Genomic DNA, 57671 nt, shown 5'->3' on the forward strand with positions numbered 1-57671 from the left:
CATACAAATACCCTCCTTCATTTATAGGTATTAATTTTAAACAAGTATTAAACTACTTTGTATATACGTATTAAAATGATTGCTAAGCTCCCTATTTAAATAAGGTATATTATCAATATATTGGAAATAAATTTTAATCCCTTTATCTACTGCTTTAATATAATCTGCAATAGCACTTGCAATCTGTTCCCCTTCACAAATCCTATCATCCTGTTTAATGAGCTCACGCATCCACTTACCTCCCTGATCAATTTGCCACCCTGGAAGTTTTACCTGCTTCTCCTGCATAGTCCATAACTCAAAAAAGTGTACCAGGTATTTTTGAAGAACATCACTCTGCGTTCTAGAGATTACCTTAAGTTCACCTATTCTACTTCCTGCACTTCGATCTAATGTAATAGCATACCGAATAGTTGGATTATATTTATATCTTAAAACACTTCGTATACTCATCATAGAATCTGCTGCCTGAGGTTGAATCTGAAAATGGCTATATCCATCTAATAGCTTCTCTACTTCATTAAACACATTTCTCATTTGCATTTCTGGGGTAATGAGTGCTACCTTTTCTGCTAAGATTTGATTAATTAAATTCGAGCGACTTGTCCCTAGTCTATAGGCAAGTGCATCTATTGCTTGTACTACATCATCCATAAGAACGATACTATATACACTTTTCTTCATCTCATCACCTCTTTATGGTATTATTGTATGACTTTTTATTTTTATTGTCAATATCATTATATAATTATATTTACGGATTATTTCAGTAATTTTTTCCTTATTTTATATGCTTCACTTATAGTATGTACTTTCTTGCAAATAAAAAACATCAGCCTAAAAGACTGATGTTTTTATTTGATTATTAATTATTTAGCTGTATTAGATGCAATCAGTGCTGTATCCCACACACCGCTAAATGGTGGTGAATAACATAAATCCATAAAGCCAAATTCATCAACTGTAAGACCGCTATAAATAGCAATAGCATAATAATTGGCTCTTGGTACTACAATACCACTTCCTACGGCTTGAGCACCTAATATTTTTCTTGTGTCAGCATGATAAATCACTTTAATTGTCACTTTTTCATTGCCATAATAAGAAGCATAACTATTTCCTGTAATAGTATTAGCCTTATAAGGAATACCTAATCTTTTGGCTTCATTTTCAGAAATACCTACTTTTGCAGCATCTACTTCAAAAAGCTTAAGCGCAGAACTTCCAATTAATTTGAAAGGCTTTCTTTCTTTACCACCAATTAAGTCTGCTATAATTCTACCTTGTTTATTAGCATTTGTTCCAAGAGGAGCATATAAGAGTGCGCCTGTTACAGAAGATTTCATAACACTGCAATCTCCTGCTGCATAAATATCTGATATACTTGTCTCCATATCTTCATTGACGATAATAGCGCCATTTGCTGCTTTATCTACACCTTTAATAAAATCGGTATAAGGTTTAATACCTGCACAGTTAATAACCATGTCGGCTTCTAACGTTATAGTCTCTTCCTCATTTGCAATAACCATCTGACAAATATTATCATTCTCTGAAATAAGTTTAGTAGCTTTAAATCCTGTAAATACTTTTACTTCGTTTTTAATAAGCTCCTCAGTTAAAACACTTGTTACTTCTTCATCCATAACACTTAAAATACGATCTGAAAGCTCTACTAAGGTTACTTGTTTATTGTATTTCTTACACGCTTCAATCATTTCAAGACCAATGAATCCTGCTCCTACTACAACCACATGATTTACAGTTGCATCTTGAAGACGTTCCTTAACTAAGGTACCATCTGCCACATTACGAATTTCATGTAAATTGTTATATGGATAATTAAACGGAGCAAAACGGTTAACACCTGCTCCACTTCCTATTACAAGCTTATCATAATGGTCTGTGAAAGTCTCATTCTTTACAAGGTCACGTACTGTAACCGTTTTTTGCACTTCATCCACTGCGATTACTTCATGATAGATTTTCACAGGGATACCACTTGCTGCAAATTGCTCAGGTGTACGTGCGATAAGGTCTTCACCTTTTTTAATGTGGTCTGATACATAAAAAGGTATACCACATGCACCATAAGAAATTTCATTACCTTTTTCATATACCACAATCTCTACTTGCTCACCTAGATTACGTTTTAACTTTGTAGCAGTACTCATACCTGCTGCTACACCACCAATAATAACTACTTTCATTTAGATACCTCTTTTCTAAAGTGCTCCATATCCATCTGTCCTAACGTACGGTCTACTATAATAGCATTAACCATAGAACCGGTTACATTGATTAAAGTTCTTCCCATATCTACAATAGGATCTATGGCTAAAATCGGACTAACTACTGGGAATGATGATGCTAAACCAACCCCTGATAAAGCTACTGAAGCTGCCATAGTTGCTGTACCTGGAATTCCTGCGATTCCTAATGAACCTAGTGCTACAACAATGACTGACATAGCAATAAAAGTTATATCTATCGGCATACCATTTACATTGGCTACAAAGATAAGAAGTAACGCCGGGAAGACCCCTGCACATCCTTGCATACCTGCTGTTGTACCAAATCCAGCTACAAAACTAGCCGTTCCATCATTAACACCTAATTTATCTGTTAAAGTTTCAATTGTAAGCGGTAATGCCCCTACACTTGATCTAGATGTAAAAGCTAAGATCATAACAGGTAACGCTTTTTTCATATAAATAACTGGATTTACTCCAAAAACTGCAAGCGCTATAAGCTGAATTACAAACATAATAACAACAGCTACATAAAGTGCTACAATGAAAATACCTACTTCCAAAATACTTGCAAGTCCACGCTGAGCGATGGTATTAGCTAAAAGTGCAATAACTGCGTATGGCATATATTTAATAATCGTCATAGCCACACTCATAATAATTTTTTGAAGTGCATTAATTAAATCAAAAAATGGTTTGACTACGTCAAAGTATTTTTTAGACATACGTTTTGCACCCATTCCAAAAAATACTGCCATAATGACAAGTGCAATGATATTGACATCTACCATAGCCTTTACTGGATTTGCTGGAAGTAAACCTCTTAAAGTATCTACTACATTCGTTACTTCCTTAATCTCAGCACTACCACCTACTACTGCCATACCCTTTCCTACACCAAAGGCCATACCTACACCTAATCCTACAAGTACTGCTATAATAACCATAGTCATGGTAACAATCATAGCATTTTTTGTAAGCTTTCCAATATTAGCGCCTTCTTTCATATTAATAATAACATGAATGATAGAAACCATTACAAGAGGTATAACAAGCATTCTAATAAGGTCTATAAATCCATTCCCTATCAATCCATACCACTTAGTTGTTTCAGCTACGAAAGTAATCTGCATTGGATCATTTGAAAATCCTGAAATAAATTGTATAACAAGTCCTAATACAAGACCTAGAACTGTTCCTATAACCATGCGTTTAGAAAAGTTTACTTTTTTCTTTTGAAGTCTATGCATAACTGCAAAAAGACCTACTAAGAGCACAATACAAAGAAGTGTTCTAAGGTCACTTAACATTAAAAAATCTGTAAAAAATACACTATTCATACTTTGCCTCCTTAATGCCTAATCTATAATGTCTATTAAATCTATTGTATATCCCTTAGGGATTAGTTTTCTAACATAATGTCTAAAATCACTTCATCTGTCTGATGCATACCTACACTTGCAAGTTTTCCAACTGCCGCAATAGTGTCCTCTACATCCTCTTTGATGATTCCTGTTCCCGCCTCAAAAGTATTACCTTCTAAAGCCATAAGATGAGCAAGAAGTGCTGCTTCTAAACTTGTTGCAATCTTAGCAGCACAAGATGGTTTAGCACCATCACAAACAATGCCTGATGCAACGGCTAAGGTATTGGTAATAGTCTGGCTAATAGCCTCTAAATCAGCACCTTTTTCTAAATAAGTGAGCCCACATGCTGCTCCACATGATGCACTTACAGCACCACAATAAGCTGACAATCTACCTATACCTGTTTTTTGATGAATACTAATAAGAAGTGCTAAAGCTAACGCCCTATGAAGTTTTTCTTCAGATACATTTTTATAGTGTGCATACTCTACAACTGGTAGTGTACAAGTCATACCTTGATTGCCACTTCCCACTACTGTTACAACTGGATAAGGACATCCTCCCATACGGGCATCTGAACCTGCTGCTCCCATTGCCTTAAGCCTTGCATAGATATTATCCTCTCCATAATATTTGTAAATTGTTCTAGCTACTTCATTACCGTAATGTGCTTCAAGTCCTTCTTTTGCGATACTCGTGTTGTTACATACCACCTCATTTAATAAATCTTTTAATATATCTTGATCCACTTCCTGAACAAACTGACAGATTCCTGAAACACTTAATATGCTTCTATCTACACTATAGCCTTTTGGGTTTGTTTCTTCTAGATTTTCTTTAAATAATATTTTTCCATTTTTTACAATCTTACTAATATTATGATGCGTTCTTTTAAGTTCTACACTAACTTGTGTATCACCTTTCATACATTCTACAATAATATGAAGCTTTTCAGTTGTGTCTAGTTTATGCAGTGTTATAGTTCCCTTGTCTAAAAGTGCCTTAGCCTGATCTATTTGCTGCTTACTTACTTCTTGTAAGATTTCTAATTCCTTATCACTTCCTTTTACAACAAAGCCAAGAGCTGTACAAGCTAAAATACCTTTTAAACCTTGTCCATTAGGAATTTCTACACTTTTTGCATTTTTAATAAAGTTCCCGCTACATCTAATATCTACCTTCTCTGGTAATCCTCCTAGCACTTCTCCTGCTTTTGCTGCTGCGAGTACTACTGCAATAGGTTCCGTGCATCCAATTGCTACTACTAGTTCTTCTCTTAAAATCTCTAAATAGTCCTTAATCATACTTATTCTCCCTGCTTTTAAAGAAAGTCTACTTCCTATACCTTAAAAGAAGTAGACTTTCAAAACCTTATTTGTTTTTTTGCTCTAGGTAATCATCATAGCTCATCATACGATCCACAATACCATCTGTTTTTATTTCGATAATACGATTTGAAACAGTTTGAATAAATTGGTGGTCATGTGATGTAAAGAGAACATTGCCTTTAAAGTTAATAAGACCATTATTAAGTGCTGTAATAGACTCAAGATCCAAGTGGTTAGTTGGTTGGTCAAGAAGTAATACGTTAGAACCAGCAAGCATCATTCTTGAAAGCATACAACGTACTTTTTCTCCCCCTGATAATACTTTAGCTGGCTTAAGTGCATCTTCACCTGCAAAGAGCATACGTCCTAAGAAACCACGAAGGTAACTTTCAGATTTTTCATCTGAGTATTGACGTAACCAGTTAATAAGGTCAAGATCACAATCATTGAAGTATTCACTATTATCTTTAGGGAAATAAGATGTAGATGTTGTAACACCCCATTTTACAGTACCTGTATCTGGTTCTTCTTCACCTGCAAGAATCTTAAATAATGCAGTAATTCCGATTTCATCTTCACCGATAATGGCAATTTTATCTTCTTTATTAACTCTGAAAGTAACATTATCAAGTACTTTTACACCATCGATTGTTTTAGATACATTTTCTACATAAAGAATTTCATTTCCTACTTCACGGTCTTGATTGAAAGCTACGAATGGGTAGCGACGTGAAGAAGCTGGCATCTCCTCAAGAGAAATTTTATCAAGCATTTTTCTACGTGATGTTGCTTGTTTTGATTTTGATTTATTAGCAGAGAAACGGGTAATAAAGTTTTGAAGTTCTTTAATTTTATCTTCATTTTTCTTATTTTGTGCTTTCATTAAGCTTTGAATCATTTGACTTGATTCATACCAGAAGTCGTAGTTACCTACATACATTTTAATTTTACCGTAATCAATATCTACTGTATGTGTACATACTGTATTTAAGAAGTGACGGTCATGAGATACTACGATAACTGTACCTGGGAAGTCAAGTAAGAAATCTTCAAGCCAGTTTACTGATTGAATATCTAAATGGTTAGTAGGCTCATCGAGTAATAAGATACCTGGTTGGCCAAATAAAGCTTGTGCAAGAAGTACCTTAACTTTATCTCCACCATTTAAGTCTTTCATAAGGTTATAGTGAAGGTCAATACCTACCCCTAACCCTTGTAGAAGTTGAGATGCTTCTGACTCTGCTTCCCAACCATTCATTTCAGCGAATTCACCTTCAAGTTCAGAAGCACGTACACCATCTTCGTCTGTAAAGTCTTCCTTAGCATAAAGTGCTTCTTTTTCTTGCATAATTTCATAGAGTCTTGCATTACCACGAATAACAGTTTCAAGTACTTGACACTCATCATATTGGTAGTGGTCCTGTTTTAAAACTGACATCCTGATATTAGAAGGAATGCTAACTTCACCTGTTGAACTATCAATTTCACCAGATAAAATTTTAAGAAATGTTGATTTTCCTGCACCGTTAGCACCAATTACACCATAGCAGTTACCTGGTGTGAATTTAAGATTTACATCTTTAAATAGCTTGGTACCACCGTACTGTAAGCTTACGTCTGATACTGTAATCATGAGATTCTCCTTTATTTAAAAACAAATTAATAAGCAAATTCAATTTCACAATTTGTAATTATACCACAAAAAATACTTAAAGAAAAGGATGGTCTATTTGGCCATCCTTTTCTTTATTCCATATCATGAAACATGCAGTAATCTATTCCGTCTTTAGGAAGGTTATAAATACAATGCGCACATTTATGTGTTTCTATATGTCTATCTTCACAACCCCTAAGACCTTGCTCTAACAAACTATTCAATGCTTCATTTGTCATTTGTTATACACCCTTTTCTTTTTAGTATGCCCCTTTTTCTAGAACTACTATACAGTGATAGCTTTCATCTTCATTAAAATCTGATTTTCCAAAATCTCCATAACAAGTATTTACTTTAAAACCTGCTTTGTTACAAAGTGCTACCAGATTATCTTTTAAGAGTGGGATAAGTTTCGTAGCGTGCTCCTCTACCTTATCTTTTAGGTGTAACTTGGTCTTGAAATCCACATATTTCTCATTCTCATCCACTTCATAGCTTCTAAAGAACTTAAGTCCTACCTCCTCATGAAAAATATCAGGTAATTTAGTCTGCCCATGTTTAAGAACACGGTCATAATTGATAATCTGAATAATTGCTTTTCCATCTTCCTGAAGAACTTTATATAGGTCTTTTAAAAAGCTTTCTATCTTCTCTTCATCTTCCAAATGTACAAGAGAATTACCAATACAGTAAGCTACATCAAACTTACCTTGTATATAGTTTTTCATATTTTCCATAGGACAATGAATAAGAGCAAGGGATACCTCTTCAAGATCAGCCTTAGCTTTGGCACTTTCAATCATGCCTGCATCATTATCAAGTGCTGTTACCAGGTAGCCAGACTTCGCCATAGCAATCGCATAACTGCCATTACCACAGGCTATATCTAACACTTGCTTCGTACCATTTCCTATAATCTCTTTTAAAAACTTAATCTGACTTGGGTGGGCAGGAAAAATATAATCATAATAAGGAGCAATCGTACTATAAAAAGACATGATATGCGCCTCCTTTTCTTGGTAATATGTATAGTATAATAACCAATGGCTATTAAATTATTCAAAGGGTTGCTTTTTAAAAGTAAAACACGTATACTACCTTGTGGTATAAACTTTTATACTTGTAGACAGTTCGGAAGCCTCCTGTCTCTAAATAAAACTACGGTAAAGGAGAATAAACATGAAAAACATCAATTCAACAAAAAGACTTGTAACAGTAGCAGCAGTAGCAGCTATTTATGCCGTACTGACTGTTGCACTAGCACCAATCAGCTATGGCAATCTGCAGTTTAGAGTCTCTGAACTTCTTGTGCTGCTCGCCTTCTTTGATCCATTTTATATCGCTGGTCTTACACTCGGCTGCCTTGTAGCTAATTTATTAGGCCCTAATGGTATAATGGATGTGATTTTGGGTACACTGGCTACCTTTATCAGCGTATCTGCTATCAGCCTAACAGCAAAGTTCACTAAAGGCTCTAAGCTTGGTCTTTGGCTAAGTTCTTTATGGCCCACTTTATTCAACGGACTTATTATTGGCTGGATGTTACATTACTTATTTGAACTCCCACTTGCTTTAACCATGCTTGAAGTAGGTATTGGAGAATTCGTTGTTGTTACTATTGTAGGTGGACCACTCTTCATACTTATTATGAAGAAGTATCCACATTTACTTCATGCACATAGACAAAATATGCAATAAAAAGAACCGTCACCCCTCTTATAAAAGGGTGATGGTTCTTTTTATACAGCAATGGAGTGCATAAGATAAATCTTAAGTGTTTCTACACGATTAGATTTTACCTTTTCCACTTCAAATACAATATTTTTATACGATACAGAAACGGCCTGTTTAGGAATCCACCCGATTAAATTGATCACAAATCCACCAATGGTATCAAAATGCTCACATTCAATTTCTAGCCCTAAGTGTTTATTAACATCCTCAATATGGGTCAAACCATCCACCAGATAAGTATGTTCATCTATCTGCTCGATTTCCTCATAGGAGGTATGCTCATCTGCAATCTCTCCTACTACCTGACTTACAATATCATCTACTGTAACAATACCTTGGAAATCTCCATACTCATCTAAAATAACCGCTAGATGATTTTTCGTCTCCTGAAGTTCTCTAAAAAGTGTTGCAATGGTTTTCGTCTCAGGAACATAATAGGCTGGCTTCATAAGTTTTTTTACTTCAAGGTTATCTACGCCTTCCCTAAGTGCCCATTCATACAACTCCTTAGCATGTAGTATTCCTACAATATTATGTGGTACGTCTTCATAGACCGGAATACGTGAAAAAGGATGACTCATCATCATATCAAGCACAGCTTTGCCTGACTTTTTCACCTCTACACTTACAACAGTTGCTCGCGGTGTCATAATCTCTAGAGCAGTCTTATCATCAAATGAAAAGACACCATAAAGCATATCTTTTGCAGTTTGATCAATAAGCCCATTTTCATTCCCTTGATTGATCAGTGTCTTAATATCTTCTTCCGATACTTCTTTTTTTAATCTTGCTTTTTTAGGTATTAGAGATTCTTTAATACGTTTAAAAATCTGCCTAGACCTCGGCTGGCCTTCCACGGCGATTCCCCCTTTATCAATTAAACTTATATATAACTATATGCATCATTTTATCATTTTTGCCACTTTGATTCAATAAACTTTGCCACACCATCTTCATTATGGTGACCAATCACTTGTGTACTAAGCTCTTTAATTTTTTCAACAGCATTAGCTACTGCACAGCCTTCATCTGCCATTTCAAACATTTCTATATCATTATAATTATCTCCGAAGCAGACAAGTTTATCAAAGCCAAATGTTTTTTTCAAAAACTTAATTGCATTTGCTTTAGAAACTTCCTCACTATAAATTTCTAAGTAATATACGCCTGCGTTATAAATATCTTCATAAAATACTTGGTTAACTTTATCATAACCTTTTAAAACCTCATAGATACTACGTACTGCCTCTTCCTCACCTATTACAACAAAATAAGCAACTCTTGCATCTAACGGTGTTTCTTCTGCTTTAAAAAGTTTACGTGGATTATTTTGTCTTTCCTCATAAAACTTCTTTTGTGCTTCATTTGTGAAAGCTCCATGATAAGCTATGAGCTGATTATTGTCAATACAGTAAGTAAAAGCATTTTGTTTCTTCTCTTTTAGAAGGTTCTCTATCACTTTTACCATATCAGTCTCTAAGTAATTAACATGTTCATAAGTTGATGTCGCCATATTATAAACAGCTGCTCCATTCATTACTACAACTGGCACACTAATTTCTACACCCTTTAGCATATCCACTACAGTTGCAGGAGTACGTGCTGTTGCAATACTAAAACAAAGCCCCTCTGCTATTTTTTCATTTAAGATTTTCTTTGTATAGTCTGATACTTTCTTTTCTTTATTTAACAAGGTTCCATCCAAATCTGAAATCCATAATGTCTTATTTGCCATAATGCCTCCTCATAAGTAGTCTATTTCTATTATAACAGATTTTCCTCTACTTTTCTTTTGGTATTTGCATACAATAGCTAGAAATGCTAAACTGATAGCATATTATTTATGTAGGAGGGTACTATGACGCAGTTTCTTATTCGTACTTTCATTAAAGATTATAAAGATATTCAAAATCCCATTATCCGTGAAAAGTATGGTTTTCTAGGTAGTGCTGTAGGCATTTTCTGTAACATCTTACTTTTTATTTTTAAACTTATTGTAGGTATTTTATCTGGTAGTGTTTCTATTACAGCTGATGCTATTAATAACTTATCAGATGCAGCTTCCTCCATTGTAACTTTGGTAGGTTTTAAAATTTCCTCTAAACCTGCTGATCAGGACCATCCTTTTGGTCATGCACGTGTAGAATATGTAGCTGGACTTGTTATTTCCTTTATCATCATTTTCTTAGGTCTTCAATTAGCAGGTTCTTCTATCTCCAAAATTTTTTCACCCACACCTATATATGTTTCATGGATAACAATGCTTGTCCTTAGTATCTCTATTTTAGTCAAGTTTTGGATGAGTCTCTTCAACAGACACTTAGGTAAAAAAATTGATTCCACTACACTTAACGCTACTGCAACAGATAGCTTAAATGATGTGATTGCTACAAGTAGCGTTCTTATTTCTATGGTGATCTTTTATTTCACTTCTATTAACTTAGATGGCTTTATTGGGCTTATTGTAGCATGCTTTATTATCTACTCCGGTATTAATATTATTAAAGATACCATTAACCCCCTTTTAGGAGAAGCACCTACAACAGAACTTGTAGATAAAATTCATAGCAAAATTTTAACTTATGAAGGTGTACTAGGCTTACATGACCTAATGGTACATAACTATGGACCAAACAGATGCTTTGCTTCCGTGCACGTGGAAGTATCTGCAGCTGAAGATATTTTAGAGAGTCATGACCTTATTGACCGTATTGAACGTGACTTTATTCTAGAATTAGGTATCCATCTTGTTATTCATTTAGATCCTATTATTAAAGATGATGCTGTCTCAAATGCTCTTAAAGATATTATTTTAAGTATCTTAGATGAAATAGACCCTATTTTATCTATCCATGATTTCAGAATTGTCCAAGGGGTAACACACACTAATCTTATTTTTGATATTACAGTTCCTCCTGAATTTAAAATGTCAGATAAAGAGCTAGCTTACCTTATTGACAAACAGCTTAAAACCCAAGATGAATCTTTCCATAGCGTTATTACTATAGACCGTAATTATATTCCTACAATGATAAACACCACGAAGTCCTAACTTCATGGTGTTTATCATTTTTTATTCATCTCTTCCAGGCGCAGGCAGTGCCTCTACCTCAAATATAACACGCTTTTTTATACGATACATACGTTTTTTATCAATGTAATCTACTGCAATTTTATATCTTCCTGCTTGAACAACCTCAATAAGCCATCTATGTTTATGATCCTCATCTACACTATCTTTAATGTGCTTTATTCCAACAGGTATATTTAACTTCCATGTAAAACGCCCGTCTGCAACTTCATCAAGTTCAATTCTAAGAATCTGCCCCACTGTACACTGATTGTATCCAGGTAATAATGTAAAATAGTCCTCTTCTATATTAAGACCTGCATCTTTAATCCATTCAGAGTTCTCATCAGAACGATTGAGTAAGGAAAAAAGAGTCCATGCAGCTAACGCTGAGTGCATCTTTGAATTCATAATAGCTAGCCTCCTCTAGTCCTTAATAGACTAAACTCATCTATACTATTATATTCCTATTACCATTTATTTGTTATTCTAACCTAAAAGGACTCTGAAAAATTTTTCAGAGTCCTTTTTAACTAAAATCCTAATGGAATACCAAATGTAAAGAATCCAATTAAAAGTGCTGTCCAAACAACAAGGAAAGCTACTGAATACGGGAACATAAGTCCAATAAGATCACCAATTGTATATTCTGGCTTGTATTTTCTCATGAATACTAGGATAACCCCTGCGTAAGACATAAGTGGTGTAATGATATTTGTTGATGAGTCAGCTACCCTATAAGCCGCTGCAACAATATCTGGTGTCATACCTGAATGTACTTGGAATAACATTGGGATGAAGATTGGTCCAAGAAGCATCCATTTTGATGTTAAACCACCTACGAAAAGGTTGATAATCGCTGTTGTAATAATAAATCCAATAATAAGAAGGATTGGAGAATTATCAAGTCCCATAGCTTGAAGTCCCTTAGCTCCTAAGAATGTAATGTATGTTCCAAGGTTACATTCTGTTAAAAGTGCTAAGAAGTTATATGAGAAGAATGTTAAAACAAGTACATATCCCATATTACCCATTTGTTTTGCCATAGCACGTATAACATCTTGAGCACTTTTGAAAAGCCCCATTTTAATACCGAAAAATAAACCTGGTACAAAGAATAAGAATGTAATCATTAAAATAATGTTATCAATAAATGGTGTTACTTTTGTACCTTCTTCTGTAACAAAAGAAGCAAGTGGTCCAAACCCTAAATATGCTACAACCACGCCTGCAAGAAGTAAACCAAGTCCAGCAAACTTAAGTGCTTTATTTTCTTCTGGTTTAACTGTGAAATCACTTAAATCAATATCATCTGGAATCGTATAGCTTTGTTTTTCTAATCTAGGCTTAATGAATTTAACTGTTACAAAAGCACCTACAAGTGTTAATAAGATTGTAGAAGCTGCAATGAAGAAGTAGTGCATTGTAGGTCCATTAAGTGCCTCGCCCGCTGCATTAGCAAAAGGTACACCTTGACTCTCTGCGAAAAGCTGAGCATTTTTACCGATGATAACATCACTTGGTGTACTTGGGAATAAATTCGCACTAAATCCTGCTGATACCCCGGCGAAAGCCGCAGCCATACCGATAAGAGGATTTTTCTTAAGTCCTGCGTAAAGAAGCCCTGCAAGAGGAATAAGAATAAGATATCCTGCATCTGATGCAATACTACTCATAATCCCTAAAAATACTAAAGCAACTGGTAAAAATTTATCTGATACTTTAAGTCCTATTTTTTTAATTAATGCTGTAAGTAAACCTGATTCTTCTGCAATCCCTACCCCTAACATAACAATAAGGATTGTACCAAGTACCCCACCACCATAGGATAACCAGTTTTTAAGTAAGGCATTATTAAATATCCATTGGATATTTTCTGCTTCAAACATATTTTTTATTTCATGAACAATGGTACCACCATCGGCACTCATTGTTTCAAATGTTTTACCACCCATTACAAGAGTAAGTATCATTGTAATGACATACAATCCCATAAAGATAATAACTGGATCAGGTATTTTTTTACCAATTTTCTCTATTAGAGATGTACTTGATTTCTTTTTCTCTTTCATATTTATTCCTCCTGTCTTTACTTTACTGTCTCGTTTCTAGCTCTTCATCAACCTTATGTTAACTTTTCTTGCCCCTATCATAACACAGTCCATTGCAACTTGTAAACCTATTTTATGCATTTTCTTATGAATACCATAAAATTCCCCTTACTTCTTTTTTTACTTATTGCTTGTTATAAAAATGCATTTATTTTTTCAAGCCATCTACAAAAACCCTCACTAAACCATTGATAACAAGCAACTCACTTTATTTAATTAAAGTGCATAAAGCTTTCATTTTTTGAGTTAAACATAAAAAAACATCTTAAAAAAGATGTTTTTTTAGTTAAATATTTTTTTATTTTTTTCTTTCCCTATTATTATTTTGCAAGTTTAAAACTCTAATCTTGCAATTTATATTTCTTATATCTAACTTTTTAGAATTATCTTTCTTTACCTACAAATAATACACCTAAAGCATCCGGTCCTACATGAGTTCCTATAATGGCTCCCATAGGATTAATAATGACTTCTTTAACTGGTAAAGCTTCTAAAATCATTTCTTTTAATTTTATGGCACGTTCCTCGTCATCTCCATGAGCAACGAAGATTGTAGTTTCTTCCAAATCTATCCCTTTTTCTTCTATGGTATTAACTAAAAATTTAAAGACAGCTTTTGTTCCTTTTAGCTTAGGACCTTGAATAACTTTCCCTTCTAAATCTAACTTAACACTCGGTTTAATATTAAGCAAAGAACCGACTACAGAAGTTGTACTCGAAATGCGTCCACCTCTTTTTAAAAAATTAAGATCATCTACTACAATAGCATGTACAACTTTTTCCCTATGGCTAAGAATCCATTCTATAACCTCTTCTTTTGAAGCTCCCTTCTCTATCTGCTCTACAGCTCCATAGACAAGCGCCCCCTCTCCTAAAGTTGCACTTTTTGAATCAATAATGGTAATATCCGCATTCTTATATTTTTCAAGCATATTTTCTCTTGCCATAAGTGCACTATTTACTGTTCCACTTAATACGCTTGCAAGACCAATAAAAATAATAGAATCTCCATTTAATACATATCCTTCAAAAAGTTCTTCAAAGGTATGCACATTAACTTGTGACGTAGAAGTCAGTTCTCCTTCACGGAGCATCTGATAGAAGGTATCATACTGTACAGTCTGTCCTAGATCATCTTTATAAAATTCACCTTTAATATTTACTTGTAAAGATGCGATATCTATGTGATGTGCTTGTACATATGCAAGTGGTAAATCACATGCTGAATCTGTTATTAATCGAATTGCCATATTATCACACTCCCTAATCTATCCCAAAAATTTTCATATTCAAACTACTTGACTCTGAAAAAGACAACCAATCTGGTCGTCTTTATTCTTCATCTACACGCTTAACAGTAAATCCCCCTCCATTAAGTGCCTCAATAAGCGCTTTAATATTTTTACTATCTACACGCATAATAATCTCTCTTAAATTCATGACTTCTATATCAATTTCTGCAATACTAAGAATGTTAACATCTTGTTTGGTAATAATTTCTGTTAAAGCCGCAAGTCTACCTTTTACATCTCTTGTGATGACTTCAATACGTGTATGCCCAACACCTAAAATTTTATTAAAGGTTTTAAAAATAGCCTTATGCGTTACAATCCCATTAAAATTTCCCTTTTCATTAACTACAGGTACAAACTGCAAGTTATGTTCTGCTAGTATTGTTCCCGGTACTTCAACCAAATCTCTTTCACTCACGGCATCAATCTTCGTCTTCATGAATTCTGCTACTTTACGCTCTAAAAATTCTTCCTTGTCCTCATTACTCTTAAAATACTCTTCGAAGATGTATTTCTTTGAAATGATTCCGACAAATTTATTACCTTGAACTACAGGCAATGAGAGCAAATTATGTGCATCAATAAGTGCAATTGTGTCTTTAACAGTGTCTTCTAATGCTACTGTCGTAAGCTTCTCTATAGGTATCATAATATTCTTAACCATCATTTTTCTATCCCCTCCTAGTTTATATATTTATCTCATTATAGCATAAATATTTCAAACATTTAATTGTATTATTTAATTATCCTATTTTTATATACTTTTCCTCTTTACTATTTGTCTTTTATCATGTAATATAGAATATACTAATAACTTTAATTTGTGCTGGAATAGCTCAGTCGGTAGAGCAATTGATTCGTAATCAATAGGTCGCGTGTTCAAGTCACGTTTCCAGCTTAAAAAGCAAAATCCAGGTTATCCCTTTATGGCATAACCTGGATTTTTTTAGCCTATTTTTTTATCTCTATAATTTTAAAGCTCTTCTATATAGCCTCCCCCCTTGTGCTCGGCTTAATAAATGCATATTGGTTCGTAATCATAATAAGTGCAGCGTCCATACATACACTCCTATAAGTCCTCAACACAGCTGGCTTCTTTTTCTAATGCATTCAAGCCCAATAAGACCTCTGAATAAAATATAAAACTCTTTATTCTTTTTCACTCTTAAGTTATAAAAACAATGAAAATAATACTGTGAAGATTCCCATTATACCTATAGCAAGCCCAGACATAGCTCCTTCAATTTCGCCAATCTGTACAGCTTTACTTGTTCCCATTGCATGGCTGGAAGCACCAATAGCAAGTCCTGATGCTACAGAACATCCTTCCAGCTTAAAAATCTTAATAAGTCCTGGTGCTATTACAGCACCTAATATTCCTGTAATAACTACTGCTGCTATAGTAATAGAAGCAATCCCTCCATGCTGAACAGACACTTCAACAGCAATAGGTGTTGTTACTGATTTAGGTAGCAGTGAAGCTAATAAAGCTTCATCTAATCCAAATGCTCTACAAAGTAAAAGAACACTTCCTATGGAAGTTAACGCACCTACTCCCGTTGCAACTATAATAGGAATAATATTCTTCTTAAGAATCTCTACTTGTTCATACATAGGTACAGCCAATACTACAGTTGCTGGTCCTAGTAGTAAGTTAATCATATCTCCACCTTCATTAAAAATCTCAAGAGGTATGTCTAGCATCTTAAGCATAACAATAACAAGTGCAATAGCTATTAATAAAGGATTCAGTGCATCTATTTTTGTTTTCCTATGAATCCATCCTCCCATTTCAAAAGCACCTATACAAAGCATAATACTAAATAAAGGCGATGTTATCAGTTCTCTCATTTTTTTCTCTTCCATCCTTCCTGTAATCTTATAACAGCTTTAGCTGTTAAACCTGTAGCTGTAAATGTAATAATAGTTGTTAGAACACATACTATTAAAATCTTAAACCAATCATCTTGTATAAGCTCAATACTCTCTATAATAGATACACCTGCAGGAATAAACAAAAATGCCATATGGTTTAGTAAAAAGCGTCCTACAGTCTGTACATGTTTAACTTTAATCCACTTAAGCAGTAGCCCTATAAACATTAAGAGCATCCCTATAATATTACCTGGAATTGTGATAGGAAGCAGCGTGGCAATACCTTCTCCCATAAAATATAATGCAAATATAATAGCCGTCTGCAATAAAATTGATGTATACATTGCTTGTCTCCTTTGTATTCATTATTCAATAATTCATTATACAACCTTAACAATTTATTTACAATAAAAAAGGCTGTTAATCAGCCTTTTAGTTTAAATCTCCTTTTTTTAAGATGTTTAAATAGTTCCTCTAATTGTTCCATTTGCCCTCTTCTCTTCTTAAAAAAAGTACTACTCCAAAATGCATTATAATAGTTCTCCCTCATTTTCTCACCCCTAGACATTATGATAGTTATAATATGCATGTACCTTTTATTTTGTCCCCTATTTAATGCATAAAAAAGTAGCTTACAAAAGTAAGCTACTTTCAATCCAATTAAGACATGTATGATACTACACCACGTGCACTATCCATAATTACTGTTGTACCATTTTTAAGATTTTAGTTGCATAAGCTGCATTAACAATTACTGGAATATCCAATGCTATCCCTATAATTACTATCTGTGAGTTAAGGTTAGATTGTTATGTAATGATACCAGCTACTTTTTAATAAATGGTAAAATTTCATTTGAAACTTGTAAATTTCTCTTAACAGTTTCCTTATTGTGACAGGTGTATACATTTCTGCTTACGATTTTATCGTTAAGACCTGTTCCTAATAGAAGGATTTAACCAATTACATCAACTTTCATGATATTTGTTGTACCAGAAACACCAAGTGGCATACCACCTGTTAATACAACTAAATCACCTTTTGATACAATACCTGTTTTTTCTGCTGCCTTCATAGCTACTTCAAAAAGATCTGTTGTATCTTGTTGTTCATCAATAAGTACAGGAATAACGCCCCATGTCATGCTAAGTTGTCTATATGTTTTTTCTGATGTTGTACATCCAATAATTGGTGCTAATGGACGATATTTAGAAATCATATGTGCAGTACGTCCTGATTTTGTTACAGTTACGATTGCTTTCGCATTTAAGTCGTGTGCTGCTGCACATGTTGAGTAAGAAATTGCATTTGTTACATTTTGTACGCCATCTGAATCTCTGTTTTTGAAACGTTTGATATAATCAATATTTTTTTCTGTATGAAGTGCAATACGTGCCATGATTTTTAATGCTTCAATTGGGTAAGCACCTGCTGCTGTTTCACCAGAAAGCATAATTGCACTTGTACCATCATAGATAGCATTTGCAACGTCGTTTGTTTCCGCACGAGTTGGTCTAGGATTTTTCATCATAGAATCAAGCATTTGTGTTGCTGTAATTACTTGTTTACCTGCATTGTAAACTTTTTTGATAATCATTTTTTGAAGTCCTGGTACTTCTTCAAGAGGAATTTCAACACCCATATCCCCACGAGCAACCATTACACCATCTGCAACACGGATAATTTCATCAATGTTGTTAACACCTTCACGGTTCTCAATTTTAGCAATGATTTTCATATCAGTACGATCGTGTTCTTCAAGGATTTTACGAATTTCTAAGATATCATCAGCTGTTCTTGTGAAAGAAGCTGCAATAAAATCAAATCCTGTTTTAGCCCCGAAGATCATATCTTCTCTATCTTTTTGGCTGATGAATGGCATTGAAAGGCTTGCATCTGGTAAGTTAACACCTTTGTTGTTTGAAACAGCACCATCATTCATAACTTTACAGATAACATCTGTACCATCTTTAATCTCAAGAACATTAAGTTCAATAAGACCATCATCTAAAAGAATAGCAGAGCCTACATGTACATCGCTTGGTAAGTTTTTATAAGTAACACTTACAATGTCTTTTGTACCCTCTACTTCACGTGTTGTAAGTGTGAATGTATCACCTTTTTGAAGCATTACTTTTGTATCTTTGAATTTACAGATACGGATTTCTGGACCTTTTGTATCAAGCATCGTTGCTACTGGAAGGCCTAATTGCTCTCTAATTTTTACAACTGTGTCATATTTTTGCTTGTGTGTTTCATGGTCACCATGTGAAAAATTAAAACGGCAAATATCCATGCCGGCAAGCATTAATTCGCGTAATACTTTCTCATCTTCTGTTGCTGGACCAAGTGTGCATATAATTTTTGTTTTTCTCATGTTTTTCACTCCAATATTCTAGCTGTCTTAACTATTTCTTCAACTAACATAATACTGTATTTAAATGGTTATATTCAAGTGTGAATAGCTGAATTTCTTATTTTTGTTGATATTTATATAGTATGCCTAATTATTTTACTTTTATTTAGTGCTTATGATGTGCGTTTTTTCCCTTTTTCTAGATAAATTGTTCTATTTTTATATATTTTTATGAAACTGTAAATTAATAGCAAAACAAACTTATTAAAATAAATACTAAATTTCATTGATACGCAGCATACGATAACCTACTCCAATATGCGTTTGTATATATTTAGGATTTGATGGTACTTTCTCAATTTTTTTCCTCAGAGTTGCCATAAAAACACGTAGGGAAGGTGTATCATCTGGTAAGGCATTAACCCATACTTCTTTTAAGATAAAATTATGAGTAAGTACCTTTCCTACATTTTTAGCAAGTAAACACAAAAGTTTATACTCAATAGGCGTTAAATGAATTTCTTTTTCATCTACCCATACACAGCCCGCTGCATAATCAATTTTAAGCCCCCCATTAATAAACACACTATCATTTTGTATATTTTTTATATAATCGTATTGTACTCTACGCAATGTTACACGTAGTCTAGCTAAAAGCTCCTCTACACTAAAAGGTTTTGTTAAATAATCATCTGCTCCTGCATCTAATGCATCAATTTTATCACGATCTTCACTTCTTGCACTAACAACAATAATAGGCACATTAGACCAAGTACGTATTTTCTTTATAATGTCAATGCCATCCATATCAGGTAATCCCAGATCTAAAATAATAATATCTGGCTTATGTGATATAGCCTCTAATATAGACTCACCTCCAGTACTTGCTGTATGAAACTGATAATCCTGCGTCTCTAATGTTGTGGTAATAAGATTTCTTACTGCTTTATCATCTTCTACTACTAAAATCATAGGTTTATTCATCCACATTTACCTCCTCAGCCTGTAAGGTAAAACCAAATAGTGTTCCTTTAGGTTTATTATCCTTTACATAAATTGTTCCACCATGGGCATGTACAATAGATTTGCAAAGTGATAGCCCCAGACCTAATCCTCGTCTACCATCTCCGCTATTTTTATCAACAGTAAAGAACATATCAAATAATTTCTCCTTATCTTTATCTGAAATTCCTTCTCCATCATCACCTATCTCTACTAAAACTTTATCGCCTAAAGGTTTAGCCATAATATGAATATGTGACCCCACCTTTGTATACTTCACAGCATTATTAACAATATTAATAATGACCTGTATAACCAATCTTGAATCCATCTTTGCCATAAGCAAATCACCCTGTACATCTACTGTAATACAATGTTCACTACTGCGCCTAGTAATATGTGCAAGTGCTTCTTGAATGACTTCATCTATTAGTTCAGGATGTATCTTTAAATTCAGTGTACCATTATCTATCCGCGTTATAGAAAGTAAATTTTCAACTAAATTAATAAGCCACATAGAATCTTCGTAAATATCCCCATAAAGTTGCTGTTTCTTCATTTCATCTAATACATCTGAGTTACTTAGTAATATACCTGCATTACCAGATATACTTGTAAGAGGTGTACGTAAATCATGAGAAATAGCACGTAAGAGACTAGATCTAAGCTGCTCCCTCTGAGCTTCCATCTCAACTTGATTCTTTGTCTCTGTTATATAATCTTTCTCTAAAGCAAGTGCACATTCTCCAAGCATAGCAATTAAAAGATTTTTTTCAAATGCGCCTAAAGTTTTATCTTTCTCCATTACAATGCCCACTACGCAAAATACCATATTTTGATTTCTTATAGCAAGATATAGACACTTTGCTCCTGGAAGTGTATTAGTCGTTGCCCCTGCATGCTTATTATTCTTATAAACCCACTGCGCTACAGCACGCTCATCTGTATTGGTATAATAATCTGCTTCATTATTATTTATCGGGTTAGCAAAAACAGTCGGAGGCCCTAATACATCTCCATTTCCAGGATACAGAATAATCATCCGACTTAAAAGTTTATTAATCTGATGTGCAACTTCGCTATAAATCTCCTCTTTATTTCGAGCCCTTTGAAGCTTTTGGCTAGTCTCCAGTAGAATTTCGGTACGATAGGCTTTTAAAGCAGACTGCCGAGCTTGTTCTTTTACCCTTATGGCTAAGTTGCTTGTAATAAAACCTGCTATAAACATTACAGCAAAAGTTACAGCATAACCTGCATCATATGAATATAGTGTAAACTTCGGTTCTATAAAGAAAAAATTGAATACTAGTAAACTTGCAAAAGATGATAAGATGCTATAAATACGACCTCTTGTAATCATAGCTGTCATTAAGGCACCTAAAATATAAATAGTTATAATATTCTCCTGGCTAAATCCTATATGAGCAAACCATAAGCCAATACAAGTTGCAACACCTAATACAGATAGAGATTTTACAAGCTCTACTACCGAAAGTCTATAAACTTTCAGTCGCTTAACTTGTTTGACAAGATAAGGTGCTCTACTATCTGGAATAATATAAATATCTATATTAGGTGCTAAACTTGTTAGACGCTCTACAAAACTAGCTTTTCTGTTAAACCACGACTTTTTATTATTAGAACGTCCAATAATAATCTTAGAAATGCCACTTACCTTAGCATATTCTGCTATTTGATAAGGTACATCATCTCCATATACGGTTGCAATACGCGCACCTAACTGCTCAGCAAGCTTTAGATTTTCTTGCAATCGTATTTTATTTTCTCTAGACAATTCCTGTCTATTTGGTGTCTCTACAAATAAGGCCGTAAAAGACCCATGGAAAGCATCTGCCATCCTTGCTGCCGTTCTAATAACTTTTGCATTAGATGGTGAACTAGAAAGACAAATTAAAATATGCTCTGCTATAAAATACTCCCCACTATGAGCACAGGTTTTATTTTTTTCTACTACCTTATTAAGCCTATCTGCTGTCCGACGCATAGCAATTTCTCTAAGTGCTCCTAAATTTTCTCTTGTAAAGAAGTGATCTAGCGCCTTTTTAGCTTGCTTTTCTTTATAAATTTTACCTTTATTTAATCTTTCAATAAGATCATCTGGTTCAATATCTACCAGTTCTACCTGATCTGCACGATCAAATACGCTATCAGGTATACGCTCTCTTACAATAACACCAGTAATAGATGCTACAATATCATTAAGACTTTCTAAATGTTGTACATTAACTGTTGTATAAACATTAATACCCGCTTTAAGCAGCTCTTCAATATCTTGATACCTTTTACGATGACGACAGTCTTCTGCATTTGTATGTGCAAGCTCATCTACTAAAATAAGTTCCGGGTTACGCTTAATAGCATCATCTAAGTTAAACTCTTTTAAAGTAATCCCCTTATGTACAACATTAAGAGGCTTAAGCATTTCTAACCCTTCTAAAAGCGCTAGCGTTTCTGGCCTTGTATGCGGTTCTATATAACCTGCTACAACATCTATCCCTTCTTTTTTGGCAGTATGTGCTGCATCTAGCATAGCAAAAGTTTTCCCTACTCCTGCTGCATAACCAAAGAAAACTTTAAGTTTTCCTATTTTTTTTTGAGAATCTTCCGTAGTAATCTGCTTTAATAAGGCATCAGGATTAGGACGCTTATCTAGCATTTATAAATCACCTCTTTTAATCACCTGTTTTTCTATGCAATAGTATACTACACCTTAAATCAACATTGCATTAGGATTTAAGGTGTAGTATTAAGATTATGTTAAGATGACGGAAAGAGAATCTTTAAAAATAGTTTTTCAGCAGCTGATGATGATGCAAAATCTAATCGCATACATTTACCTTCTTGATTTTCTATTTTAAAAGTATTGTCTGTGTAGTCAATTTTAATATTAAGTTGTGATAGGGTGAGCCTTAAGGCTAGTTCCCAATAGGCCATCTTAAGTGCCCTCCCCTGTGAAAGCTGATCATATAGATATTCAAACTCTCCAGTTGTAGTACCTTCTGTTAGGAACACTGTCCAGAGTCCCATAATTTGTTTTACTGTTAATGCTTCTAAAAGATTAGATTCTAAATTATCAATTTCACCTGTTTCTATATACGCATAATACGTTAACAGATTAGGTATAAAAATCTTTGCAGCAAATGGCGCAACTCGCCATTTACTACAAAGTGCAATACATTTTTTATTAAAATCTATCTGACGTAAACCCTCATCCATAAAACTGAGTTCTATAAGACTATTAAATTTCAACGTCATATAAACCGAAGTAAGCATATTAAAACCTTTTCCTGTAAAGCTTCTTTTCTTACATAAGACCTCTTCATGCTCCATCCTTACCTCTACCTCACCCTCTTCTAATTCATCAATCATACCATATAAGGTAAGCGGATAGTGTTTAGAAATGAGTGCCATAATCATACCATACTCTTCTAGTAGCTCATCACATTCTATGCAACCTTCTGGAAAGAGTACCCAAAGTGTGCGTTCATCTTGCAAGCTATAAACTTGTGGTTTTATTCTAAGTGTATGACTTATTTCATAAACCAGTAGAATAGCCATTTTCAAAGGTGACATATCCCTTACAGAACCTACACTGTCTATTTTGCAAGATGAAACAATGATTTTTTTCTGCATTTCACGTCCCCCTCTATTTTTCTATTTTAAAATACCATCCAGTGCAAGATTAACTTTTAATACATTAACAACGGGTTCTCCTAATACCCCCAGGAATCTTCCTGTTGTATACTTCTCAACAATCGCTCTTATTTCTTCTTCAGAATGGTCCGAGTTATTTGCAATACGTGTGATTTGGTACTCGGCTGCTGCAAGTGAAATATGTGGATCTAAACCACTACCGGAGCTTGTAACTAAGTCTACTGGAATAGGCGCGTCACCTTTTTCAGGATGGGCTGCACGAATCATTTCTACTCTTTCTGCAACAAGTGCTTCATATCCTTCACCTGCTGGGCTAATATTAGATGGACCTGCATACATTACAGGATTACCATCATCATCAGTATAAGTACCTGTATCAATATTCATAATACGACCCCACATATGTCCCATATCTGTATATTGTTGACCCAATAAACTACTTCCGTATTTCTTACCATCTATTTGTATAATACTACCATTCGCCTTTTCATTAAATAATACTTGAACAACTCCTGTCATAGCAAAAGTATAAATACCCCCACATAATACTGTAAGAATGAGGAAAAAACCTAACACTCTTAATAAAACTTTATTCATACTTTCCATTATAAATCCTCCTTTAGGATTCATACGCCTTATCGTATGAATCCAATTGCAGTAATAAAAACATCGATAATTTTAATTGCAATAAATGGTGTGATAATGCCACCTACACCGTAAATCCAAAGATTACGTGTAAGTAATTTTGTAGCAGAGACTTCTCTATATTTAACACCTTTAAGCGCAAGTGGAATGAGAGCAACGATGATAAGTGCATTGTAGATAACTGCTGAAAAGATTGCACTTTCTGCACTGTGAAGCCCCATGATATTAAGTTTAGAAAGCCCTGGATAAAGTCCCATAAATAAGGCTGGAATAATTGCAAAGTATTTTGCAAGGTCATTTGCAATACTAAATGTTGTAAGACTTCCTCTTGTCATAAGAAGCTGTTTACCAATACGTACAATATCAATCAGTTTAGTTGGTGAAGAATCTAAGTCTACCATGTTTCCTGCTTCTTTTGCTGCCTGTGTTCCTGTATTCATTGCTACAGCTACGTCAGCTTGTGCAAGGGCTGGTGCATCATTTGTACCATCACCTGTCATGGCTACCAGGTGCCCTTTTGCTTGGAAATCACGAATCATTTCAAGCTTACCTTCTGGTGTTGCTTCAGCTAAGAAGTCATCTACACCAGCTTCTGCTGCGATTGCTGCAGCTGTAAGGGGGTTATCCCCAGTAATCATGATTGTTTTAATACCCATTTTACGTAAGTCTGCGAATTTCTCTTTAACACCTTGTTTAATGATATCTTTTAAGTGAATAACACCTAAAATTTTGTAATTTTTAGCAACAACAAGTGGTGTACCACCTTGATTAGAAATAGCCTTAACAGCTTCTTCACATTGTTTACTATATTTAGCACCATTTTGAAGTACATATTCTTTGACAGCTTCTGCTGCACCTTTCCTGATTTCTATCCCATTAAAGTCTACACCACTCATACGTGTTTTAGCTGTGAATGGAATGAACTCCATATGAAGCTCACTAAGATTACGGCCACGTATACCAAATTTTTCTTTTGCAAGTACAACAATACTACGTCCTTCTGGCGTTTCATCAGCCAGTGATGAGAGCTGCGCTGCATCTGCAACTTCCTCCTCTGTAGCACCATCTACTGGAATAAAAGCATATGCTTGACGGTTACCAAGTGTAATAGTTCCCGTTTTATCAAGCATTAAGATATCGACGTCACCAGCAGCTTCAATGGCACGACCACTCATAGCAAGTACATTCGCCTGATTAAGTCTACTCATTCCTGCAATACCAATTGCTGAAAGTAAGGCACCGATTGTTGTAGGTGCAAGACATACAAGTAAGGCCACTAAAGATGTAATAGAAATTGGATTGTCTATGCCTGCTTGTTTAGCAGAAAAATCTGAATAAGAATAAAGTGATGCTGTTACAAGAATAAAGATGACGGTTAAGGCAATAAGAAGAATTTCAAGTGCAATTTCATTAGGTGTCTTCTTACGTGATGCACCTTCAACCATTGCAATCATCTTATCAAGGAAACTTTCTCCAGCCTCACTTGTTACTTCAATAACGATCCAGTCTGAAATAACTGTTGTTCCACCTGTTACGGCACTTCTATCCCCACCACTTTCACGAATAACTGGTGCTGACTCACCTGTAATGGCACTTTCATCTACAGAAGCTGCACCATCTATAACTTCACCATCAGCTGGAATTTGCTCACCAGCGTGAACAATAACAAGATCACCTTTTTTAAGGCTGGTAGATGGAACTGCTATACTCATTTCTTTCGTAGCAATAGATTCAATTTTATGTGCCTCTACGTCTTTTTTAGAAGCACGTAAGGCATCTGCTTGCGCTTTACCCCTACCTTCTGCAATGGCTTCAGCAAAGTTAGCAAAAAGTACAGTAAACCAAAGAATAATAGCTGTTCCTAAAATAAAGCCCGGCGCAGCATCTTTATATCCAAATAGTGCGAACACATATAAAACACTTGTTAAAATAGAAGATATATAAACTAAGAACATAACAGGATTTTTCACCTGAACTTTAGGATCAAGCTTAAGAAAAGAGTCTTTAATCGCTCTTGTTATCATTGCTTTGCCCCCAAAATTATTTGTATTTTTAGAACTCATAGAGGTCACCCTTTCTTAATCTTTATGCAATCATTTGGAAATATTCAGCAATAGGACCAAGCGCTAAAGCTGGGAAGAAACTCAGTGCGCCAATTAAAAGTACAATGAAGATTAATAAAGCAACAAATAAAGCATTATGTGTAGGTAATGTTCCTACACTTACTGCTACTTTTTTCTTACCTACTAAGCTTCCTGCAATTGCAAGTGTTGCAACCATTGGAGCAAAACGTGCGAATAACATAACAATTCCTATGCTTACATTTAAAAATGGTGTATTTGCATTAAAACCAGCAAAAGCTGAACCATTATTACCCCCTGCTGATGAATAAGCATACAGTAATTCTGAGAAGCCATGAGCTCCTGAATTATTTAAACTATCTGCAATAGTCGGTATAAGTGCTGCAATACCACTTCCTACTAAGATACCAATAGGCGTTGCAAGGCATACCAGTACTGCCATCTTCATTTCAAAAGGTTCAATTTTTTTACCTAAATATTCTGGTGTACGTCCTACCACAAGACCAGCAATAAAGACTGTTAAAATTGCAAATCCAAGCATACCGTAAAGGCCACAGCCCACGCCACCAAACACTACTTCTCCAAGTTGCATAAGAAGCATTGTAACCATACCACCTATTGGTGTATAACTATCGTGCATGGAGTTTACAGATCCATTAGAAGCCGCTGTTGTAAAGGCTGCCCATGTCCCAGAAGTTGCAATACCAAATCTTGCTTCTTTTCCTTCCATGTTACCACCAGCTTGATTTTCAGCTAATATATTAACAGCACCTTCTTGTGCAAGCTGTGGTGTAGCTGCATGTTCATTCACGGCTATAACACTAAGTGCGATGACTAGCATAATAAACATAGCGCTAAAGATTGCAATACCTTGTTTTTTATCTTTTACATTACGTCCAAAAGTAAAGCATAGTGCTGCAGGAATAAGTAAAATTGAAATCATTTCAAGTAAGTTTGAAAATGGTGTTGGGTTTTCAAGTGGATGAGCCGAGTTAGCACCCATAAAACCACCACCATTAGTTCCTAATTGCTTAATAGCTATCTGACTCGCTGCCGGTCCAAGTGGCACAACTTGTTCTGTTACTACACTGCCATCTTCAAGTTCAATAGGTTCAACTAAAGTAACTGTTTCGTAAGATTTAAAGCTTTGAACAACACCTTGTGATGCAATTCCTAATGTAACTACAATTGAAAGCGGAATAAGTACATAAAGAATAGTACGTGTCATATCTATAAAGAAGTTACCAACTCCTTTTTCTTCAACTCTTACAAACCCTCTGATAAGTGCAAAGAGTACAACAATACCTACTGCTGCTGACACAAAGTTTTGTACCGTAAGTCCCATCATTTGTGAGAAGTAACTTAATGCATTTTCACCGGAGTAGGCTTGCCAGTTCGTATTTGTTATGAAGCTCGATGCTGTGTTGAATGCCAGATGCCAAGAGTTCCCTTCTATATTTTCTGGGTTGAGTGGCAAGAACCTTTGTAATACTAATAGTAAATATAAAAATGCGAAACCTATAGCATTAAATGCCAGGGTGCACATTGCGTATTTCTTCCAATGCATATCTTCTTTCTTATTAATTTTTAACATTCTATAAATGAAGTTCTCGCATGGTAAGAGAATTTTAGAAAGAAAAACTTTTTCTCCATTCATTACCTTTCCCATGTAGCTGCCTAGTGGAATGGCTAACACTACAAGAATGATTAAATAAAACCCATATTGTAAAATAGCTTGCATAATGCTTTCCTCCTTCATTTCTTTGACCACAGTTTAACACCTATAAAATTAATGTGGTGTTAGGATAGTTTATAAAGAGATTAAGATGGTATTAAGATTTCCACATCAAAAAAGGCTGTCTAAATGACAGCCTCTTTGTTATTTTTATTCTTGTAAGCAGTATGTATCAACTTCCTTGCATACTCTATTAAACTGCTTATAATCCCCGGAAAAATCTCTACTCCATAATTTTTGTCCTAATACTTGGATGCCTTCTTTAGCCCTATCATAGATTGCATCTTCTGAAACTTTAATGGTTATCATATCATTCCAAATAGAAAAAGCCCCACCAAGTAATTTAGGATGCCCTGCTGGAATAGTATAGGCGTCCCTAAACATATTAGGCTCCCATTGATTAAATAAATTTTCTTTATCTAAGTAATCTCTATAGTAATCGGCATTAGGCACAATATATAACCTTGTATCATCAGAATTAATAATATCGTAACCCGCCTTAATCATCTCTATAGCATCTACCCAATCTAGGCTCCAAATATTAATGATAACCCCTTCACTTATAACAGGGGTCTTCCCTTTAAAACTACTTAAATTTCCCCATAACCTCGGTGTTCTCCCTTTAGCTTTAATCCATCTTAAATATCTATCTGTATACGCTCTAAAAGCTTCTAATTCTTCATGAGTGCCAAAATACTCATCTGTTCCAATGTGCACATCTTGAAATCTAAAAGTTGGTTCATCCTCTCTCATATATTCCTCAAATAAGTCATCTACAAACCTATATGTATCTTCCTTCATAATGTTTAAATGGTCTCTTCCTTTACCAGGTCCTAGGGCTAACGTTTCATCATACTGAACAAATGCTAAAGAGTGAGCTGGTGTATCAATCTCTGGTACTATATCTACACTATACTGTTTAGCAAAATCAATAAGTTCTCCGAACTCTTTTTTGGTATAATAGCCATCTTGTGCCGCTAATCCCTTATAGGTATCACATTCTAATCTAAATGCTGCATACTCTGTACGCCACTTTGTATCATCAAAATGGATTTCATTATCATTTAAATGGATTTGGAAATCGTTCATCTTATACCAAGCCATAAGTTTAACATATTGTCTTAAAGCTTCTATGGAAGAAAATCTTCTTCCTACATCTAGCATAAATCCCCTTTTTTTATACCTAGGATAATCTCTTATAATACCTTGAGGAATACTATTGTTTTGCCTTTGTAATATCTGTAGTAACGTTCTCGTTGCATAGAAAGCACCCTTTTTACTTAGTGCAGTAAGAGCTATATAATCACGGATATGAATCAAATAACCTTCTTCTCCTATAGCTCTATCTTCATCATCTAGCTGTAAGTATATATCTGACTGCTTAGGCTCTCCTCCTATTTCTACCTTTAAGTCTAGTCCCATCATTTCACTCATATCCTGTTTTAGAATAGTTGCAATAGGTAATAACGCCTCTCTATTTATCTGACCTACTCTAATTGTAGATTCACTCGTAATAAAACATTTGCCTTCTAATCCTATCCATTCTTTTATTTCAGGAATGACATAAGGTTTAGTATTTTCTCCTACATCTTTTCCATAGCTTCCTGGTACAGTAACCTCTATCCCCTTTGTCCAGACTTCTTCTTCCTCACAAAAAATCCTAAAGTCAATAATCACCTTACTATTTACAAGCGGCTTATGAATAATTCCATCATCATCTATAATTTGTTTATAATCTGCTCCTAAAAATTCTATACCAATACCTTCTGGCACAGTCGGTATTGGTACTTTGATATCCTGCATAGTTATAGGCCTTACTTGTAAGTGTTCTACCACTTTCTGTAATTGTTCTTGTATCTTCATACGATCCCCCTTCTCCTCTTGTAAATACAAAAATAGCTACTACATAACTTCTTTCTTAGCCTTGTAGTAGCTCCTTTGTTAGTGCAGGTAACAGGACTTGAACCTGCATGAAGAAACCCTCAATAGAACCTGAATCTATCGCGTCTGCCATTTCCGCCATACCTGCTGGTAAAATTCTTAATTATCTAGATTTTACCACCAAGCTTAAGCTATTTCAAGTCTATTCAGATAAATTAAAGATATATTTTTGTACTGCTTTAGCAACGCCTGATTCATCATTTGTTAGCGTAATATCATCTGCCTTTTCTAGTATTTCTGGTGTACTATTACCCATCGCAATGCCCATGCCGGCATATTCAATCATAGACAAATCATTTTCATTGTCTCCAATACAAATTACTGCTTCTTTAGGAATATTTAAGTGCTCCGCAAGTTTGTTAACACCATATCCTTTATCTACACCTTTAGGCATCACTTCTATATTGTCACCACCTGATGATGAGACTTCATATAAATCAAGTGCTATCAATTCTGCCTTTAACTTTGCTAATGCATCTCTTTCCTCCATAGACATACAGAAAGCTTTTAAAATTTGTCCATCATAAGTTTCAAACGCATCATCAAAGTCTTCTACGTAAGCAATCTCAAAACGCTCTTCCTCTGGTAGCATTTCATTGAGCTTATTATGATAGTCTTCAGTCGCTTTTACACGTACATCACACAAAATGCCTTTTGTTGTGGAAAAATGTATCTCTATAGGATATTTTTTAGCGCATTTATAGAAAGTCATCACTTCATCATAAGTTAAACCTTTATGATAAAAAGGCTCTGCTTCATCTGGTAGGCCTATATAAGTTCCATTAGAACTAATAATAGGTCCATTTATACCTATTTGCTTATTAAAACCTTTGGCACATTGATAAATACGCCCTGTTGTAATGACGATACTAACGCCTTCTTCCTGTGCCTTTTGAAGCGTCTCTTTATTCTCATTTGTTACTTCACCTTTACTATTGAGTAAAGTACCATCCATATCAATACATATTAGTCTATATTTCATCATCATCCTCATCACTTTTTAAAGATTATAAAGTTTAGTATATTTATCCGTATAGTATCTTATAATAGGTGTTGCATCTAAATGGCTCTGACATGCATCTTGTATAATCTGCATAGGCGCTTTCATACATCCAAAAGTGTGTACATGTTCAGTAAGCCAATCTGATACTTTAATAAGCTCACCTTTTTCAAGAAGAGTATCTAATCCTCCTAGTTCCTTCTCTATCTGCATGAGGAACTGTCCACCATAAATATTACCTAATGCATAAGATGGGAAGTAGCCAAACATACCTCCTGCCCAATGCACATCTTGAAGCACTCCTTCCTTATGATTTACTGGTACAATGCCTAAGTATGCTTGCATCTTATCATGCCACGCTATAGGTAAATCTTTAACTTCTAGAGTGCCATCAAATAAAGCTTTCTCTAATTCAAAGCGGATAATAACATGTAGATTATAAGTCAGTTCGTCTGCTTCTGTTCGAATAAGTGATGGCTGTACCACATTCATTCCTTTATAAAATGCCTCTAATGATACATTTTTATAACTTGGAAAAATTTCACTTATCTTATTATAGTGATTCATCCAGAAATGTTTATTACGCCCTATAATATTTTCATAAAAACGAGATTGACTCTCATGAATACCCATAGAGGTGCCTGTATTTAAAGTAGTCCCTATAAGTGCAGGATTAATATGCTGCTCATAAAGTCCATGTCCACCTTCATGTAAAATACTAAATGCAGAGCTTCTTAAGTCTGTTAAATCATAGTTCGTCGTAATTCTTACATCACAAGGTGCATTTCCTATAGTAAAAGGATGTTCACTTTCATCAAGCCTTCCTGCTTCTAAAGAATAGCCTATAGCATATAATAAATAGTAACCAAGCTTTTCTTGATCTTCTTTAGAGAACTCACCTTTAAACATACTTTCATCTACTTTAGGCTTTTCTTTAATAGCTTCTACCAATGGTATAACACCTTTTTTTAGCGTTTCAAAGGTACGCGTAATAGTAGCTTCATCAATACCTTTTTCATATCTATTTAAAAGCACATCATAAGGCTTTTTATTAGGATCTATATACTGTGCCATAGCCTTATTAAGACTAATCATTTCTTCAAAATAAGGACGCATTGTTTCAAAATCACTGTTATGCTTTGCTTCTCCCCATACATTCTGTGAAGTCGAAGTAAGCTCTACATATCTTGCATAAAGGTCTTCTGGAATATTTTTAGACTCCTCATACCCTTCTTTAATATGTTCTACCATCTTACGTGAAATTTCATCTAAATTCGCCCACTCATCTGGCATAGATAAAGTATCTAAATATCCCTTCATCTCGCCTGATATACTCATTTTAAACGCCTCACTTGAAAGCGTCGTAAGCGCCGAAATATGTGCCTTAGCACCTTTTTTAGGCATCTTAGTTTCCATATCCCAGTTTAGAATCATAGCTGCATGCTCAAAATCATTGATTTTCTTAACATAGTTTTTAAATTGCTCTAAAGTACTCATTTTATCTCCCCCATATTCCTAATAAATAACCTGCTAAAATAAAACCTGCATTCCATAAAGTAATCCCTATAATAGAGTAGAAGGTAAAACCTCTAAGTTTCATACGTACAGTTCCCCCTACTAAAGAGATGAGTGTACGCGCAACAGGAATAAGTCTACTGACAAAAACTCCTCCATTCCCATACTTATCAATATAGCCAAAGCTCTTATCAATGGAAGGTCTCATTTTTTCATACTTCTCATAAATCTTATCTACTATAGGAGTCCCTATAAAATACCCTATAGCATATAAGGTATAACTTCCAAGCAGGCCTGCTAGAACAGATATACTCAAAGCATAAATAAAACTTATATCACTTCTTGCTATAAGCAGCCCTGCTGCTGGCATAATAATACCTGCTGGTAGACCTGGCAAGTTCATATACTCTAAATATACGATTACAAATAAAAAGATTATACCGTAGTCCTGCATATATCTTATCACAACGTCAAAACTTTCCATAGATTAACCTCTCTTACTTTATGTACTTTCTAGATCTATTTTGCCTTTATTATATATAAATTTATACTATAGAAAAGTCAAGAAATGATAAAGAAATAAAAAAATTATGATATAATAAGTAAATATTATACTTTACAAGGAGCATGATTATGGGTATTAAAATTGTAACAGATAGCACTTCCTATCTTCCTGAAGACCTTTGCACCACCTATGATATTTCCATTGTATCTTTAAATGTCATTTTAGATGGTGTAAGTACACGTGAAACAGAACTTTCCAACACTCATTTCTATACACAAATGGCATCTTCTAATGAAATTCCTACCTCTTCACAACCTATACCTGATGAGATGCTGACTACCTTTGAAAATATTATTAAAGAAGGGCATAGTATACTCGGTATCTTCCTCTCTTCAGAAATGAGTGGAACATATGCCAGCAGTCACCTTATACGTCAGATGCTACTTGAAAAATATCCTAATGCAACTATTGAGCTTTTTGACTCTTTAACAAACTGCATGCAAATGGGATTCGTAGTACTAGAGGCTGCGAAGGCTGCTATGACTCATCAAAGTATGGAGGAGGTTCTTGCTAGGGCAGCTTATGTACGTGCACACAGTCGCTTTATCTTTACACCTGAGGTACTTACTTACCTTCAAAAAGGTGGGCGGATTGGGGGCGCTGCCGCACTACTTGGTACTTTCCTACAAATTAAACCTATTTTAACTGTTTCTAAAGAAGGTAAGACAGATGTTTTTACTAAAGTACGTACCAAAAAGAAAGCTGTTTCTAAACTTATAGACATTTTACTTGAGGATATTAAATCTCCCGGGAATCTAGAAGAGCTTATTGTTCACCATATTAACTGTGAAGAAGAGGGCTTAGCTTTAGCAAGTACCTTAGAAGAAAAGCTCCATAAACCTATACGCATCCAATCCATAGGGCCTGTTATTGGCTTACATGTAGGCCCAGGAAGTATTGGTATTGCCTACCATTATAAAGACTAACGGAGGAAGCTCTTTAAAGCTTCCTCATTTATAATTTTGAAGCTATTTTTATAGTAATCAATCAGCCCATCTTCCTTCATTCTCGATAGCTCCCTACTCATAGCACTTCGTGATACATTCAGATATTCTGCTAAATCATTACGACTTAGAGTAATGTTAAAGGCCATACTTTTATTTCTCTTTGCCTCCTCTAATAAATAAAGTGCTAATTTCTCTCTCATTCCCTTTAGGATTAAAAAATCTATCTTATGATTTAGAGCATAATTTTTCTCCCCTAAAAGCATAAGCATATTATGAATCAGCAGGCTATGAAAAGTGCAACTTTCACCACAGGTAATAATAATCTTTTCATAAGGTATCATAAGTACATCTGCTTTTGTCTTTGTTCGTACTGTCACAGGACTTAGACGTTTCTGTGTACAGACAATTCCTTCTGCAAACATACCACTTTTTTCAAGCATGGCAATAATATTACGATCTCCTGCTATATTCTCTTTAACAATTTCCACTTGTCCTTCAAGCACAATTCCAATATGATTCACCTCCTGTTCTAATGCTATAATACATGTACCACTCTCATATTTTCTCACCTCACCTCTAAGACAATTTATAAGCTTCTCTAAATCAGAAGGCTCTATATTTTTAAATAAACGCGTCTTTTCTAAGACACTTAAATAATCTTTCATTTTCGTACTCCTTTTTGTTGCTATAGCAACATACTTTCTTTTCTATTTATATTATCCTTATGTCAAGAAATCATACAACTCACATAAGGAGTGATACTATCAATGGAAAATAAAATGTTTTGTTATCAATGTCAAGAAACTGCTCACTGCACAGGCTGTACCTCTTACGGTGTATGTGGTAAATCTCCTGAACTTGCACGTCTTCAAGATTTACTCATCTATGTAACAAAAGGGCTTTCTCAAATTACAACAGCATTACGCCAAGAAAAAAAAGGAGTAGAGCCATCTGTTAACCATACTATTACTTTAAATCTTTTTACAACTATCACAAATGCTAACTTCGATAATGAAGTTTTTTATACACGTATTTTAGATACACTTGCTTTAAAGAATAATCTTTTAACAAAACTTACAGACCAAGAAGACCTTAGTGAAGCCGCTCTATGGACCTCTAGCGAGCGCAGTGAATTGGACCAAAAATCTCTTACTGTAGGTGTACTGGCTACAGAAAATGAAGATGTAAGAAGTCTTCGTGAGTTAATTATCTACGGTATTAAAGGTCTTTCTGCCTATATGAAACATGCTAATGAATTAGGCTTTGATGATGAGACTATTAATGCTTTTATGCAAAAAGGCCTTTCTGCTACTTTAGATGATTCTTTAAGTATAGATGAGCTTATTTCTCTTACTCTTGAAACAGGTAAAGTCGGTGTAGATGCTATGGCTCTACTTGATACAGCCAATACCACAACTTATGGACATCCCGAAATGACTAAAGTTAATATTGGTGTAGGCCAAAATCCTGGTATTCTTGTTTCAGGTCATGACCTTAAAGACTTAGAACAACTTCTCGAGCAAACCAAAGGTACTGGCATCGATGTGTATACACATTCTGAAATGCTTCCAGCACACTACTATCCTGCTTTCAAAAAATATGACCACTTTGTAGGAAACTATGGTAATGCATGGCATAAACAAAAAGAAGAATTCGAAAGCTTCAATGGTCCAATTCTTATGACAACAAACTGTATTGTACCTCCAAAAGCTTCTTATAAAGATCGCCTTTTCACAACAGGAGCTGCTGGCTTTGTAGGCTGCACACATATTACACAAGATGCAAACGGTCACAAAGACTTCTCTCCTCTTATTGAACTTGCTCAAACATGCACAGCTCCTACTGAACTTGAACAAGGTAGCATTCTAGGAGGATTTGCTCACAATCAAGTACTTGCACTTGCTGACCAAGTTGTCGATGCTGTAAAATCTGGTGCTATTAAGAAGTTCTTTGTGATGGCTGGTTGTGATGGACGTCAAGCTTCTAGAAACTACTACACAGATTTCGCTAAAGCCCTTCCAAAAGATACAGTTATTTTGACAGCTGGCTGTGCAAAATATAAATACAACAAACTCAACCTTGGAGATATTAACGGCATCCCTCGTGTATTAGATGCTGGTCAGTGCAATGATTCTTATTCTTTAGCTCTTATTGCACTTAAACTTAAAGAAGTATTTGCCCTTAGTGATATTAACGAGCTTCCAATTGCTTTCAATATTGCCTGGTATGAACAAAAAGCAGTTATCGTTCTACTTTCTCTTCTTCACCTTGGTATTAAAAATATTCATCTTGGACCAACGCTTCCTGCATTCCTATCTCCAAATGTATTAAATGTCCTCATTACACACTTTAATATAGGTGGCATTACAAGTGTAGAAGATGACCTTGAAATGTTTATGAATAACTAAACAAAAAAGCCTAGGATTCCTAGGCTTTTTTCTTATGTATTAAAGTCATATAAGCCTTCCATAATAAGGCAGCAACTACAAATCCTATGGTATCTGCTACTAAATCTTTTAAATCAAAGGAACGGCTTACAGCAAAAAGCTGCACCACTTCTGTCATAAAAGCAAAAATAAATAAACCCAAAAAAGTATAGAGCATACGAGGCATACATTTATACTGCCATACATACTCCAGACAGAAAGTCCCCGATAATGTAAAGAACATACCAAAATGCACTAATTTATCCATCCCTGGTATCCCTACACTCGGTACACTATCCCCTGGCATTAAAATTGCAACTAAAATAAGTAGGATGACTACTAATGTCAACTTGTACTGTTTAACCCACTGCATATTATTCTCCTTTTCTAAACTCACAATATGACTGTATTTATTGTATCGTATCTTTAAATAAGTTGTCTAGTTCTATCTATTTCTTAAATTGATAAACCTCTTATTTCGTTATACAATAGTTTAAGTTATAAAATGTTAGTCACACAAGGGAGATTTAATCATGCTTTATAAACTATTCCATCACTTAAAGAAAGATAGTGTCCTTACACTTTCTCTTTTACTGGCTCTTGTCAGTTCCTGTTTCAGTATACCTAAATGGTCTTATATTGACTTTAAGGTACTCTTACTCCTTTTTAACCTTATGATCGTTGTAGCAGCATTTAAAGAACTTAAGGTATTAGATTACTTAGCCATTTATTTACTTAAACAATGCAGTTCTTATCAAAAGGTGGCTTTTGTACTTACCTTCATAACTTTTATAAGTGCTATGTTCGTTACCAACGATGTGGCCCTTATTACCTTTGTTCCTTTAACCTTAATTATTTCAAAGAAAGTACAGCTTCCTGTACTTAAAACTGTTATTTTTCAAACGCTTGCAGCTAATTTAGGTAGCTGCCTAACACCTATGGGCAATCCTCAAAATTTATTTTTATATTCCTATTACAATTTATCTATAGGCACTTTCTTTGCTATTATGCTCCCAGTAGTGCTTTTAGCTATTATTTTTTTAATAGGACTTACACTTACAGAGTCTAAGAAAACTTTGTCTTTAGAGCTTGAGCTACCTACCGTTGGTAAAGTAAGTCATATTATAGGTTTTAGTATACTCTTTTTTATTATTTTACTTTCTGTTTTTCATGTATTAGACAGTACACTGGCTTTCCTTATAGTGATAGCTTTTGTACTTCTTCTTAATAGAAAACTGTTTAAACAAGTAGATTATAGCCTACTTATAACTTTTATAGGCTTTTTTATTTTTGTGGGGAATGTATCTACTTTTCCTACCATACGTGCATCTATGCAAAGTATACTAAGTAGCGAAAGTAGCACTTACTTCACCGCCCTCATTAGTAGCCAATTTATAAGTAATGTTCCCGCTACTATGCTTTTATCTGGTTTTACATCTTATTATGAGCCTTTACTTCTAGGGGTTAATATAGGAGGCCTAGGTACACTTCTTGCTTCCTTAGCAAGTGTCATCTCTTATAAACTTTACATAGGCACCTATGAAAATGAAAAAGGTACTTACCTTAAACAATTTACTTTTTATAATGTATCGGGTCTTCTTCTATTTGTACCGCTTATCTATATTATCAGCATTCTATAAAAAAGAACTCAGCCTGCGCTGAGTTCTTTTTATTTTCTAATTTCAAGGAGTAGATTTTCTACCCAACCTTTTTTGTACTTAAGAGAAATATATCCAATAACAGACATCACAAAGGCACCTACAGCATCTACAATTAAGTCTTTCATTGTATCTATTAATGCTGCTCTTCCTACAAAGCCTGTTCCATCTTCTAGTCCAAACTTTTGCATATTCGTACCAAGTAGACCATCTGCCATAAATTCATATACCTCCCATGCTACACCTAAAGTAATTGCAAAACAGAAAGCAAACACAACAACAAACATAGGACTTAAATGCATAGGTACTCTTTCTGCCTTATTGAGGAAGCTTACAAAGGAAAATCCTAATGCTCCTAGCATGGCTCCACTGAAAGTATGTAAAATAGTATCCCAATGTGGTACTGTATAATAGAAACTACGCACTTCTCCCAAATAAATCGCACAATATAAAAATACTGTATATAAAATCATCATATTAGAAGGGATTTCTAAATTAATCTTTTTCTTTAATAGTCCTGGAAGAAGCATCGCAAATACTCCAACTATACATTGTAATAACATTAAAACATAATCACTTTTCACACGTACAAAAGGTTCATTTGGATCTGCCATACTTGGTGCCGCTATCATGGTCATAATAATGAACACAATCGAAAAAATAAGCGACATCATAACAAAATAATTTAATATCTTTTTCCAATTAATTTTCTTCACTCAATTTCTCCTTTAAATGTTTTTATACAACAATGACTTGCTTACATCCTAACTTCTTAGCAATTTGTTCAAGCTGATTCATTTCTGTTCTAGAAGGTGATCGTAATTTTTTTCCTTCTTCTCTTACTCCCATACTTCTATACTGAATAAGCTTATATCTAATCGAAGCATCATATCCTGTAAGAATACTTGCTGTATAGCGTACTGTCTCTTCATTGTCGAATAACTCTGGTACGACTACTGTCCTTACTTCATAGAGTTTTCCTATAGAAGCAAGATAGTGCAAGTTTGCTAATACAGCCTCATTAGGCGCACCTATATATTTTTCATGAGCTTTAGCATCATACACTTTTACATCTAGCATAAAGCCATCACATAATGCTACAAGTTCTGGCATCTTCTTAAAATCATTAGAACCATTAGTATCAATCATACAAGTTAAACCTTCTGTCTTAGCACGCCTAAACAACTCTACTAGAAACTCTTGCTGTAATGTACATTCTCCACCAGATACAGTAATACCATCAATAAAGCGTTTATAGAGTTTCATCTCTTCAAACAACCTATCTGTATCCATCTTCATTGTACGAGGACTACTACTCTTTTGACATAAAGCGGTACATGTGTCACATTCACAACATCTATCTTTTTCCCACACTATAGTAGCTTCTGCTTGATATAAGGCATCTTTTGGACAGCTCCCTACGCACCTACCACAACCTGTGCAAAGCTGAATAGTTTCAGGATTATGACAATAAATACAATTAAAATTACATCCCTGCAAAAAGATTGCTGTTCGATTTCCTGGGCCATCTACTGAACTAAAAGGAATAATTTTATTAATAACGCCTTCTATCATACACGGATCATTCTTTCTAAAACTTTTCCATTTCTTACTTGACCCTGACCCAGTACAACCGTATCTTGAAGGGTTGCTTCACCACGATCTAGCTTTTCTATTTCACTTTTCTTAACTAGGTATCCTGTAATACGAATTACATCACATTCTGAACTATAAATTGAAATATAGCGCATACCTTCTTCAAAAGCACCTTCAATAATATTTAAAATAGCCTCAGGATTTTGCATAGCTGTTACTTCAAATGGGAAGATATCACCAATTCCTGATGGGAAATATTTATGGAAAGCAGCTGACTGTACAAGATGTTTCCAAAGCTCAGGTTCCTCTCCAATTGGAATACGACACCCTGGACTTGTATTAATATCATCGCCAATACCAACTTGTGCATGTAATAAAAGTTTTTCATTTGTAGCCTTGCAATTTGGACTTGGATGAGTCTCAATAAAGCCATGCATAGTTTCAATAATACGAAGGCCTAGTGCATCAGCTTCTTTAGAATGACCAAAACGTTCTTCCTTAGCTGTCGCACCTAATAAATGGTTAACACATTCTGCCAAGCCTACTAACCCAAACATAGAAGTAAAGTTATCCTTTCTAATAAATTGTTCTTTTACAAGGAAATGCGTTTCAAAGAAAGTGCTTTCTTCTACTAAGAAACGAATACGTTCCTCAATATATTCGGCCATAGCAGCCATAGCCTGAGGTAGTTTTACTTCAAAGAAATCCTCTACACTCTTAGCTGTATGGGCTAATTTAACTAAATTCATACGGACAAGTGTATGGGCACCTCCACCTACTGGAAGTCCATTATAACAACTTGCAATACCATAGTTCCCTAAGTCCTGTGTAAACATCTTATCATTTGCAAAACTTGGTTTAGCTGTTTTTAAAGCTGTTTTAATCCCCTCAATAGCAAAAGCTTTTGGTGTTACTTCACTGTATTTTAAAGTAATATTTGGTGTAGCATTTTCAAGTTCACGTTCTACTTCTAATATAATTTGTCCTGCTTTTGTAGCATATGGTCCAATATTAGCATGACAAAATGAATCTGTAATCGTTCGGTCAATGTGTGTTAAGAATAGCTTAATAGCAAGTCTCGCCTCATCTTCATCTTTTACAAATGGCTCAAGTAATGTATCTAAATTACCGATGTAAACTGGCATCGTTGTAATAGAAGGTACATGTTTATAAAAAATTAAAAGAGCATGTGTAGCTTCCCAAATATTAGTAGGTGGGGCAAGTTCTAAGAACTTACAGCCTTCTTTCATGAATTTCTCGTAATCTGGTAAAATATAACGTGGTCTATAAGGGGCATTTCCTTCAAAAAGATCACATATAATACCCTTATCTCTTAAATCTTGCACTTCTTTACTGATATTTAAAACATTTAGGCTATTTTCTGCATGCCTCGCAAGTGCAACAACTTTCTGTTCAAAAGTTAGAGTCGTGTCTTGTATAATATTTAAGGCCATGTTGTCACTCTCCTTAGCTGTCTATTGTTCTAATGGCTTTCCCTCTATTGTAGCCTATATCCTATGCCTTCGTAAAGCATTAATGTATGGTCTTATGTATTCTGACATATATTAAGAGTACAATCTTATTTTTGAAAGGATGATTTGATGTCTACATTATTTTCTGTTCCTCCTCTACCTTATGCTTATACTGCATTAGAACCTTATATCGATGAAGCAACTCTTCATTTTCATCATGACAAACATCATCAGGCTTATGTAGATAAGCTTAATGAGATTATTACTAACAATCCTCAGTTAGGAGAAAAATCTCTTACCGAACTCCTTACTCATCTTGATTCACTAACAGAACCTCTTAAAACAAATTTAACCAATCAAGGTGGTGGTGTCTATAATCATAATTTCTTATGGTATAACATGGCTCCTAATGCTTCAAAAGAACCTGTAGGCAATTTAAAATCAGCCATAGATACAACCTTTGGAAGCTTTGAAGCTTTTAAAACAGCCTTTAAAGATGCTGCTATTAAAAACTTTGGCTCAAGCTGGACTTGGCTTGTTAAAAATGCAGATAATAAACTCGAGATTTTCAATACACCAAACCAAGTTACACCTATTACTTTAGGGCTCACCCCTATTATGACTATTGACCTTTGGGAACACGCTTATTATCTTAAATATCAAAATAGACGCCCAGAATATATTGATGCTTTCTTCAACATCATTAACTGGGATCGTGCTGAAAATATTTATAATGGTAAACAGTCTCCTGAAGAACTTTGATAAAAGCTCTCTAAAGTCTGAGCAAAAACTTCTATAACTTTCATAGTCACTAAATCTTTAGGAAGAATATAGGAAAAATTTCTATAATAGGTTTCCTCTAACGTGAGCATTTTTACTTCATCACGTAATACAGCATCTTTTGCCACATACCATGAAACCATAGCAATTCCTAATCCATTTTTGACTGCTTCTTTAATAGCATAATTACTCCCAAAAACCAGCTTACTCCTAGGCACAATTTGATGATGTGTTAAAAATACATCTAAGTATTCTCTAAGTCCTGAACCTATTTCTCTTGTTACCCACTTCTGCTCTTGAAGTGCATCATTAGATAGATCCTTTTGAGTAAGTTCATGTGTTTTTGGGAGAATTAAAACAAGTTCATCCTTTAAAAAATAAGTCTGTCTAAACTCCTCCATATGACCCATCCCCTCTATAAGCCCTATATCAATTTGTAAGCCTTGTACCTTACGACTAATTTCTTCTGTATTACCAATGACTACTTCTATCTCCACTTCAGGATACTGCTCACAAAACATCTGCAGAAAGTTTGGCAAAATATATTCTCCTATTGTATAAGTTGCTCCTATTTTTAAATGTCCTTTCACACTACTAGAAAGATTCACGACCTCCTCCTTTGTCATTTCTAAAAGATTAATCATTTCTTTTGCTCTCCTATAAAGAAGCTGTCCACTTTCTGTAATAATAATATTCTTTTGTTTTACCGACCTTATAATGAGCTCTACTCCAAAGAACTTTTCTAAGTTTTTAATGTGAATACTTACACTAGGTTGAGATAAATTAATTTTTTCACTCGCTTTAGTAAAATTCTTGCATTCTACTACTGCTATAAAAGTTTTAAGTTCTTCCAACATATTTTCACCCTAATTCAATTATTAATTTTTTCTATTATATTCATTAAATACATTTATTTTACTTATCATTACACTTTTATTATACTTGATTTATATACATAATAAACGCACTAGGAGGAAATTATGCACCCTATACATCATCGATCTATTAACTTAACAAAACATGATTTCGGTAATATTCCTGTAGCGATTACTGGTATCTCTTTAGGATTCATTACCTTAGGTAACCTTTGGGGAGACTTTGGCGCTTTATGGATTCGTGCTTTCGCTAATTTTTTTGCAGCTACAGCTGTTACGCTTATGCTTATTAAAATCTGCCTTCATCCTAAAAAAAGCTTTGATGAAATGCAGCATTGCCTTATTGGAAGCTTCTATCCTACTATTGCCATGACTCTTATGGTTTTTTCAGGATTTATTGCACGCACCTTTGGGAAACCCTTCGGACAAGCGGTATGGCTTTTTGCTATTGTCCTTTTTATTATACTTGCAGGATTATTCATTCTAGCTCAAACACAAAATTTCCACTGGAAACACGTTGTACCAAGTTGGTTTATCCCTACAGTAGGCATTGGTGTTGCAGCAGTAAGTAGCCCTGCTGTTGAAACCACTTACGTATCTCGCTCTATTTTCTATATAGCTTTTGGCCTCTATATTATCATGCTTCTTGCCTTTTTATATCGCATTGCAACACATGGTAAGGTAGAAGATGATAAACGCGTTACACTAGCTATTATTGCAGCTCCTGCTAGTGTATGTCTAGCTGGTTATTTAGCAACTTTTAGTAATCCTAACCCTATTCTACTTAGTGTTTTAGTGCCACTTGCACTTTTATCTACAGCTTATGTTTATACACTTCTTCCACAGCTTCTTAAAATTCCATTCCACCCAGGTCTGGCTCCACTTACTTTCCCTTTAGCTGTTGGAAGTGTTGCAATTCAAAGGTTTGCACATTACCTTGATTCTATCAATTCTATATGGGCAACCTTTGTCAATCAGCTTTTTTATATTGAACTTTTTGTAGCAACTTTAGTCATTGGCTATATTGTTTATAAACTGTTAAGCTTATTATTCTATAAACTTTCTGTAAGCAAAGCACCTATTCAACATTAAATAGGTGCTTTTAGAGTATTGAGCCGCACTTGGTCGTATGCTTTAAAAAGAGCTTTCGCTCTTTCTTGGTTACTATAAACCTTCCAATAACCTTTTAAAAGACATGGTCTATAAGGATCGTCAGTAAAGGCTTTCACATCTTCTAATGGAATCCCTAGTAATAGGCCAATCTCATGAGGGTAAGAAAATAAAGTATATCTTTTAATCAAAAATTGTATCACACCTTCTAAATCTTCTACAGGATATCCAATCTTTCTTAAATACTCTTCTATAGCCTTATCTTTTATTACATCTTCTAAAGCTTCCTTTCGATATAAAAAAAGAATGATACTCTTTTCCTTATTTCTTAACACTTGCCATTCTAACCCTAATTTTTTCACAACACCTGCTCCATACTGATCCCATCCCTCCCGTATATCTCTTGTTATAGTTAATGTTGCAGCCGGTTTTAAATGTTCTACCACAGGTGCTAGATGATATTTAAAATAAAAATACAAATAATCTTCATCCTTATAATGACTTAAAACCTTATAAAAAATCTGGCTCATTCCTTCCATACCTTCCCTCCCTTGCTTATAGGAATAGTATGGATAAAAAAAGCCTAGTTATTCAGCAAGCTAAATAACTAGGCTTTTTATTATTGTAAATAATCTTTAAGTTTGTTACTTCTACTTGGATGGCGAAGTTTTCTTAAAGCTTTCGCTTCAATCTGTCTAATACGCTCTCTTGTAACGTTGAAGTCTTTACCTACTTCTTCAAGGGTACGTGCACGTCCATCTTCAAGACCAAATCTAAGCATAAGTACTTTTTGTTCTCTTTCTGTAAGTGTCTCAAGTACTTCACTTAACTGCTCTTTAAGAAGTGCAAAGGAAGCAGCCTCGATAGGTACTGGCGTATCCTCATCTGGAATGAAGTCTCCTAAATGACTATCTTCTTCTTCACCAATTGGCGTATCAAGAGATACTGGCTCTCTTGAAATTTTCATAACTTCACGTACCTTTTCTACTGGCATGTCCATAAATTCTGCAATTTCTTCTGGTTGTGGGTCACGACCTAACTCTTGAAGCAGTTGTTTAGAAGCACGCATTAAGCGATTCATAGTTTCTACCATGTGTACTGGAATACGAATAGTACGCGCTTGGTCTGCAATAGATCTTGTGATAGCTTGTCTAATCCACCAAGTTGCATAAGTACTGAATTTAAAACCTTTACGGTAATCGAATTTTTCTACAGCTTTAATCAGACCAAGGTTACCTTCTTGAATTAAGTCAAGAAGGGCCATACCACGGCCAATATATTTTCTTGCAATGCTTACTACAAGTCTAAGGTTAGCTTCTGCAAGACGTTTTTTTGCTTCTTCATCACCTTGTTCAATACGTTCTGCTAATGCAATCTCTTCTGCTCCTGAAAGAAGTGGTACCTTACCAATTTCTTTTAAATACATACGTACAGGATCATCTATACTCATATCATCTGGGAGTGAGATATCGATTTCTTCTTCGATTTCCATTTCTTTCATGTTACCGATAATATCGATACCTTGAGCTTCTAAATATTCATATACCTGCTCGATTTTAGCAGGATCTACATCTATATTCACAAATGCATCAATAACATCGCTCTGCTCTAAAACACCTTTTCTTTCTTTAGCTAAGGTGATAAGTTGTTCTAATTTAGCCTTAAACAGTAATTTGGGATCTTGTACTTGTTCTTTCAATATTCTGTACGCTCCTTTTGCTGATATTTTATGAAAATTTATATTGACTAAAACACTATTCTGTAGTATACTGTAGATTATATTATTTAACCTTTTAATAATACCCTTTTTAAGCTGTCTTGTCAATATTTTAAACATAATTTTTATAATATAATCATAAATCGCCAAAAAACCCTTTACCTTATACTGGTTAAAGGGTTTTTTGTTATAATTTTCTATTATCTGCCATATAAAGAAGTGCATTACATATAGCTGCTGCTACATTACTGCCTCCTTTTCTTCCTCTCGCTACAATATACGGTACATTTTTTTGCATAATTAACTCTTTAGATTCTACGACATTGACGAAACCTACAGGTACTCCAATAACCAGTTCTGGTTTCAATATACCCTGCTCAATATAATCTGCAATGGCAATAAGCGCTGTAGGTGCATTCCCTATAGCAAAAATAATAGGTTTATTAAGACTTATTGCTTTTTTTACTGCTATAGCAGAACGTGTTATCCCTTTTTCTTTAGCTTCTGCAGCTACATCTTCATCTGCCACAAAACAGAAAACTTCCATACCAAACTTTTTAAGTGTGGTTTTATTAATACCTGCTTTAGCCATTTGCGTATCTGTCACAATGCATGCTCCATTTTTAATAGCCGCTAAAGCTAACGTTACTGCATCTTGTGAAAACTTCATATTTTTTGCATAATCAAAGTCTGCACTTGTATGGATAGCACGTTTAATAATGGGTGCTTCAATAGGATCTAGAACAGTTTCACCTAAAATTTCTTCTATCATTCTAAAACTTTCTTTTTCAATCTCATTAGGTAAAACATGCATTTTATCTGGTATTATAGCATACTGGCTACATTTTTCTATAAAACGTTTTGCAAGTTCTGGATTGTTATAAAAATGAATATGAGGATAGCCTGCAAAAATATGTTCATCCGCTATAATAGCTGGCCAGTTTTGCTGTTTATAAGGTTTACGACTTATAAAGCTTTCTCCATTATATGTAGAATCTGAATAATGGAATTCATGCACTCTAAGCTTTTCTCCCTTATCCGTTAGTATATTATCCCTCTCACACTCAAGCTCCATATAACCAAATCTAATAAGGCGTTTTGTCATAAAAGCCTCACCCTTTAAATAACCTACCATTTCATAAGATGTACCATCTAATAATTTAATTTTCTCTTGCAGATACATGAATCCACCACATTCTGCCATACATGGCATACCTTTTTGAAGTGCTTTATAAATAGCACTTTTCATTTCATGATTAGCAGCCAGCTCGGCACTATAGATTTCCGGATATCCACCTCCTAAAATAAGACCTTGTATACCTTCTGGCAATATTTTATCTTCCATGGGTGAAAAAGGAACAAGCTCAGCACCTAATGATTCTAAAAGCTCTAGGTTATCTTCATAATAAAAAGAAAATGCTTTATCTTTAGCAATACCTATTTTAACTTTCTCCTCCTGCACTTTCATTTCCCTCAAGCACCTAGGCTTTTCAACCTGTAACTGTGCACTTGAATTTGCTAAATTGATAAGCCCATCAAAATCAATAGTTTCCCTAGTCTCTTTTCCTAAAATCTCTATTTTATTTGCTAAATCTTCTACTTCTTTTGCTGTAATCAGCCCTAAGTGTCTACTCTCTAAGCTACAAGCTTCCATATGTGGCATAAAACCATATACCTTAAGAGATGTATGCTTCTCTATCATATTTTTGTAGTATACATAACTCATAGAAGATATATCATTTAAAATAACTCCTTGTATAGTGTTTTTTCTAAATTCTATAAAGCCTTTAAGTAATGGTACAATAGATAGCCCCATTCCCTTACAGGAAACTACCAGTACAACCGGCGTCTTAGTTTCATAAGCCAGCTCATAAGAACTTGCCTGAGTACTATCACTTAATCCATCATAAAAGCCCATTACACCCTCTATTAAAGCTATATCTGCTTCTCTCGTATGCTTTTCTAGTAAATAAGTACAATTTTCTTTTCCCATCATAAAGACATCTAAATTATATGAAGGTGTATGAAGTACTTCTTTATGGAACATAGGATCTATATAGTCTGGCCCACATTTAAAAGCAACCACCTTGCGCCCTCTCATATAAAAATTTCTAAGCAGGGCACAAGTTAAAGTTGTCTTACCAGATCCACTTCCTATGGCTGCAATCATAAGCCTCGGTATTGTTTTCATTGTTTTTTCCCTTTCATTGTTATAATAAATATTGGGTTTTGGCCCATCATCATATGGTAATTGCTTACTTCTTTGCTTACAGCCACACTCATCTGTATTACGTCCAAACTCAAATCATAAAGTTTCCCACAATTTAATGCCTCACTTACAGTCTCAAGGGTAATAGCTGTCAAAACTATTGTTAAATTCTCATTTTTTGTAAGGAGTACTTCTAAAATCTCCTTTAAGTTGCCGCTACTTCCTCCTATAAACACTTTATCAGGTGATGGTAATAATTCCATACCTTCTGGGCAAGTCATTTCTATAACATCCATATTATAGACTTCAAACTTCTTCTGATTAAGCTTAATGAGTTCTACTGCTTCTGTTTTTTTCTCCAGCGCATAGACATAACCTTTTGGGCATAGCCTAGCCATTTCAATAGCTACTGAACCGGTGCCTGCTCCTATATCATAAACAATATCCTGTTCTATAAGCCCTAACTTCGATAAACATACACTACGTACTTCTTCCTTCGTCATAGGTATCTTACCTCTTATGAAACTTTCATCAGGTAGTCCATAACTTACAACTTTCTTTTCTTCTACAGTTGTTCTTTCAATAAGCATAACAGATAAATCATCAAATTCTTCCTCTATAAATTCTGCTGCCAGTCCTTGTATAATACGCTCTTCTGGATAAGACAGATATTCTCCTACATAAACTTTAACATTCCCCATTCCCTGCTGTGTAAGCATTTGGCAGACGTGCTGCACTTTATATGTGCCACCTGTAAGCACAAACACTTCAGGATGTGTGAGTATTTCTCCTAATACCCTATTCTCTCTTCCATGCACACTCACTGTATGTATAGCATTATAAGGTCTTTGTAACCGATTGCAGAAATATTGTAAAGAACTTATCCCTGTAATATAGTTTATCTTAAATTGCACTTCAAATTTATTTTTAAGCCAACTTGCTATGCTATAAAATCCTGTATCGCCAGACGCTAATACACTCACCTTTTTCTTATCTTTATAGGATGCAATCAGACCTTCCATTTCCCCTAGCTTACAAGCAATCTGTATGCTTTTTTCTGATGCAATAGATCTTGTGCCTTCTATAAGCCTTTTAGGTCCAAGGATTACTTCACTTTCTGTAATACAAGTCCTTGCTTCTTCTGTCAGAAGCCTAGGATTTCCTGGTCCTACTCCAATGATATAAATTATATTTTCCATCTCACTCCTCCATCCACTGATAGATTTGCTCTAACCTAAGACCCTCTTCTTTAACAGGCCTTGTTAAACAAATGACTTCTACCCCTAACGCCTTAGCCGCTCTTACTTTATCTTGCATACCACCTATATCTCCGGAATCCTTTGTCACTAGGTATTTAGCTTTAACATACCTTAATAAAGCCTTATTCATTTCATAAGAAAAAGGACCTTGCATACAAATTAAATGACTCATCTGATATCCTAAACTTATAGCAATCTCAATACCTTTTGGCATAGGTAGCATACGTACATATAGCCTCTGCTCATAGTGGTTAAGTAGTGTAAAAGATGCTAAATCCTTACTACCTGTAGTGAGCAGTACATCGCCTTCCACCTGACTTAGGAAATGGACTATTTCTGCTACATTATCAAAATAATAAATCCCCTCTTCCTTGTCATAGCTCTCTCGGATAATTCTTTTATAAAGCACACCTACTTTTTCACAAGCAGACTTGATATTTTGTGTCACAAGCTGTGCATAGGGATGTGTAGCATCTAACACACAGTCAAACTGTTTCTCTTTAAGCAATTGCAACATAGCCCTTTCATCTAATCGCTCTTCTATAAGATAAATACCTTCTGTATGATGCATCTGTTCTTTTCCATAGTCTGTAGCTACGCTAAGCCATACTTCTACATCTTTTCTTATTAAATACTCTGCAAGCATTCTGCCTTCTGTCGTTCCACCTAAAATAAAAATTTTCTTATACTTCATAACGCTTCTCATACCCTCTAGGTGTAACCATTTTTTCATGAATAAGTCTTGTTTCACTATTGCCTATAATGATTGTAGTAAACATATCTACTTTTGCACTTTTAAGTTCTTCTAAAGTACAAGTATGACTCATCTGCCCTTCTCTTCCAATATGTTGTACATAGCCACATACTGTATCTTTTGCTTTATATTTCATTATTAGATCACAAGCTTTTTCTAAATAGTCATGTCGCTTCTTACTTGATGGATTATAAAGACAAATCACAAAATCTGCCTCTGCCGCAAGCAGGAGACGCTTTTCAATCTTCTCCCATGGTGTAAGTAAATCACTTAAGCTAATGAGTACAAAATCATGAATAAGAGGTGCTCCTAAAACTGCTGCTGCACTACAGGCTGCTGTAACACCCGGTACAACTTCTATATCCACTTCCGGATACATTCTAGCTACTTCATGAACAATGCCTGCCATACCATATACACCAGCATCACCACTGCATACCATCGCTACAGTCTTACCTTTCAAGCATTCCTCCACAGCTATTTTGCAGCGTTCTACTTCCTTCTTCATACCTGTTGCAAGTAACGTTTTGTAACTAAACTGCTCTCTAATTAAATCGACATATACTGTATACCCTACAATTACATCACTTGCCTCAAGAGCTGCTACAGCTCGGTTTGTCATTTCATAAACACCACCAGGCCCAAGCCCTACTACATATAATTTCATCTTAATCCCTCTCTCTCGAATGTCACTGTATAATAAGGCATAGCAAGTGCCATTGTTACCCCATCTAAAGCAACTTTTTTTAAAAGTAATTTACCTCCATCACTCCCTTTAACAGCTGAGCGTTCACATACATTCTCTACACCTGTAATTTGTTTCACAAAAGATGAAGGAGTAAAATCACCTTCTATTTGATTTAATTCATGGGCACTATAAAAACTTATAGACTTATGATAATGAGTAGCCCATTCTAATAAACCTTGTTCTTCCTGCTTTAGGTCTATAGATACAACTTTTCCTATAGCTTCTATCGGTATATCTAATTTTTCTAGCTGCCCTCTTATAAGCCTTTCTATCTGCTCAAAAGATGTTCCTTTTCTACATCCTATTCCTAACGTTAACCCTTTAGGAATGAGCCACAATGTTTCCTTAAAAGGTTTTTTACCCTTATCATATCCAATATAAATACCTATTTCTCCATAGCTACTCTCTAAAACTTGTTTAGGAAGTTTCCCTTCTACAGGGAAATCACTTACAAAACCAATAGTCTTATCCTTCAAAATATCACTTGCTATAGATTTAGCTTTTTTTAAATCTGTTAAAATAAGTCCTCTTTCTACTGCCCATTCATCAACAGCAAAACGCCCCTCTAAATCTGTAGCTGTAGAAATAATGGCTCTTCCACCTATTAAACTTGCAATATACTTGGCACAACCATTAGCTCCTCCTATATGACCTGATACTAAAGGTATAACATTTTGTCCAAGTTCATCTATACATAAAACTGCGGGATCCTTATCTTTACTTACTAGAAAAGGGGCAATAGCACGTACAGCAATCCCTGTTGCTCCTATGTAAATAAGCACTTCATAGTCCTTAAAGTTCATTTTAGTCCATTCTTTTAGAGAACCCTCTACCCCCTTTAGCCCCTCTTCTTTGTATTTAGAAAGATGATAACCCTTGGCATCTTCTAAAAGTTCTCCTAACTTTCTGTTGAGCTTTGCTCCATGTACTGTAAAAGAAATAATGGCATATCTCATTTTGAAGCCTCTCTAAATAAATGGGTAAAAGTAGGGTCATAAAGTTTGGAGCGTTCATATCTATCTCCTAAAAACTCCCCTACTACAATAAGTGCTGTCTTCGTTAAATGGTGCTCCTCTATCATCTGAGGCAACTTTTCAAGTATACCTCTATACACCTTCTCCTCTGGCCAAGTGGCTTTGTAGACAATAGCTACTGGTGTATCTAAGGCATAGCCTCCTTTAAGTAACTCTTCTTTGACCTTGTCAGCTAGACTTATACTTAGGAAAATGACCATAGTAGCACCATGAGATGCCAGTAGAGACAATTCCTCCTTCTCTGGCACAGGCGTACGCCCTCCAGCCCGTGTCAAAATAACAGTCTGACTAACATTAGGCAAAGTATACTCCGCCTTAAGTGCTGATGCCGCTCCGCAAAAAGAACTTACACCAGGTACGACTTCATAATCTGCTCCATAGGTATCTAAAAGATCCATTTGCTCTCTGATTGCACCATAAATACTCGGGTCTCCTGTATGAAGACGAACTATCTTCTGCCCCTTTTTCCATCCTCTAACCATTTCTTCTATCACTTCTTCTAACGTCATAGAAGCGCTATCTAAAATAACAGCTTCCTCTTTACATACTTTGAGTAATTCTGGATTAACTAAAGAACCTGCATAAATCACTAAATCGGCTTCACTAAGTAATCTCTGCCCCTTAACTGTAATTAACTCTATATCTCCTGGACCTGCACCTACAAAATGAATCATTCTATCTCTCCTTTACTACAATGACAGAAAAATAACTACTTTCTTCCACTGTATCTAAACTCTCATGGATTTTTTCATTAGGCATACTTGCACATTCTACTGCCCGTGCTCTTTCATATAAGCCTTTTTCTTTCAGATGCTGTTTAACCTTCTCCATAGATTTACCTGTTTTCATAAGCACCTTAGTCCCTTCTAAATCCAAATAGTCTTCCTTCCCCTTATAAGAAGCAGGGATAATATGTAAACAGTCACTTCCCTCACACAAAGAGTCATTTAAAGCAGCAGCTACACTGCATATAGAAGAGATGCCAGGAATAATTTCTGTTTCATACCCCATCTCTTTTATAAGACGATGAATATACATATATGTAGAATAAATAGTAGGATCACCTAATGTTAAGAAAGCAATATCCTGCCCTTTATCTAAATATCCTTTAAACTCACTTACTACTTCTTCATGCTGTTTTCTTAGGGCTTGTTTATCACGAATCATAGGCATATAGCAATCAATCAGTGTTTGATTCTTAATAAATTCTTTTGCTATATTTAATGCGACCTGCTCTGAATTGCCTGATTTAGGTACTGCAACAACTTGACATTTCTGTATTGTCTCTACTGCTTTATAAGTTATTAGTTTTGGATCTCCTGGACCTACTCCTACACCGTATAATTTTCCCTTCATTTCTACTCCTCCATCTGATAGTCTTTTAATATTTCTAATGCCTTATCAGTCTTACTAATAACGCCCATTTCATTTGAAAACATAATAATTTGTACATTTACTTTATGCTGTACCCTAAAATCTATATGCATTTTTATTTTATTCATGACACTTTGCATGGTACTTTCAAAGCTACCTGCTTCTTTCAAGTGTCTCAATGCTTCTTCTGTTGTTACACTTTCCATAATTCGCTTAATAATATTCGCTTTACATCCACATAAAGCTCCGTGAGCAGCCAGTACTTCCAATCTACCATCTGCATATCTAGAATGGGTATTCATAACTCCTGCTGCTACCTTAACTAACTTACCACTATGCCCGACAACTAAAACTTTTTCAAAGCCTAAATAAGCGATGTAGTCTAAAGCTTCACCTAAATAATTACTGTATTTAACAGCCTTATTTAAATCTAGCCCGAACTTATCCCTTGCAAAGTCCGCTCCATAATTACCAGGACAAATTAAAATGCACTTTTTACCAGCTGCATACTGCACATCTAATTCAGCTTTTATGGTATCAATAAGAGCTGCTTCACTCATAGGTTCTACAATCCCACTTGTTCCTAGTATAGAAATCCCCCCTACTATACCCAATCTAGGATTAAAAGTCTTCTTAGCTACTTCTTCCCCTTCTGGTGCATAAATAATAACTTCTATCCCGCCACTATAACTTACCTCATCACATACTTTTTTTACTTCTTCTCCAATCATTTTGTAAGGCACAGGATTAATAGCAGCACTCCCTACAGGACACGCTAACCCTCTCATAGTGACTCTGCCAATACCAATCCCTCCATCAATATGGACCCCAGCTCCCTTACATCTTCTGACACTTGCATAAATCTTCATACCATGCGTTACATCTGGATCATCTCCGGCATCTTTTACAACAGCACAGCTGACTGCATCCTGACTTCTCTCTATATCACACACTTCTAACGAAAGTGTAATCCCCTTAGGGGTTATAAGCTTAACCTCACTCACTTCTTCATTCATCAAAAGCATTCTAGTAGCAGCCTTAGCGCTAGCTGCTGCACAGCTTCCTGTGGTATATCCATATCTCAATACTTGTTGACCTTTTACAACATATGTATCCATAGGCAAACTCCTTTTTTAGTTATAAAAAAATCTCCCACTACAAGTGGGAGATTTCATGCACGCTAAAATACATAACTGTTTTTCAGTTATGTTTCGCACACCCTCCATCGCTCGTAGAGTTCATAGTGTTTTATTAAAAGGCAGGTCTTCTGACTTAGAATCATCAAAACGATGCCCTTCCCTTCTTTTTTAAGAAAGTGGTTTATCATCGTTTCTCCTCATCACAGCGGCGGGACCGTACAGCAATTGCATCTGTTTCCCTATTAAGCTAGTAAATAGCACCTCTAACAATTATTAAGTTTTTCAAGTAGTATATTAGTGCATCCTCTATGCCTTGTCAATGCTTCCCTTCTTGATGGCTTCTTCTAAGAAAGGACTTATCTGGCCTTTATAAATAAAGGAAAGTCTATGAAGTGCTCTTGTAGTTGCAATATATAAAAGTTGTTTATCAAAAGCTTCTTTATACTTCTCAGCGTTTGCATCATAAACAACGACCCCATCATATTCTAATCCTTTTGCCATATAAATTGGCATAATGAGAATACCTTTTTCAAGTATCGTATCATCTGAAGATAAAATACTAAGCTCTAACTGGTCTTTTAAAGCTTCATAGGCTTCATGTACCTCACCTTTTGTTTTACACAAGATAGCAATACTTTCAAGTCCAGCTGCTTTATAAGTCTTTACCTGATTCACTATCTTTTCATTTAAATCTTCCTCATTATTAGCTTTTTGCATAAGAGGAGCCTCTTCATGTCTTTCAATAGCAATACAAGCCTTTTGATCTTCTCTTAAGTTAATAGCCAACTGATTAATTTCATAAGAAGAACGGTAGCTTTTATTAAGTTCTAGCTTAAGTGCACGTTTAGGATTTAAAAGTTCTATGGCATCATCATAAATCGTATGGCTAGCCTCCTTTTCAATAGTTTGACACACATCTCCTAGAACAGTATACTGTGCACCTTTAAAGAGCTCCCCAAATACTTTGTAATGTATTGGATAATAATCTTGTGCTTCATCAATAACAACCTGTCTAATGCCTTGATAAAGATTAGTACCTTCTATTTTAAGCTTTAAGTAAAGTATGGCAACTCCATCTTCATAAGGTATACACTCTGGTCTTAAAGCGCGTAGGCTATAACGCATCATTTGGAAAGCATTATATGGCATATCAAGTCCTTTAGCTAACTGATTAAAGAGCTTTTCATCTGTAAACATTCTTTTATACACAAAGAAAATATTAACTCTTATAAAACGATTCAGCTGATTGAATACCTCTTGTCTAAATTCATTAAGTACTTCCTTACATCTACGCTCTTCTTCAAAGGCATATGCACCAGAAGCTTCAATTTCTTCTAGTACTTCTTTTCTTTTTTCTTTCTCTAAAGGTTTAATTTTCTCAAGTATAATTCTTTCGATACGATTTAGCCTCTTAACAATAGACATATTAATGGCATTATCTAAGAAATCTTTTTTTAATGTATCCTTATCTACAACAAGTTCCTTATCATAATAAATATCCGTAAATTTAATCATATGTGTTTCACAGTAATCCACCAAACGATCTAAAAGTTCTATATACGCTTTTGAACCTTTAAAAGCAATTGTTTCTCTTACTTTTTTTCTATGCTTACTTCCGATAATATATTCCATTTGACTATTACGATTACGTATACGTAAATGATTTCCAAAATATTTTTCAAAAATATCTTCTACTGTAAAGTGAGCTACATCTTCCTCCCCTAGTTCTGGAAGAACATTAGAAATATATTCTCCAAAAAGATGATTAGGTGATAAAATCATAATCTGATTATGTGTTAAACCACTTTCTAATCTGTCATAGAGCAAAAAGGCCACACGATGCATAGCAATAGATGTTTTACCACTTCCTGCTACGCCCTGCACAATGAGAAGGTCATTTTCCCTATCCCTTATGATCTGGTCCTGCTCTTTTTGAATGGTTTCCACAATATTTTTCATTTTACTGGATGTATTTTTACCTAATGCTTGCTGTAAGAGTTCATCGGTAATCGTTAAGCTACAATCAAAGAAGTACTCTAATTCTCCTTTTTTAATCTCATACTGTCTCTTAAGAGATACTTCTCCTTCAATTTCTCCATAAGGTGCTATATATTTAGCAGGTCCTAATTCACTTCTATAAAAAACACTAGCAATAGGTGCACGCCAGTCATAAGCTAATACCTCATAAGTATCATCATTCATGATATTATGATAGCCCACATAAATAGATTCCTTCTCTTCACCTTCTTCTGCAAAGTCAAAACGTCCAAAATAAGGTTTATCTATCATCTTTTCATATTTTTTTAGTGTTTCTAGTTTATGTTTATACTGAGAGCTTTCAACAGCTTCCATTGTAATATACTGATTAAGCTCAGCCATACGGTCCATCTCATCTGTATAACGTGAGCCCTCTGTATACATTTCTCTTCTAATGTCTACAAGATTTTTTCTCTGTCCTTTTATATCAATACCACAACCTTGAATTTGTTCTTCTAGGAATTCCGTTACACGTTCTAAATACTTTTTTTCTTCTTCTAATGCTGTTTTATATTCGCTCATTTGCCCCATATCCTTCTCTTCTAAAATAAACTCATAATTGTTCCCATGATAACACCGAGTACAGCACCTAGCCATATAATTGCTTTTAACTCTTTATCCATAATATCTAAAATAAGTTTTTCAAGCTCTATCATATCAAAAGCTTTAATTTTATCTTCTACAATCTTTTCAATATTTAGCCCCTCTAGCATATCTCCTAACTGAGTTTCTACAACAGCTGTATACTGCTTCATTAAAATATATTTAATCTTAGGCAAGTATTCTTCTATATGCTCTGCAACAGTTTCAATAGATGCATCTAAAAGCTTATCACCTTCTTTATCAATGACATCATAAATCATATCTTCAGCTTTTTCTTCTATCATCTTGTTAATAAGCTCTTCAATTTTTAATTTAGCAGTTTCGATCATACTATCATTCATAAACATAGCAAACATGCCAAGTTGACCCTTAATTTCTTTACATGCCGACTCTGAAAGACTACTTGCTATATCTAGCTCTACTATCTTTTTATAAGAAAGATCTGTAACTTTTTCTTTTAATGTATCTGATAAGTCCTCAATAACTTTAGGAGTACTCATTTCACAAAGTATCTGCCTTACAGTCTTTTTAGATTGCTTTTGACTTATAAACCATTCTTCTATACCACGTTCTATTTTTGTATACATTTCTTGTGAAAGAAGGTTCTCTTTAAGTGTCTCTTGATTAATAAGTTCTCTAGCTACTACTTCTCCAACGCTATGTGCTATACGATCTCTTTCCTTTGGAATAATTCCTTGGGTAAAAGGCACTCTTTTCCCAAATAAATAAAGGGGT

The 57671-nt window shown here is 34.8% G+C and carries 52 protein-coding genes, 2 tRNA genes and 1 riboswitch (2 of these 55 running past the window's edge); of the genes, 8 read left to right on the forward strand and 46 right to left on the reverse strand.

The features are described from left to right. From clpB to ACLTBU_RS04945, 8 genes are all read right to left on the reverse strand, one after another. A protein-coding gene (gene clpB / locus ACLTBU_RS04910; protein WP_337529963.1) for an ATP-dependent chaperone ClpB crosses the window boundary here: on the reverse strand, positions 1-3 show its 5' end (the start). Its footprint begins 2598 nt before the window's first position; 3 of the gene's 2601 nt are visible here — the first part of the coding sequence; it begins with the start codon at positions 1-3; the stop codon falls past the left edge of the window. Positions 4-36: 33 nt separating this feature from the next. Further along, entirely contained in the window at positions 37-684 is a 648-nt protein-coding gene (locus tag ACLTBU_RS04915) for a hypothetical protein (protein ID WP_177671228.1), read from the reverse strand. A gap of 185 nt (positions 685-869) precedes the next feature. Continuing rightward, positions 870-2210 (reverse strand): CoA-disulfide reductase, encoded by a 1341-nt coding sequence (locus ACLTBU_RS04920; RefSeq protein WP_177671229.1) that lies wholly within the window; start codon positions 2208-2210, stop codon positions 870-872. Beyond that, entirely contained in the window at positions 2207-3592 is a 1386-nt protein-coding gene (locus tag ACLTBU_RS04925) for a cation:dicarboxylate symporter family transporter (protein ID WP_412217923.1), read from the reverse strand. Before ACLTBU_RS04925 ends, ACLTBU_RS04920 begins: the two co-directional genes overlap by 4 nt. Positions 3593-3654: 62 nt before the next feature. Beyond that, entirely contained in the window at positions 3655-4923 is a 1269-nt protein-coding gene (locus tag ACLTBU_RS04930) for a serine dehydratase subunit alpha family protein (RefSeq protein ID WP_412217925.1), read from the reverse strand. 67 nt (positions 4924-4990) lie between these two features. After that, on the reverse strand, positions 4991-6580 hold the full coding sequence (locus ACLTBU_RS04935; protein ID WP_177671232.1) for an ABC-F family ATP-binding cassette domain-containing protein: 1590 nt from the start codon (positions 6578-6580) through the stop codon (positions 4991-4993). Positions 6581-6693: 113 nt separating this feature from the next. Beyond that, entirely contained in the window at positions 6694-6840 is a 147-nt protein-coding gene (locus ACLTBU_RS04940; RefSeq protein ID WP_177671233.1) for a hypothetical protein, read from the reverse strand. Positions 6841-6861: 21 nt separating this feature from the next. Next, entirely contained in the window at positions 6862-7599 is a 738-nt protein-coding gene (locus ACLTBU_RS04945) for a class I SAM-dependent methyltransferase (RefSeq protein WP_177671234.1), read from the reverse strand. Positions 7600-7780: 181 nt separating this feature from the next. Here ACLTBU_RS04945 and ACLTBU_RS04950 point away from each other — a divergent pair, with 181 nt between their 5' ends. Further along, on the forward strand, positions 7781-8299 hold the full coding sequence (locus ACLTBU_RS04950; RefSeq protein WP_177671235.1) for a QueT transporter family protein: 519 nt from the start codon (positions 7781-7783) through the stop codon (positions 8297-8299). Between the two features lie 41 nt (positions 8300-8340). On the opposite strand, the gene ACLTBU_RS04955 is transcribed toward ACLTBU_RS04950, so the two are convergent. Together ACLTBU_RS04955 and ACLTBU_RS04960 are read right to left on the reverse strand one after the other, a co-directional pair. Further along, on the reverse strand, positions 8341-9192 hold the full coding sequence (locus ACLTBU_RS04955; RefSeq protein WP_177671236.1) for a hemolysin family protein: 852 nt from the start codon (positions 9190-9192) through the stop codon (positions 8341-8343). A gap of 53 nt (positions 9193-9245) precedes the next feature. Further along, complete coding sequence (locus ACLTBU_RS04960; RefSeq protein WP_177671237.1) at positions 9246-10070, reverse strand: HAD family hydrolase; 825 nt, start codon at positions 10068-10070, stop codon at positions 9246-9248. 123 nt (positions 10071-10193) lie between these two features. Between ACLTBU_RS04960 and ACLTBU_RS04965 the strand changes: the two genes are divergently transcribed. Next, positions 10194-11387 carry a cation diffusion facilitator family transporter gene (locus tag ACLTBU_RS04965; protein ID WP_177671238.1) on the forward strand — a complete coding sequence of 398 codons (1194 nt, stop codon included), beginning with the start codon at positions 10194-10196 and terminating at the stop codon, positions 11385-11387. Between the two features lie 21 nt (positions 11388-11408). On the opposite strand, the gene ACLTBU_RS04970 is transcribed toward ACLTBU_RS04965, so the two are convergent. From ACLTBU_RS04970 to ACLTBU_RS04985, 4 genes are all read right to left on the reverse strand, one after another. Continuing rightward, entirely contained in the window at positions 11409-11816 is a 408-nt protein-coding gene (locus tag ACLTBU_RS04970) for a hypothetical protein (protein ID WP_249331119.1), read from the reverse strand. 122 nt (positions 11817-11938) lie between these two features. Then, a complete protein-coding gene (locus ACLTBU_RS04975; RefSeq protein WP_177671240.1) occupies positions 11939-13477 on the reverse strand; it encodes an AbgT family transporter in 1539 nt (512 codons plus the stop codon). A 422-nt stretch (positions 13478-13899) separates the two neighbouring features. Next, complete coding sequence (locus ACLTBU_RS04980) at positions 13900-14766, reverse strand: DegV family protein (protein ID WP_177671241.1); 867 nt, start codon at positions 14764-14766, stop codon at positions 13900-13902. Between the two features lie 82 nt (positions 14767-14848). Beyond that, positions 14849-15475, reverse strand: a complete 627-nt coding sequence (locus tag ACLTBU_RS04985) for a CBS domain-containing protein (RefSeq protein ID WP_177671242.1) — start codon at positions 15473-15475, stop codon at positions 14849-14851. Positions 15476-15633: 158 nt separating this feature from the next. Here ACLTBU_RS04985 and ACLTBU_RS04990 point away from each other — a divergent pair. Next, a tRNA-Thr gene (locus ACLTBU_RS04990) sits at positions 15634-15706 on the forward strand. A gap of 272 nt (positions 15707-15978) precedes the next feature. Here the strand turns inward: ACLTBU_RS04990 and ACLTBU_RS04995 are convergent. The 14 genes from ACLTBU_RS04995 to ACLTBU_RS05060 form a co-directional block, all read right to left on the reverse strand. After that, a complete protein-coding gene (locus ACLTBU_RS04995; protein ID WP_177671243.1) occupies positions 15979-16659 on the reverse strand; it encodes an LrgB family protein in 681 nt (226 codons plus the stop codon). Beyond that, positions 16656-17027 carry a CidA/LrgA family protein gene (locus tag ACLTBU_RS05000; protein WP_412217930.1) on the reverse strand — a complete coding sequence of 124 codons (372 nt, stop codon included), beginning with the start codon at positions 17025-17027 and terminating at the stop codon, positions 16656-16658. Before ACLTBU_RS05000 ends, ACLTBU_RS04995 begins: the two co-directional genes overlap by 4 nt. 611 nt (positions 17028-17638) lie before the next feature. Beyond that, positions 17639-19060 carry a pyruvate kinase gene (pyk, locus tag ACLTBU_RS05005; protein WP_249331116.1) on the reverse strand — a complete coding sequence of 474 codons (1422 nt, stop codon included), beginning with the start codon at positions 19058-19060 and terminating at the stop codon, positions 17639-17641. 255 nt (positions 19061-19315) lie between these two features. Beyond that, entirely contained in the window at positions 19316-20023 is a 708-nt protein-coding gene (locus ACLTBU_RS05010) for a response regulator (protein WP_177671245.1), read from the reverse strand. Then, positions 20016-22718, reverse strand: a complete 2703-nt coding sequence (locus ACLTBU_RS05015) for a DUF4118 domain-containing protein (RefSeq protein WP_412217933.1) — start codon at positions 22716-22718, stop codon at positions 20016-20018. The genes ACLTBU_RS05010 and ACLTBU_RS05015 overlap by 8 nt, the downstream gene beginning before the upstream one ends. 101 nt (positions 22719-22819) lie before the next feature. After that, positions 22820-23695 carry a hypothetical protein gene (locus ACLTBU_RS05020; protein ID WP_412217935.1) on the reverse strand — a complete coding sequence of 292 codons (876 nt, stop codon included), beginning with the start codon at positions 23693-23695 and terminating at the stop codon, positions 22820-22822. A 21-nt stretch (positions 23696-23716) separates the two neighbouring features. After that, positions 23717-24322: a potassium-transporting ATPase subunit KdpC gene (gene kdpC, locus ACLTBU_RS05025; protein WP_177671248.1), complete on the reverse strand. Its 606-nt coding sequence runs from the start codon at positions 24320-24322 to the stop codon at positions 23717-23719. 29 nt (positions 24323-24351) lie between these two features. Continuing rightward, on the reverse strand, positions 24352-26424 hold the full coding sequence (kdpB, locus tag ACLTBU_RS05030; RefSeq protein WP_177671249.1) for a potassium-transporting ATPase subunit KdpB: 2073 nt from the start codon (positions 26422-26424) through the stop codon (positions 24352-24354). 22 nt (positions 26425-26446) lie between these two features. After that, complete coding sequence (gene kdpA, locus ACLTBU_RS05035) at positions 26447-28183, reverse strand: potassium-transporting ATPase subunit KdpA (protein WP_412217939.1); 1737 nt, start codon at positions 28181-28183, stop codon at positions 26447-26449. A gap of 144 nt (positions 28184-28327) precedes the next feature. Further along, complete coding sequence (locus tag ACLTBU_RS05040; protein ID WP_412217941.1) at positions 28328-30040, reverse strand: family 20 glycosylhydrolase; 1713 nt, start codon at positions 30038-30040, stop codon at positions 28328-28330. Between the two features lie 82 nt (positions 30041-30122). Further along, positions 30123-30206 (reverse strand) — tRNA-Leu (locus tag ACLTBU_RS05045). A 54-nt stretch (positions 30207-30260) separates the two neighbouring features. Continuing rightward, positions 30261-31100 (reverse strand): Cof-type HAD-IIB family hydrolase, encoded by an 840-nt coding sequence (locus ACLTBU_RS05050; RefSeq protein ID WP_412217942.1) that lies wholly within the window; start codon positions 31098-31100, stop codon positions 30261-30263. 18 nt (positions 31101-31118) lie between these two features. Next, positions 31119-32615 (reverse strand): carboxypeptidase M32, encoded by a 1497-nt coding sequence (locus ACLTBU_RS05055; protein WP_412217944.1) that lies wholly within the window; start codon positions 32613-32615, stop codon positions 31119-31121. A 1-nt stretch (position 32616) separates the two neighbouring features. Beyond that, a complete protein-coding gene (locus ACLTBU_RS05060) occupies positions 32617-33117 on the reverse strand; it encodes a DedA family protein (protein ID WP_412217946.1) in 501 nt (166 codons plus the stop codon). A gap of 149 nt (positions 33118-33266) precedes the next feature. On the opposite strand from ACLTBU_RS05060, the gene ACLTBU_RS05065 reads away from it, so the two are divergent. Further along, positions 33267-34124 carry a DegV family protein gene (locus ACLTBU_RS05065; protein WP_249331110.1) on the forward strand — a complete coding sequence of 286 codons (858 nt, stop codon included), beginning with the start codon at positions 33267-33269 and terminating at the stop codon, positions 34122-34124. Here ACLTBU_RS05065 and ACLTBU_RS05070 read toward each other — a convergent pair. Continuing rightward, a complete protein-coding gene (locus ACLTBU_RS05070) occupies positions 34121-34810 on the reverse strand; it encodes a Crp/Fnr family transcriptional regulator (protein WP_177671255.1) in 690 nt (229 codons plus the stop codon). The genes ACLTBU_RS05065 and ACLTBU_RS05070 overlap by 4 nt on opposite strands. A gap of 102 nt (positions 34811-34912) precedes the next feature. On the opposite strand from ACLTBU_RS05070, the gene hcp reads away from it, so the two are divergent. Next, entirely contained in the window at positions 34913-36553 is a 1641-nt protein-coding gene (hcp, locus tag ACLTBU_RS05075; protein WP_320651526.1) for a hydroxylamine reductase, read from the forward strand. A gap of 19 nt (positions 36554-36572) precedes the next feature. Here hcp and ACLTBU_RS05080 read toward each other — a convergent pair whose 3' ends face one another. Next, positions 36573-36944 carry a VanZ family protein gene (locus tag ACLTBU_RS05080; RefSeq protein ID WP_177671257.1) on the reverse strand — a complete coding sequence of 124 codons (372 nt, stop codon included), beginning with the start codon at positions 36942-36944 and terminating at the stop codon, positions 36573-36575. A gap of 160 nt (positions 36945-37104) precedes the next feature. Between ACLTBU_RS05080 and ACLTBU_RS05085 the strand changes: the two genes are divergently transcribed. Next, the gene (locus tag ACLTBU_RS05085) at positions 37105-38211 is read left to right on the forward strand and encodes an SLC13 family permease (protein ID WP_412217949.1); all 1107 of its coding nucleotides are present in this window, start codon (positions 37105-37107) and stop codon (positions 38209-38211) included. Between the two features lie 29 nt (positions 38212-38240). Here the strand turns inward: ACLTBU_RS05085 and ACLTBU_RS05090 are convergent, their stop codons facing one another. From ACLTBU_RS05090 to ACLTBU_RS05100, 3 genes are read right to left on the reverse strand one after another with little or no spacing between them, the layout of a single operon-like run. Beyond that, a complete protein-coding gene (locus ACLTBU_RS05090; protein ID WP_320651528.1) occupies positions 38241-38945 on the reverse strand; it encodes a hypothetical protein in 705 nt (234 codons plus the stop codon). A gap of 22 nt (positions 38946-38967) precedes the next feature. Continuing rightward, the gene (locus ACLTBU_RS05095) at positions 38968-39804 is read right to left on the reverse strand and encodes a YjjW family glycine radical enzyme activase (RefSeq protein WP_283246116.1); all 837 of its coding nucleotides are present in this window, start codon (positions 39802-39804) and stop codon (positions 38968-38970) included. Beyond that, the gene (locus ACLTBU_RS05100; protein WP_249331106.1) at positions 39801-41279 is read right to left on the reverse strand and encodes a YjjI family glycine radical enzyme; all 1479 of its coding nucleotides are present in this window, start codon (positions 41277-41279) and stop codon (positions 39801-39803) included. Before ACLTBU_RS05100 ends, ACLTBU_RS05095 begins: the two co-directional genes overlap by 4 nt. 147 nt (positions 41280-41426) lie before the next feature. Here ACLTBU_RS05100 and ACLTBU_RS05105 point away from each other — a divergent pair, with 147 nt between their 5' ends. After that, positions 41427-42059, forward strand: a complete 633-nt coding sequence (locus tag ACLTBU_RS05105; RefSeq protein ID WP_177671260.1) for a superoxide dismutase — start codon at positions 41427-41429, stop codon at positions 42057-42059. Here ACLTBU_RS05105 and ACLTBU_RS05110 read toward each other — a convergent pair. Continuing rightward, positions 42026-42934 carry a LysR substrate-binding domain-containing protein gene (locus ACLTBU_RS05110; protein ID WP_177671261.1) on the reverse strand — a complete coding sequence of 303 codons (909 nt, stop codon included), beginning with the start codon at positions 42932-42934 and terminating at the stop codon, positions 42026-42028. The genes ACLTBU_RS05105 and ACLTBU_RS05110 overlap by 34 nt on opposite strands. Before the next feature lie 123 nt (positions 42935-43057). On the opposite strand from ACLTBU_RS05110, the gene ACLTBU_RS05115 reads away from it, so the two are divergent. Continuing rightward, positions 43058-44044, forward strand: coding sequence for a TDT family transporter (locus ACLTBU_RS05115; RefSeq protein ID WP_177671262.1), 987 nt, complete (start codon positions 43058-43060; stop codon positions 44042-44044). On the opposite strand, the gene ACLTBU_RS05120 is transcribed toward ACLTBU_RS05115, so the two are convergent. The 12 genes from ACLTBU_RS05120 to ACLTBU_RS05175 form a co-directional block, all read right to left on the reverse strand. Further along, a complete protein-coding gene (locus ACLTBU_RS05120; protein ID WP_412217954.1) occupies positions 44041-44601 on the reverse strand; it encodes a DUF3793 family protein in 561 nt (186 codons plus the stop codon). The genes ACLTBU_RS05115 and ACLTBU_RS05120 overlap by 4 nt on opposite strands. Before the next feature lie 80 nt (positions 44602-44681). Then, positions 44682-45761 carry an RNA polymerase sigma factor RpoD gene (rpoD, locus tag ACLTBU_RS05125; protein WP_249331103.1) on the reverse strand — a complete coding sequence of 360 codons (1080 nt, stop codon included), beginning with the start codon at positions 45759-45761 and terminating at the stop codon, positions 44682-44684. Between the two features lie 205 nt (positions 45762-45966). After that, positions 45967-47970, reverse strand: coding sequence for a cobyrinate a,c-diamide synthase (locus ACLTBU_RS05130; RefSeq protein ID WP_412217957.1), 2004 nt, complete (start codon positions 47968-47970; stop codon positions 45967-45969). Then, the gene (cbiE, locus tag ACLTBU_RS05135) at positions 47967-49187 is read right to left on the reverse strand and encodes a precorrin-6y C5,15-methyltransferase (decarboxylating) subunit CbiE (protein ID WP_249331102.1); all 1221 of its coding nucleotides are present in this window, start codon (positions 49185-49187) and stop codon (positions 47967-47969) included. The genes ACLTBU_RS05130 and cbiE overlap by 4 nt, the downstream gene beginning before the upstream one ends. A gap of 1 nt (position 49188) precedes the next feature. Further along, positions 49189-49941: a precorrin-6A reductase gene (cobK, locus tag ACLTBU_RS05140; RefSeq protein ID WP_412217959.1), complete on the reverse strand. Its 753-nt coding sequence runs from the start codon at positions 49939-49941 to the stop codon at positions 49189-49191. Beyond that, a complete protein-coding gene (gene cobJ, locus ACLTBU_RS05145; RefSeq protein ID WP_177671267.1) occupies positions 49931-50668 on the reverse strand; it encodes a precorrin-3B C(17)-methyltransferase in 738 nt (245 codons plus the stop codon). Before cobJ ends, cobK begins: the two co-directional genes overlap by 11 nt. Then, positions 50665-51705: a cobalt-precorrin 5A hydrolase gene (locus ACLTBU_RS05150; protein WP_249331100.1), complete on the reverse strand. Its 1041-nt coding sequence runs from the start codon at positions 51703-51705 to the stop codon at positions 50665-50667. The genes cobJ and ACLTBU_RS05150 overlap by 4 nt, the downstream gene beginning before the upstream one ends. Then, positions 51702-52457, reverse strand: a complete 756-nt coding sequence (gene cobM, locus ACLTBU_RS05155; protein WP_249331099.1) for a precorrin-4 C(11)-methyltransferase — start codon at positions 52455-52457, stop codon at positions 51702-51704. The genes ACLTBU_RS05150 and cobM overlap by 4 nt, the downstream gene beginning before the upstream one ends. A gap of 1 nt (position 52458) precedes the next feature. Then, positions 52459-53139, reverse strand: coding sequence for a precorrin-2 C(20)-methyltransferase (cobI, locus tag ACLTBU_RS05160; RefSeq protein WP_412217962.1), 681 nt, complete (start codon positions 53137-53139; stop codon positions 52459-52461). 2 nt (positions 53140-53141) lie between these two features. Continuing rightward, entirely contained in the window at positions 53142-54275 is a 1134-nt protein-coding gene (gene cbiD, locus ACLTBU_RS05165) for a cobalt-precorrin-5B (C(1))-methyltransferase CbiD (protein WP_249331098.1), read from the reverse strand. Between the two features lie 121 nt (positions 54276-54396). Further along, positions 54397-54576: riboswitch (cobalamin riboswitch) on the reverse strand. Positions 54577-54602: 26 nt separating this feature from the next. Further along, complete coding sequence (locus tag ACLTBU_RS05170; RefSeq protein ID WP_412217964.1) at positions 54603-56855, reverse strand: HelD family protein; 2253 nt, start codon at positions 56853-56855, stop codon at positions 54603-54605. Positions 56856-56875: 20 nt separating this feature from the next. Beyond that, positions 56876-57671, reverse strand: the 3' portion of a protein-coding gene (locus ACLTBU_RS05175; protein WP_412217967.1) for a DUF445 domain-containing protein. The gene runs 95 nt beyond the window's last position; only the last 796 of its 891 coding nucleotides appear in the window; the start codon falls outside the window, past its right edge — the gene reads right to left on this strand; its stop codon occupies positions 56876-56878.

The sequence above is a fragment of the Zhenhengia sp. genome, from assembly GCF_046966505.1.
Lineage (GTDB): Bacteria > Bacillota > Clostridia > Lachnospirales > Cellulosilyticaceae > Zhenhengia > Zhenhengia yiwuensis.

Excerpts from the sequence above, each read along its gene's own strand:
- ACLTBU_RS04965 (WP_177671238.1), top strand. The coding sequence starts at position 10,194 with ATGACGCAGTTTCTTATTCGTACTTTCATTAAAGATTATAAAGATATT.
- ACLTBU_RS05010 (WP_177671245.1), bottom strand. The coding sequence starts at position 20,023 with ATGAATAAACCTATGATTTTAGTAGTAGAAGATGATAAAGCAGTAAGA.
- ACLTBU_RS05095 (WP_283246116.1), bottom strand. The coding sequence starts at position 39,804 with ATGATAGAAGGCGTTATTAATAAAATTATTCCTTTTAGTTCAGTAGAT.
- ACLTBU_RS05150 (WP_249331100.1), bottom strand. The coding sequence starts at position 51,705 with ATGAGATATGCCATTATTTCTTTTACAGTACATGGAGCAAAGCTCAAC.
- ACLTBU_RS05070 (WP_177671255.1), bottom strand. The coding sequence starts at position 34,810 with ATGAAAGATTATTTAAGTGTCTTAGAAAAGACGCGTTTATTTAAAAAT.
- ACLTBU_RS04960 (WP_177671237.1), bottom strand. The coding sequence starts at position 10,070 with ATGGCAAATAAGACATTATGGATTTCAGATTTGGATGGAACCTTGTTA.
- hcp (WP_320651526.1), top strand. The coding sequence starts at position 34,913 with ATGGAAAATAAAATGTTTTGTTATCAATGTCAAGAAACTGCTCACTGC.
- cobK (WP_412217959.1), bottom strand. The coding sequence starts at position 49,941 with ATGAAGTATAAGAAAATTTTTATTTTAGGTGGAACGACAGAAGGCAGA.
- ACLTBU_RS05040 (WP_412217941.1), bottom strand. The coding sequence starts at position 30,040 with ATGAAGATACAAGAACAATTACAGAAAGTGGTAGAACACTTACAAGTA.
- ACLTBU_RS04985 (WP_177671242.1), bottom strand. The coding sequence starts at position 15,475 with ATGATGGTTAAGAATATTATGATACCTATAGAGAAGCTTACGACAGTA.
- ACLTBU_RS05170 (WP_412217964.1), bottom strand. The coding sequence starts at position 56,855 with ATGAGCGAATATAAAACAGCATTAGAAGAAGAAAAAAAGTATTTAGAA.
- ACLTBU_RS04915 (WP_177671228.1), bottom strand. The coding sequence starts at position 684 with ATGAAGAAAAGTGTATATAGTATCGTTCTTATGGATGATGTAGTACAA.
- ACLTBU_RS04980 (WP_177671241.1), bottom strand. The coding sequence starts at position 14,766 with ATGGCAATTCGATTAATAACAGATTCAGCATGTGATTTACCACTTGCA.
- ACLTBU_RS04995 (WP_177671243.1), bottom strand. The coding sequence starts at position 16,659 with ATGAGAGAACTGATAACATCGCCTTTATTTAGTATTATGCTTTGTATA.
- cobJ (WP_177671267.1), bottom strand. The coding sequence starts at position 50,668 with ATGAAATTATATGTAGTAGGGCTTGGGCCTGGTGGTGTTTATGAAATG.
- ACLTBU_RS04930 (WP_412217925.1), bottom strand. The coding sequence starts at position 4,923 with ATGATTAAGGACTATTTAGAGATTTTAAGAGAAGAACTAGTAGTAGCA.
- ACLTBU_RS05060 (WP_412217946.1), bottom strand. The coding sequence starts at position 33,117 with ATGGAAAGTTTTGACGTTGTGATAAGATATATGCAGGACTACGGTATA.
- cbiD (WP_249331098.1), bottom strand. The coding sequence starts at position 54,275 with ATGGATACATATGTTGTAAAAGGTCAACAAGTATTGAGATATGGATAT.
- ACLTBU_RS04920 (WP_177671229.1), bottom strand. The coding sequence starts at position 2,210 with ATGAAAGTAGTTATTATTGGTGGTGTAGCAGCAGGTATGAGTACTGCT.
- ACLTBU_RS05050 (WP_412217942.1), bottom strand. The coding sequence starts at position 31,100 with ATGAAATATAGACTAATATGTATTGATATGGATGGTACTTTACTCAAT.
- ACLTBU_RS04940 (WP_177671233.1), bottom strand. The coding sequence starts at position 6,840 with ATGACAAATGAAGCATTGAATAGTTTGTTAGAGCAAGGTCTTAGGGGT.
- kdpB (WP_177671249.1), bottom strand. The coding sequence starts at position 26,424 with ATGAGTTCTAAAAATACAAATAATTTTGGGGGCAAAGCAATGATAACA.
- ACLTBU_RS05000 (WP_412217930.1), bottom strand. The coding sequence starts at position 17,027 with ATGTATACATCAATTTTATTGCAGACGGCTATTATATTTGCATTATAT.
- ACLTBU_RS05110 (WP_177671261.1), bottom strand. The coding sequence starts at position 42,934 with ATGTTGGAAGAACTTAAAACTTTTATAGCAGTAGTAGAATGCAAGAAT.
- pyk (WP_249331116.1), bottom strand. The coding sequence starts at position 19,060 with ATGAGAAAAACAAAAATTATATGCACACTTGGTCCAGCAACAGAAGAT.
- ACLTBU_RS05100 (WP_249331106.1), bottom strand. The coding sequence starts at position 41,279 with ATGGCCTTAAATATTATACAAGACACGACTCTAACTTTTGAACAGAAA.
- ACLTBU_RS05120 (WP_412217954.1), bottom strand. The coding sequence starts at position 44,601 with ATGGAAGGAATGAGCCAGATTTTTTATAAGGTTTTAAGTCATTATAAG.
- ACLTBU_RS04970 (WP_249331119.1), bottom strand. The coding sequence starts at position 11,816 with ATGAATTCAAAGATGCACTCAGCGTTAGCTGCATGGACTCTTTTTTCC.
- cbiE (WP_249331102.1), bottom strand. The coding sequence starts at position 49,187 with ATGGAAAATATAATTTATATCATTGGAGTAGGACCAGGAAATCCTAGG.
- ACLTBU_RS05020 (WP_412217935.1), bottom strand. The coding sequence starts at position 23,695 with ATGCAGAAAAAAATCATTGTTTCATCTTGCAAAATAGACAGTGTAGGT.
- ACLTBU_RS05055 (WP_412217944.1), bottom strand. The coding sequence starts at position 32,615 with ATGAGTACTTTAGAGCAATTTAAAAACTATGTTAAGAAAATCAATGAT.
- ACLTBU_RS05085 (WP_412217949.1), top strand. The coding sequence starts at position 37,105 with ATGCTTTATAAACTATTCCATCACTTAAAGAAAGATAGTGTCCTTACA.
- ACLTBU_RS05080 (WP_177671257.1), bottom strand. The coding sequence starts at position 36,944 with ATGCAGTGGGTTAAACAGTACAAGTTGACATTAGTAGTCATCCTACTT.
- cobM (WP_249331099.1), bottom strand. The coding sequence starts at position 52,457 with ATGATTCATTTTGTAGGTGCAGGTCCAGGAGATATAGAGTTAATTACA.
- ACLTBU_RS05105 (WP_177671260.1), top strand. The coding sequence starts at position 41,427 with ATGTCTACATTATTTTCTGTTCCTCCTCTACCTTATGCTTATACTGCA.
- ACLTBU_RS04950 (WP_177671235.1), top strand. The coding sequence starts at position 7,781 with ATGAAAAACATCAATTCAACAAAAAGACTTGTAACAGTAGCAGCAGTA.
- ACLTBU_RS05130 (WP_412217957.1), bottom strand. The coding sequence starts at position 47,970 with ATGAAAACAATACCGAGGCTTATGATTGCAGCCATAGGAAGTGGATCT.
- ACLTBU_RS04925 (WP_412217923.1), bottom strand. The coding sequence starts at position 3,592 with ATGAATAGTGTATTTTTTACAGATTTTTTAATGTTAAGTGACCTTAGA.
- ACLTBU_RS05065 (WP_249331110.1), top strand. The coding sequence starts at position 33,267 with ATGGGTATTAAAATTGTAACAGATAGCACTTCCTATCTTCCTGAAGAC.
- ACLTBU_RS04935 (WP_177671232.1), bottom strand. The coding sequence starts at position 6,580 with ATGATTACAGTATCAGACGTAAGCTTACAGTACGGTGGTACCAAGCTA.
- ACLTBU_RS05015 (WP_412217933.1), bottom strand. The coding sequence starts at position 22,718 with ATGCTAGATAAGCGTCCTAATCCTGATGCCTTATTAAAGCAGATTACT.
- kdpA (WP_412217939.1), bottom strand. The coding sequence starts at position 28,183 with ATGCAAGCTATTTTACAATATGGGTTTTATTTAATCATTCTTGTAGTG.
- ACLTBU_RS05115 (WP_177671262.1), top strand. The coding sequence starts at position 43,058 with ATGCACCCTATACATCATCGATCTATTAACTTAACAAAACATGATTTC.
- kdpC (WP_177671248.1), bottom strand. The coding sequence starts at position 24,322 with ATGGAAAGTATGAATAAAGTTTTATTAAGAGTGTTAGGTTTTTTCCTC.
- ACLTBU_RS04945 (WP_177671234.1), bottom strand. The coding sequence starts at position 7,599 with ATGTCTTTTTATAGTACGATTGCTCCTTATTATGATTATATTTTTCCT.
- ACLTBU_RS04975 (WP_177671240.1), bottom strand. The coding sequence starts at position 13,477 with ATGAAAGAGAAAAAGAAATCAAGTACATCTCTAATAGAGAAAATTGGT.
- cobI (WP_412217962.1), bottom strand. The coding sequence starts at position 53,139 with ATGAAGGGAAAATTATACGGTGTAGGAGTAGGTCCAGGAGATCCAAAA.